General features: G+C 70.0%; 44 protein-coding genes and 4 pseudogenes. 29 read left to right on the forward strand and 19 right to left on the reverse strand.

The genetic code is table 11. The features are described 5' to 3' along the window. Nucleotides 1–41: 41 nt before the first annotated feature. A complete protein-coding gene (locus tag ACFYMC_RS02980; protein WP_388517819.1) occupies nt 42–416 on the reverse strand; it encodes a hypothetical protein in 375 nt (124 codons plus the stop codon). Nucleotides 417–742: 326 nt separating this feature from the next. Between ACFYMC_RS02980 and ACFYMC_RS02985 the strand changes: the two genes are divergently transcribed. Further along, complete coding sequence (locus ACFYMC_RS02985; protein ID WP_388517960.1) at nt 743–1,531, forward strand: GntR family transcriptional regulator; 789 nt, start codon at nt 743–745, stop codon at nt 1,529–1,531. A gap of 8 nt (nt 1,532–1,539) precedes the next feature. Continuing rightward, nucleotides 1,540–2,298 carry a glycosyltransferase family 2 protein gene (locus ACFYMC_RS02990; protein ID WP_388517821.1) on the forward strand — a complete coding sequence of 253 codons (759 nt, stop codon included), beginning with the start codon at nt 1,540–1,542 and terminating at the stop codon, nt 2,296–2,298. On the opposite strand, the gene ACFYMC_RS02995 is transcribed toward ACFYMC_RS02990, so the two are convergent. Further along, nucleotides 2,288–3,043 carry a GntR family transcriptional regulator gene (locus tag ACFYMC_RS02995; RefSeq protein ID WP_388517824.1) on the reverse strand — a complete coding sequence of 252 codons (756 nt, stop codon included), beginning with the start codon at nt 3,041–3,043 and terminating at the stop codon, nt 2,288–2,290. The genes ACFYMC_RS02990 and ACFYMC_RS02995 overlap by 11 nt on opposite strands. A 97-nt stretch (nt 3,044–3,140) precedes the next feature. Between ACFYMC_RS02995 and ACFYMC_RS03000 the strand changes: the two genes are divergently transcribed. The 5 genes from ACFYMC_RS03000 (at nt 3,141) to ACFYMC_RS03020 (ending at nt 5,220) form a co-directional block, all read left to right on the forward strand. Beyond that, nucleotides 3,141–3,428, forward strand: a complete 288-nt coding sequence (locus ACFYMC_RS03000; protein ID WP_388517827.1) for a hypothetical protein — start codon at nt 3,141–3,143, stop codon at nt 3,426–3,428. Beyond that, nucleotides 3,404–3,712 (forward strand): hypothetical protein, encoded by a 309-nt coding sequence (locus ACFYMC_RS03005; protein WP_388517829.1) that lies wholly within the window; start codon nt 3,404–3,406, stop codon nt 3,710–3,712. Before ACFYMC_RS03000 ends, ACFYMC_RS03005 begins: the two co-directional genes overlap by 25 nt. A gap of 193 nt (nt 3,713–3,905) precedes the next feature. Further along, the gene (locus ACFYMC_RS03010; protein ID WP_327163206.1) at nt 3,906–4,130 is read left to right on the forward strand and encodes a hypothetical protein; all 225 of its coding nucleotides are present in this window, start codon (nt 3,906–3,908) and stop codon (nt 4,128–4,130) included. After that, nucleotides 4,127–4,873 (forward strand): GntR family transcriptional regulator, encoded by a 747-nt coding sequence (locus tag ACFYMC_RS03015; RefSeq protein ID WP_388517963.1) that lies wholly within the window; start codon nt 4,127–4,129, stop codon nt 4,871–4,873. Before ACFYMC_RS03010 ends, ACFYMC_RS03015 begins: the two co-directional genes overlap by 4 nt. Next, a complete protein-coding gene (locus ACFYMC_RS03020; protein ID WP_388517832.1) occupies nt 4,870–5,220 on the forward strand; it encodes a hypothetical protein in 351 nt (116 codons plus the stop codon). The genes ACFYMC_RS03015 and ACFYMC_RS03020 overlap by 4 nt, the downstream gene beginning before the upstream one ends. A 60-nt stretch (nt 5,221–5,280) precedes the next feature. Here ACFYMC_RS03020 and ACFYMC_RS03025 read toward each other — a convergent pair whose 3' ends face one another. After that, a complete protein-coding gene (locus ACFYMC_RS03025) occupies nt 5,281–6,204 on the reverse strand; it encodes an FkbM family methyltransferase (RefSeq protein WP_388517834.1) in 924 nt (307 codons plus the stop codon). Nucleotides 6,205–6,364: 160 nt separating this feature from the next. Between ACFYMC_RS03025 and ACFYMC_RS03030 the strand changes: the two genes are divergently transcribed. Further along, the gene (locus ACFYMC_RS03030) at nt 6,365–6,850 is read left to right on the forward strand and encodes a hypothetical protein (RefSeq protein ID WP_388517837.1); all 486 of its coding nucleotides are present in this window, start codon (nt 6,365–6,367) and stop codon (nt 6,848–6,850) included. A gap of 81 nt (nt 6,851–6,931) precedes the next feature. Here the strand turns inward: ACFYMC_RS03030 and ACFYMC_RS03035 are convergent, their stop codons facing one another. The 3 genes from ACFYMC_RS03035 to ACFYMC_RS03045 all read right to left on the reverse strand — a co-directional run bounded on the left by ACFYMC_RS03035 (nt 6,932) and on the right by ACFYMC_RS03045 (nt 9,989). After that, nucleotides 6,932–8,143, reverse strand: a complete 1,212-nt coding sequence (locus tag ACFYMC_RS03035; protein ID WP_388517840.1) for an amidohydrolase family protein — start codon at nt 8,141–8,143, stop codon at nt 6,932–6,934. An 875-nt stretch (nt 8,144–9,018) separates the two neighbouring features. Then, a complete protein-coding gene (locus ACFYMC_RS03040; protein ID WP_388517843.1) occupies nt 9,019–9,189 on the reverse strand; it encodes a hypothetical protein in 171 nt (56 codons plus the stop codon). Between the two features lie 20 nt (nt 9,190–9,209). Next, nucleotides 9,210–9,989 carry a hypothetical protein gene (locus ACFYMC_RS03045; RefSeq protein WP_388517846.1) on the reverse strand — a complete coding sequence of 260 codons (780 nt, stop codon included), beginning with the start codon at nt 9,987–9,989 and terminating at the stop codon, nt 9,210–9,212. 415 nt (nt 9,990–10,404) lie between these two features. Here ACFYMC_RS03045 and ACFYMC_RS03050 point away from each other — a divergent pair, with 415 nt between their 5' ends. The 3 genes and pseudogenes from ACFYMC_RS03050 (at nt 10,405) to ACFYMC_RS03060 (ending at nt 16,075) form a co-directional block, all read left to right on the forward strand. Continuing rightward, nucleotides 10,405–11,217 carry an IS630 family transposase gene (locus ACFYMC_RS03050; protein WP_388517848.1) on the forward strand — a complete coding sequence of 271 codons (813 nt, stop codon included), beginning with the start codon at nt 10,405–10,407 and terminating at the stop codon, nt 11,215–11,217. A gap of 96 nt (nt 11,218–11,313) precedes the next feature. After that, nucleotides 11,314–12,726, forward strand: a pseudogene (locus tag ACFYMC_RS03055) (DUF4158 domain-containing protein); the annotation flags it as partial. 133 nt (nt 12,727–12,859) lie between these two features. Next, a complete protein-coding gene (locus ACFYMC_RS03060) occupies nt 12,860–16,075 on the forward strand; it encodes a Tn3 family transposase (protein WP_388517851.1) in 3,216 nt (1,071 codons plus the stop codon). A 205-nt stretch (nt 16,076–16,280) separates the two neighbouring features. Here ACFYMC_RS03060 and tgmC read toward each other — a convergent pair whose 3' ends face one another. From tgmC to ACFYMC_RS03075, 3 genes are read right to left on the reverse strand one after another with little or no spacing between them, the layout of a single operon-like run. Continuing rightward, the gene (tgmC, locus tag ACFYMC_RS03065) at nt 16,281–17,474 is read right to left on the reverse strand and encodes an ATP-grasp peptide maturase system methyltransferase (protein WP_388517854.1); all 1,194 of its coding nucleotides are present in this window, start codon (nt 17,472–17,474) and stop codon (nt 16,281–16,283) included. Next, entirely contained in the window at nt 17,474–18,451 is a 978-nt protein-coding gene (tgmB, locus tag ACFYMC_RS03070) for an ATP-grasp ribosomal peptide maturase (RefSeq protein ID WP_388517856.1), read from the reverse strand. Before tgmB ends, tgmC begins: the two co-directional genes overlap by 1 nt. 4 nt (nt 18,452–18,455) lie before the next feature. Next, complete coding sequence (locus tag ACFYMC_RS03075; RefSeq protein ID WP_388517858.1) at nt 18,456–18,722, reverse strand: putative ATP-grasp-modified RiPP; 267 nt, start codon at nt 18,720–18,722, stop codon at nt 18,456–18,458. Between the two features lie 154 nt (nt 18,723–18,876). On the opposite strand from ACFYMC_RS03075, the gene ACFYMC_RS03080 reads away from it, so the two are divergent. The 3 genes from ACFYMC_RS03080 to ACFYMC_RS03090 all read left to right on the forward strand — a co-directional run bounded on the left by ACFYMC_RS03080 (nt 18,877) and on the right by ACFYMC_RS03090 (nt 21,593). Beyond that, nucleotides 18,877–20,241: a Tat pathway signal protein gene (locus ACFYMC_RS03080; protein WP_388517861.1), complete on the forward strand. Its 1,365-nt coding sequence runs from the start codon at nt 18,877–18,879 to the stop codon at nt 20,239–20,241. A gap of 13 nt (nt 20,242–20,254) precedes the next feature. After that, nucleotides 20,255–20,545, forward strand: coding sequence for a DUF6087 family protein (locus tag ACFYMC_RS03085; RefSeq protein WP_388517864.1), 291 nt, complete (start codon nt 20,255–20,257; stop codon nt 20,543–20,545). 163 nt (nt 20,546–20,708) lie between these two features. Beyond that, the gene (locus ACFYMC_RS03090; RefSeq protein ID WP_388517867.1) at nt 20,709–21,593 is read left to right on the forward strand and encodes a recombinase family protein; all 885 of its coding nucleotides are present in this window, start codon (nt 20,709–20,711) and stop codon (nt 21,591–21,593) included. Nucleotides 21,594–21,671: 78 nt separating this feature from the next. On the opposite strand, the gene ACFYMC_RS03095 is transcribed toward ACFYMC_RS03090, so the two are convergent. Next, nucleotides 21,672–22,250, reverse strand: coding sequence for a DUF6245 family protein (locus ACFYMC_RS03095; RefSeq protein ID WP_388517870.1), 579 nt, complete (start codon nt 22,248–22,250; stop codon nt 21,672–21,674). A 154-nt stretch (nt 22,251–22,404) separates the two neighbouring features. Here ACFYMC_RS03095 and ACFYMC_RS03100 point away from each other — a divergent pair. From ACFYMC_RS03100 to ACFYMC_RS03110, 3 genes and pseudogenes are all read left to right on the forward strand, one after another. Then, a pseudogene (locus tag ACFYMC_RS03100) lies at nt 22,405–24,099 on the forward strand (Tn3 family transposase); the annotation flags it as partial. Nucleotides 24,100–24,104: 5 nt separating this feature from the next. Then, the gene (locus ACFYMC_RS03105; RefSeq protein ID WP_388517873.1) at nt 24,105–24,626 is read left to right on the forward strand and encodes a putative phosphothreonine lyase domain-containg protein; all 522 of its coding nucleotides are present in this window, start codon (nt 24,105–24,107) and stop codon (nt 24,624–24,626) included. Between the two features lie 49 nt (nt 24,627–24,675). After that, nucleotides 24,676–25,863 carry a zinc-ribbon domain-containing protein gene (locus tag ACFYMC_RS03110; protein ID WP_388517875.1) on the forward strand — a complete coding sequence of 396 codons (1,188 nt, stop codon included), beginning with the start codon at nt 24,676–24,678 and terminating at the stop codon, nt 25,861–25,863. 182 nt (nt 25,864–26,045) lie between these two features. Here the strand turns inward: ACFYMC_RS03110 and ACFYMC_RS03115 are convergent, their stop codons facing one another. Both ACFYMC_RS03115 and ACFYMC_RS03120 read right to left on the reverse strand, forming a co-directional pair. Continuing rightward, on the reverse strand, nt 26,046–26,378 hold the full coding sequence (locus ACFYMC_RS03115) for a PCC domain-containing protein (RefSeq protein ID WP_388517878.1): 333 nt from the start codon (nt 26,376–26,378) through the stop codon (nt 26,046–26,048). Continuing rightward, nucleotides 26,375–27,136, reverse strand: a complete 762-nt coding sequence (locus tag ACFYMC_RS03120; protein WP_388517881.1) for a helix-turn-helix domain-containing protein — start codon at nt 27,134–27,136, stop codon at nt 26,375–26,377. The genes ACFYMC_RS03115 and ACFYMC_RS03120 overlap by 4 nt, the downstream gene beginning before the upstream one ends. Before the next feature lie 87 nt (nt 27,137–27,223). On the opposite strand from ACFYMC_RS03120, the gene ACFYMC_RS03125 reads away from it, so the two are divergent. The 7 genes from ACFYMC_RS03125 to ACFYMC_RS03155 all read left to right on the forward strand — a co-directional run bounded on the left by ACFYMC_RS03125 (nt 27,224) and on the right by ACFYMC_RS03155 (nt 33,370). Next, complete coding sequence (locus ACFYMC_RS03125) at nt 27,224–27,454, forward strand: hypothetical protein (protein ID WP_388517884.1); 231 nt, start codon at nt 27,224–27,226, stop codon at nt 27,452–27,454. Between the two features lie 350 nt (nt 27,455–27,804). Continuing rightward, entirely contained in the window at nt 27,805–29,061 is a 1,257-nt protein-coding gene (locus tag ACFYMC_RS03130; protein ID WP_388517887.1) for a TfuA-like protein, read from the forward strand. Then, a complete protein-coding gene (locus ACFYMC_RS03135) occupies nt 29,048–30,196 on the forward strand; it encodes a YcaO-like family protein (RefSeq protein WP_388517890.1) in 1,149 nt (382 codons plus the stop codon). Before ACFYMC_RS03130 ends, ACFYMC_RS03135 begins: the two co-directional genes overlap by 14 nt. After that, entirely contained in the window at nt 30,193–31,092 is a 900-nt protein-coding gene (locus tag ACFYMC_RS03140) for a class I SAM-dependent methyltransferase (RefSeq protein ID WP_388517893.1), read from the forward strand. The genes ACFYMC_RS03135 and ACFYMC_RS03140 overlap by 4 nt, the downstream gene beginning before the upstream one ends. Further along, on the forward strand, nt 31,089–32,099 hold the full coding sequence (locus ACFYMC_RS03145; protein WP_388517895.1) for an NAD(P)H-dependent glycerol-3-phosphate dehydrogenase: 1,011 nt from the start codon (nt 31,089–31,091) through the stop codon (nt 32,097–32,099). Before ACFYMC_RS03140 ends, ACFYMC_RS03145 begins: the two co-directional genes overlap by 4 nt. Nucleotides 32,100–32,172: 73 nt before the next feature. Continuing rightward, a complete protein-coding gene (locus tag ACFYMC_RS03150; protein ID WP_388517898.1) occupies nt 32,173–32,526 on the forward strand; it encodes a hypothetical protein in 354 nt (117 codons plus the stop codon). After that, nucleotides 32,513–33,370, forward strand: coding sequence for a hypothetical protein (locus ACFYMC_RS03155; RefSeq protein WP_388517901.1), 858 nt, complete (start codon nt 32,513–32,515; stop codon nt 33,368–33,370). Before ACFYMC_RS03150 ends, ACFYMC_RS03155 begins: the two co-directional genes overlap by 14 nt. A gap of 569 nt (nt 33,371–33,939) precedes the next feature. Here ACFYMC_RS03155 and ACFYMC_RS03160 read toward each other — a convergent pair. Beyond that, entirely contained in the window at nt 33,940–34,395 is a 456-nt protein-coding gene (locus ACFYMC_RS03160) for a hypothetical protein (RefSeq protein ID WP_388517904.1), read from the reverse strand. A gap of 28 nt (nt 34,396–34,423) precedes the next feature. Next, nucleotides 34,424–34,636, reverse strand: a complete 213-nt coding sequence (locus ACFYMC_RS03165) for a helix-turn-helix domain-containing protein (protein ID WP_388517906.1) — start codon at nt 34,634–34,636, stop codon at nt 34,424–34,426. Between the two features lie 108 nt (nt 34,637–34,744). Here ACFYMC_RS03165 and ACFYMC_RS03170 point away from each other — a divergent pair, with 108 nt between their 5' ends. The 4 genes from ACFYMC_RS03170 (at nt 34,745) to ACFYMC_RS03185 (ending at nt 37,733) form a co-directional block, all read left to right on the forward strand. Beyond that, nucleotides 34,745–35,557, forward strand: coding sequence for a 3'-5' exonuclease (locus ACFYMC_RS03170; protein WP_388517908.1), 813 nt, complete (start codon nt 34,745–34,747; stop codon nt 35,555–35,557). A 190-nt stretch (nt 35,558–35,747) separates the two neighbouring features. Beyond that, complete coding sequence (locus tag ACFYMC_RS03175) at nt 35,748–36,755, forward strand: recombinase family protein (RefSeq protein ID WP_388517911.1); 1,008 nt, start codon at nt 35,748–35,750, stop codon at nt 36,753–36,755. 114 nt (nt 36,756–36,869) lie between these two features. Next, the gene (mihF, locus tag ACFYMC_RS03180; RefSeq protein ID WP_388517914.1) at nt 36,870–37,184 is read left to right on the forward strand and encodes an integration host factor, actinobacterial type; all 315 of its coding nucleotides are present in this window, start codon (nt 36,870–36,872) and stop codon (nt 37,182–37,184) included. 81 nt (nt 37,185–37,265) lie between these two features. Next, nucleotides 37,266–37,733: a DUF6166 domain-containing protein gene (locus ACFYMC_RS03185; RefSeq protein WP_388517917.1), complete on the forward strand. Its 468-nt coding sequence runs from the start codon at nt 37,266–37,268 to the stop codon at nt 37,731–37,733. 227 nt (nt 37,734–37,960) lie between these two features. On the opposite strand, the gene ACFYMC_RS03190 is transcribed toward ACFYMC_RS03185, so the two are convergent. Beyond that, nucleotides 37,961–38,371, reverse strand: coding sequence for a hypothetical protein (locus ACFYMC_RS03190; protein WP_388517919.1), 411 nt, complete (start codon nt 38,369–38,371; stop codon nt 37,961–37,963). Between the two features lie 90 nt (nt 38,372–38,461). Next, the gene (locus tag ACFYMC_RS03195; protein ID WP_388517922.1) at nt 38,462–38,926 is read right to left on the reverse strand and encodes a hypothetical protein; all 465 of its coding nucleotides are present in this window, start codon (nt 38,924–38,926) and stop codon (nt 38,462–38,464) included. Nucleotides 38,927–39,207: 281 nt separating this feature from the next. Here ACFYMC_RS03195 and ACFYMC_RS03200 point away from each other — a divergent pair. Next, nucleotides 39,208–39,474 (forward strand): annotated as a pseudogene (locus tag ACFYMC_RS03200) (transposase); the annotation flags it as partial. Between the two features lie 55 nt (nt 39,475–39,529). On the opposite strand, the gene ACFYMC_RS03205 reads toward ACFYMC_RS03200, so the two are convergent. From ACFYMC_RS03205 to ACFYMC_RS03215, 3 genes and pseudogenes are all read right to left on the reverse strand, one after another. Further along, on the reverse strand, nt 39,530–40,159 hold the full coding sequence (locus tag ACFYMC_RS03205; protein ID WP_388517966.1) for a class I SAM-dependent methyltransferase: 630 nt from the start codon (nt 40,157–40,159) through the stop codon (nt 39,530–39,532). 51 nt (nt 40,160–40,210) lie between these two features. Then, nucleotides 40,211–40,312, reverse strand: a pseudogene (locus tag ACFYMC_RS03210) (IS5/IS1182 family transposase); the annotation flags it as partial. A 188-nt stretch (nt 40,313–40,500) separates the two neighbouring features. Then, entirely contained in the window at nt 40,501–40,743 is a 243-nt protein-coding gene (locus tag ACFYMC_RS03215) for an integrase core domain-containing protein (protein WP_388517925.1), read from the reverse strand. Nucleotides 40,744–40,848: the final 105 nt, after the last annotated feature.

Genomic DNA, 40,848 nt, shown 5'->3' on the forward strand with positions numbered 1-40,848 from the left:
ACCGCCGTCGGCAGGGAAGTGCGGAAAGGCGCGAGACCGGGTCAGACGCGGAAGCGGCGGGGCCCGGTCAGGCGAACCCACGAGTCGTGCGCGAGCTTGACACCGGTGCAGCAGCCGAGGCCCGTCAGGAAGGCCAACGGCCATCCGGCGCCGAGCTCCTGGGCGGAACGCCAGCCGATGACGGCGGCGGCCAGGGCCACGACGAGGGCGAGCACGGACACGACGGTGTAAGCGGCGCTCGGCGGCCGGCTGTGGCGGGCCACGAGGACCAGGTCGTAGGGCGCGGTCAGCCGTACGCCGCCGCCCGAGAGCTGGAGTGCGACGAGGTTGCCTTCCGCGTTGGTGGCCATCCCGGCCACGGTGGCAAGGACCATGTCACCGCGGTCGCGGACGACATCGCCGATGGCGAGCTGCATGGGTCCCCCTTCGGGAACAGATGGCGGACCGGAGGGGGAAGTCCCGCCCCCGGATGGAACGGGCCCCGCCGGGAGCGACGGCGCCGAAGATCAAGTGCGCTGTTCTTTCAGGCGCGCTGTTGAGTTCTCAAGGGACGAATGCGGCCTTCGTACTCACCCCTGCGGGCTTTCCTCCGGGCATCAGGCGTCGTAACTCCTAAAGAGGTCAAGTCCTCAAGACCTCTTTAGGAGTGGTCAGCACTATCGCGCATGCCTCCTCCGGTCGTCAAGACCTCTTTAGGAGTCGTATGCTGGCGGCGTCCCTCGACTGGAACGGTGAGCACCGCATGGCTAAGGCGTACGAGAAGATCGCCGATGAGCTGAGAGAGGCCATCCGTGCAGGTCAGCTAGCGCCTGGCGACAAGCTTCCGGCGGAGACTGCGCTGGCCGAGCGGTACAAGAAGAGCGTCCCGACGATTCGGGAAGCACTCCGTCTCCTCCAAGACGAGGGGCTGATCGAGAAGAAGCACGGCCGCGGCAACTTCGTCCGCCGGCCCCGCACCCCCGTGCTCCGCACCAACCTGCGTCACCAGTGGGAGAAGCATCGAGCCCGCGAGACCGAGCAGGAGCGGCTCCAGACCGGTGCCACCGAGCACGACACGGGACTCCAGGTGGACGACCTCGTCTTCCACGCCTCCTATAGCGAGGCCAAGGCGGGCAAGTCCCTGGCGGATGCCTTCGGAGTCCCGGAAGGCACGGCTCTGGTCGAGCGGGTCTATCGGACGCGGTACGCGGCGGAGACCGCTCCCTTCGCCCTCGTGTCCTCGTATCTGGTGCGCGACATGGTCGCTGTGAATCCCGACCTCCTGGACGAGACCAAGGAGCCGTGGCCCGGCGGCACGCAGAACCAGCTCATGACGATCGGCGTAGAACTCGACCGCATCGAGGAACTGGTCATGGCTCGTCCACCGACGCCAGAGGAAGCCGAGGAGCTGGAGCTCCCGCCGGGGACGTCGGTCCTCGTCCTCCGCAAGACCTCGTACGACACCGACAACCGCGCCGTGGAGATCTCCGATGTGACACTGCCCGGCGACCGCACGGAAATGCTCTTCACCACTCTCCTGGAAAGGTGGTGAGTGCTGCCGTGAGCCGGCGCATCATCATCGTTACCGCTGTCCACGCTCCGTCGGCGCATTTCCTGCCGGACGCCTACAGATCCATCTGTGAGCAGGGACTTCCCGACGGCTGGGAGTGGCACTGGCTGATCCAGGAGGACGGCAAGACCGACCAGGTCGCCCCGCACGTCCCCGACGACGAGCGCGTGTCGTTCCGTCAGGGCAGGTCGGGCGGTCCCGGCGTCGCACGCATGATGGCGATGGCCCACGCGGACGGCGACTACGTCAAGGTCCTGGACGCCGACGACCAGTTGGCCCCGGGTGTGCTGGCCCGCGACCTGGCCGCGCTCGAAGCGGATGCGTCGATCGGCTGGGCCACGTCCCGCGTGCTCGACTTCCTTCCCGACGGCTCGACTGCCGGCTTCCCCGGCGACCCGGAGCCCGGTGTGATCGAGCCCGGCGAGGTCCTGGAGTACTGGAAGGCGAACGACTTCCGCGCCCAGGTCCACCCGGCCACACTCTTCGTCCGCAAGGATCTGCTCCTCGCCCTCGGCGGCTGGATGGCACTGCCGGCCTCCGAGGACACCGGCTTGCTGATGGCGCTGAACGCGACGAGCCGCGGCTGGTTCTCGGCCGAGGTCGGCCTTCTGTACCGCAAGTGGCCCGGACAGGCGACGAGCCAGCCTTCCCACATGGAAGCGGTGGAGCGGGACGCGCGCATGGCCGTCGTCCGGGCGCGGGCGGAGAAGCTGGCCGAGTTCGGGTGGCGGTACCCGACTAGCGACTGATCGGGACCTCGTAGACGATCTCGCAGAGAGCGGCGGGCACGACGATGTCGGCCGTCTCTACGGGGCGCCCGGCGTCGCTGTAGTAGGTCCGCTGGATGCGCGTGACGAGCGCGCCCCGCTGTACGCCGAGGAGGGCTGCCTCCTCGGCGTTCGCGTGTCCGGGCTCCGGCCGCTCCTCGGCGCGACTGACCTTGATGCCGATCTCCGCCATTCGGTGCACCACACCCATTCCGGCGTACGGCCCACCCTCGGGCAGGACGGCGAGCGTGCCAGACGTGACGCTGTAGGGCTCCCAACTCGTCGACACCAGCACGGGCTTGCCGTCGGCCAGGTACTCGTACGAGGTACGCACGCAGTAGTCCGCCTCGGGGATACTCAGGCGTGAGGCGATGTCGGCCGGAGCCGGCACCATCGCTTCGCTTCGGCTCTCCCACGTACCCCTCTTGCCGAGCGCCGCCATCTCCGCGCGGAACAGGGAGCCATCGGTGTGCTCGCGCTGCTGTGAGCGGACCATGCGCAGTCGTTCCCGCGGCTCGGCAACATAGGTACCCGAACCCGCCCGCCCTTCCAGGACGCCCTGCGAGATGAGCAACTCCTGGGCACGTCGGATGACTGCCTCACCCACTCCGCACTCCTGCGCGAGCTGCGCCCGCGAGGGCAGCCGGTCCCCCGGAGTCCATTCCTGGTCCGCGATGCGCCGTCGTAGCACGTCAGCGATGTGGAGATACGGAGGCTGCTCAGACATATGGAAAATCTAGACCACCACCTCTAATCTAGATAACTAGCTTGCTCTTAGCTATCTAGATTGTGGGGGTGATCAAGTGCAGTCAGGGGACGGGTTCGTGGCACCTCCCGAAGATCGCATCGCCCGCATGGCCGCACGCTTCTCCGCCTTGGGGCTCACGCCGGTCACGACGCACCACGACGGCTACGCCGGCATCGACGTATACATCCCTCGAACGATCTCCCGCGAGCAGTGGCAAGAGCTTCTGGCAGTGCTGACGACGGCCGACCATTTCGGGCTCGTCGACAGCAGCGAGGACGGCCGCAGCGTATGGGCCGGAGTCGACAGGAACCCCCGCAGCGGTGTGCGCCGCCCGGGGGTATGGCCATCAGCCTCAAGGAGCTGATCAGCGTGTTCAACCGTATCCGTGACGCGCTCGGACGCACCAGTGCGCGGCTCCGTGCGTCGAAAGGCCGGCACCGGCTCGACCACGTAACACCCGCTCGACCGAAGGTCGTTCACCTCGGACGAGCCGTTCAGCAGCTTGGCGCGGCCCGGTGGGATGTTCTCGCCTGCGAGGAGACGGCACTCGTCCGCCCGTACGTGCTGGCCGCCGAGGAGCGTGCACGGCGCTTGTCCTACGAGGTCAGTGCTGCCGTGTGGTGGATGCCGGCGGAGGCGGCGCTGTGACGGCCCGAAGCCGCCGGACCCACGTGACCCCCGCCCGCGTTGTCTCCCCGTATCGCTCCAGCGAGTGCAGGGTCGGGTCTCATCGCGACTGCGTGAAGGTGAACCCCGCTGCGGCCCCCGTGGACATCCCGGTTACCTATGAGGCGTGCACGTGCGCGTGCCACAGCGTGACCCCCTCGACAGGGGGCGACCGATGAGTTCGTGGGTGCCCAGCGCGGCGATGGCCGCTTCCATCGAGATCACGTCAGCCAGCGTCCAGCGCGGCGACGTCATCCAGATCGGGGGCCAGCCGTGCCGTGTCGCCGACCTGCGCCAGCTTCCCCATGGTGCGAAGCGCCTCCTCTTCGAGTCGGGCGAGCTCTTCACCATGCACCGCCGAACCCGACTCATCGCCCTGCGGATGATCAGAAAGTGGTGATTTCTACCGTGGCTTCCCGCCATCAGGTCATTGCCGACGACCTTCGCGGCCAGATCTCTGCAGGCCGAATCAAGGCCGGGGAACAACTCCCCTCGGAAGCACAGCTCGCGATGCGATACACGGTGAGCGTTCCGACCCTGAGAAGCGCCCTCTCGGTACTTCAGGGCGAGGGCCTGATCGAGAAGGTCCAAGGCCGAGGGAACTTCGTCCGGCACCCGCTTCAGCGGATCACGTACTTCGGGGGTGGACGAACGTCCGATGCCGAGGCCGCGCTCAACGCGGGTCTGAGCGTCCGCATCCACACGACCAGGCTGAAGGCCCGGGGGAGTGTGGCCGACCTCCTGCGGGTGCCTGCGGGCGCCCCGCTGGTCGAGTACCGCTGCGTCAGTCACGAGGGGAAGTCGCCACACAGCCTGAGCCGCGTCTATGTCCCGCTTGACCTGGCACCGGATGACCTCACGGAAGCCTCCGACTGGATTGACGTGGCGGCGGATCGGCTGGTCGGGCTTCGCCATCCCCTCGCAGAGGTGCGGGAGAGGATCGGCGCCCGTCTTCCCACGGCTGAGGAGGCCATGACGTTGCGCATCAGCACAGCCCTGGCGGTACTCGCCATTGAGCGCGTGGCGGTCGATGCCACCGGGCGCGTGGTCGAAGGGGCGCTGCTCGTGCTGCCTGGCGACCGCGCCAATGCCGCCTTCACCACCCATCACACCCTGACCGAAGAGAGGAGGGCGGAGGTATGAGCGCTCACAGTGAGCTGCGTCTTCTCCCATGGCCTGGTCCCGAGGGCAAGCCCTGCTTCCTGAGTGCCGACTCCGAGAACGGCTGTCTGTCCCGCCTGGCCGACAGCACCGAGGTGATCCAGCTCGCCGTGAGCGCCGAGCTCGTGGCACATGCCTCAGAGGTGCTGGCGGCAGGGGACGCCGAGGCCGAGGAGCTGCGCCTCCTCGTGACCGACCTGACCGGCGCGCTCCGGGACGTCCTGCGCGTCGCGGAGAGCCGCGGCCACCGGCTGCCGATACGCGAGGGCAGCGGCGCACGTGACGACGGCGAGGAAGGTCCGCACCTGCCGGCGGCGGCATTCTGCTGAGCAAGATGAGACAGGGCTGGCCCGGGTTCCCCGAGGTATGGGTACCCGGGCCGCTTTGTGTCACGAGAGCTTGTCCGCGTCGATCCTGGAGAAGATCAGATCGGTCTCGCCCATGACGGATCCCTTGAGTCGTTCGGGGGCTCTAGCGGCCCCGTGGAGCGCCGCCACGTAGCTCTCCGGCGTGTAGTCGTTGACGAGCCGGTAGGGGTGGAAGCCGTGAGCCCGCATCGTCTGCATGAGCTCGTCGGCGGAATCGCCGAGCTGGGCCATGCGCTCCGGGGTGACCTCCACGGTGATCTCCGCGTCGGGCCGGAGCCGGGAGAGCAGGGGGGCCATCCCCCGGACGACGCTGCCCTCGGCGCCTTCGACATCGATCTTGATCACGCGAGCACGAGCGATCTCCTCCTCGGCGAGAAGGTCCGGCAGCGGTCGCGCCGCGATCTCGAACGTCGACTCGGCCGGCCCTCCGTACGGAACGATGCTGTTCGCTCCCATGTTGGCGGAGCTGGCCAGCACGAACTTCAGGATCTCCTCGGTGTCCGAGACTGCGCCATTGATCGCGCGGACGTTGCCGTACTTGTTGAGCGTGACGTTCTGCAAGAGACGCCGGTGGAACACCGGCGAGGCCTCGATGGCGACGACCCGGCCGTCGGTCCCGACGAGCTGCGCGGCGAGGAGGCTGTAGTAGCCGATATTGGCGCCGACGTCCACGTACGTGTCCCCGGGGCGCAGCCGCCCCAGTAGCCAGCGGGACATGTGCGGCTCCCACACCCCGAACAAGTACAGATATCGCTGGATGAGGTCCTGGGTATCGACAGCGATCTTGACCCCGAGCCGGGTCTCGACAACGTGGCGGCGGGGGTGCTCTCGCAAGTACCGATTGAGGAGGTGGCCGGCGAGGAAGGCCTTGCCTGTGGAGATCGGAAAGTCGCGTACGTACCGACGACCTAGGGTCACCAGGATCTCTGACACTGGGGTGATCATCCGCTTGCCTTTCTGCCCGGCTCCGTCTGAACGGTAGCGCTCGGCGCCGCCCAGACGTCTTGCCACCCCTGGGCAATTCACCTGATGCATCGTTCTGGCCTCTTTGCAGGCTGCGTGCCACCCTGCCGCCGACGAATCCGGGCGGGGCGAGGAGACGGTCATGACACTTCCCGATGGCACCAACCAGGCCGAAATCACCACTATCGAAGAAGCACTGCGAGCCGGGCACGGGGCTCGTGCCCGCAGCGCGGTGAGCCGGGCAGTCGCCGCGTGCCGACACGCGGGAGTCGACACCAGCCAGGCGAAGCTCGTACCCGACGACCTGGACTCCAAGGCTGCCCATGCGGTCCGCCTGGCCAGCCAGTCCATCGGCACTTTGTACGAGAGAGCTCCCGACCCGGCTGCCGATGCTCGATGTGCCCGGAACGCCGCTGCTACCGCCACCGTGGCTGCGCAGGTGGCCAAGACCTACGACGAAGGTGGCGAGCTTGCCGAGGCCGCCCACCGGAATGCGATCCGTGCCTCTCTGGCCGCAGCGGAGGCGGCGGGCAGCACCGCCCGGGGACGGAGTGCGGAACTGAACGCCAAGGCAGAGGCAGCCGAGGCAGCGGCGGTCATCGCGGCCAGGTCGGCCGGTTGGATGTAGTACCGACGGCGTTAGCCGGGGTGACCTTCTCCTGGCAGGAGAAAGAGGTGCCCTGCGTGTCTAGGGCTTGTCAGCCAGGCCCTAAACAAAGGGGAGGTCTAGCATTCGGATTGCGTTGCCCCGCAGGAGCTTGTAGGCGACGTCGTCAGGAAGGCCGGCGACGTGGTCCGCTGCGACCTGCCTCGTGTGCGGCCACGTCGAGTCGACGTGGGGATAGTCGGTCTCGAAGGTGGCGTTGTCCACGCCAACGGTCTCGATCGCCTCGATGCCGTGCTTGTCGCGGAAGAAACAGCAGAAGATCTGCCGGTAGTAGTAGGAGGATGGCGGCTCCGGGATCAGATCCCTCACTCCGCCCCAGGCCCTGTGCTGTGCCCACACGTCGTCGGCCCGCTCCAGCGCGTACGGGATCCATCCCATCTGGCCCTCGCTGTAAGCCAGCTTCAGCCTTGGGAACTTGACAAGCACACCGCTGAACAGGAAGTCCATCATCGAGGCCATCGCGTTGTTGAAGCTCAACGCGGCCTGAACGGCAGGGGGAGCATCAGGGGAAGCTGCGGGCATCTGCGACGACGAGCCGATGTGCATGTTGACCACAGTCCCGGTCTCCTCGCATGCCGCGAAGAACGGGTCCCAGTAGCCAGTGTGGATGGACGGCAGCCCCAGGCAGGTAGGGATCTCGGAGAACGTGACCGCTCGGACGCCCCGGGCCGCGTTCCGTCGGATCTCCACCGCTGCCAGGTCAACGTCCCAGAGCGGGATCAGGCAGAGCGGGATCAACCGACCCTCACTGTCACCACACCACTCCTCGACCATCCAGTCGTTGTAGGCGCGGACGCAGGCGAGGGCGACCTCTTTGTCCGTAGCCTCGGCGAAGGTCTGGCCACAGAAGCGCGGGAAGGTAGGGAAGCAGAGCGAGGCCTCCACGTGGTTCATGTCCATGTCGGCCAACCTGGCCTTGGGGTCCCAGCAACCGCGGCGCATCTGCTCGCGGGTGATGCCGTCCAGGGTCATCTCATCGCGGGAGAAGCCAACAGCAGCGATGATCCGTTTGTACGGGAAGATCCCGTCCTCGTACCGCCACCAGTCCGTGAGCTGGCCGTCTGGGTTGGTCGTGAACCGGTACTTCCCGCCGATGTACTCCAGTTCCCCGATGCCGGCGGTGAAGGGCTTCGGCCCCCGGTCGCGGTACTTGCTCGGGAGCCAGGTCTCGAAGAGATGTGCAGGCTCGATCACGTGATCGTCCACGCTGATCACCTTCGGGAGATCCGCGATGTCGGTGCCGTTGATATCCACGCCGCATGCCCCCTGCCACCCGTCGGCCCTTCCGACGAGAATCTGACGTGCCGTCAGATTAATGTTATGGGGTAGTGCCGTAAGCGGCAAGGCTGGCTTAACCCCGACACCGGGTCCACTCCGCCAACTGGACGTACTCGCTGGTGGACTTGGGCCATGCCCATCCAGGCTCGCCACCACCGGGTGAGGGCAGGGGCGACTGGCGCTGGGCGGCGTCGTGCGGGTCGATTCCGCGCGACGCAGACGCGGGTGCCGCAGGTACACCGGCCTCGGTTGGCGCCCGGACTCACCGGCCCTCCACGCGGGCCGCTTGGCAGCGGTCGACGCGCGGTTGACCAGCGTCCAGCCCTGGCCCTCGTCCCAGCCGTGCGCCAGTGGTCCCCGTGCCAGCTCCCGCTCAAACGCTCCCACTGCCGGGGCGAGAGCCGCTCCACCGACATCGGCCCCTTGGACCGCAGGGCGTCCAGGCCACCCTCGCACCGGGACCGGCGCCACTTCTCGACCTGCCGCCTGCCCACCAGCAACCCGGCCGCGCTCTCAGCAGTCTTCTCACCTCGCCCGAACCGTGCACCGCCCCCAACCGCACTCGTTCCCGGGCATGTTGCCCCTTCGGCGTCAGCCCGCCTCCCTGCGCATACCTACGAACGCGACATACTGCAGGAATCACGAGCCGTCGCGACCACCCGCTACCGCGAGTTCAACCTCAGTACCTGGAAAGCGAAGCGGGCCCAGCCATCACGACGACTGGGCCCGCGCGACGCTATTTGATCTGACAGATACTCACCAGGTGATGTTATTGATCATTCCGATGAGGATGAGGGCGATCGACGCGGACAGGATGCCGATCGCCAGCTTCTGACCCGTGGTCGCGGGGCTCATGCCGCACCTCCATACACGGTGGAAAGCGTCGCCACGCTGCCGACTTTCACGTCGGAACCGCTTCCTTCCCCCTCGTTGAACGCGTAGAACACGAACCCGGCGATGGCCAAGGTCAGGAGAGCCGCGAGGATCGCGAGGAGAACAGTGATGGTGCTTTTAGCGGTCATGAGGTCCCCCCTTGTAGGGATCAGACGTTCCTGAGGTAACCACCCTGGTAGCCGTCCTTGTTGGCCCACACGCGATGTACCTTGTCGAGTTGGATACCGAAGCCCTTGTAGATGATACTGCCCTCCCAGGTGACCTGCCCGTAGGCGGTGCCACCAGACAGCCATGCCCTGGGGATGCCCTTGGAGATGGAGACTGCGGCGTTGAGGTTGCGGACCGCGCCGTCGGCCCAGTTCACTCGGGTGACCGTGCTGCCGGTGGTGTAGTAGTTCACCTTCGCGACCAGCTTGGTGACGGTGATCCCGAAGATCTTCTGGGAGACGGTATAGCTGGTAGTCCACGTACCGCGTGACAGATTCTGCGTGCCGAGCTGGCCCTTGGGCGGGGCATCGAGAGTGAAGGTGGCGCTGGCCTGCTTCTCCACGACGATGTCTCCGCCCTCGGAGGTTGCCGCGTCGGTGGTGCTCAGCGTGCCTGCGGCGGACAAGGGCCTGGCGCTCAGGGGTACGGAGTCGTTCGTGGCCTCTTCGAGGAGGTTTTCGAAGACCTCGGGGTCGTTGAGGTAGTTGAGGTAGCGCTGCTGGTCGGCGGCGTCCAGACCCTTGAAGCCCTTGAGGGTCTGGTCCGCTCCGGCCTCGGAGGCGTGCTGGAGATACGTGGTGTAGGCGGCTGGGCTAGACGTGGCGGCTTCCGAGGCTTCCCCGGCGCTGGCTACACCGGCGGTGAGCGGTGTCAGGAGGGCCGCCGCGGTGGCCGCTAATGCGAACTGGCCGAACTTGCGCCTTGTGGTGCTGGTCTTCACGCGATCCTCCACTAGATACAGTGCCGAACGAACTGAATGAGTCAAATCACCTTTGTGGGAAGTGAGTTACGTTCGGCCGTTCGATGCAAATGTGACCACGGGCACAGGGGGTGGCGATGTGATGGAGGGCACAATTCCTGCTCACGTTTACCTCAAGTGGATGCAATGGCTGAATTCCACAGCATCTTGCGCGAGTTCACCCCCCCTGACCTGCGGAACGGCATTCGCACGCTCCTGTGAAGGTCACCCTTCTGACCGATTTCAGCACCTTACAGAAATGGAACGCCGGACCCCGGAATTCCATTTCTGTAAGGTGCCGAATAGGAGTGCCGGGGTCCGGCATTCCGGATCTGAGGCTAGTCCACCGCAAACTTATTGATCCGAAACGGTTTGGGTTCTGGGTCGTTGGTGGTGTGTGAGCGATCTGGTGGGGGACGCGCGGCATCTGTCGCCGTCGGCGCAGGAAGCCCTGCGGCTGCGTGCGGTGGCCGCGCTGGTGGCGGGACGGGACCGCGAGGACGTGGCCGCGATCTTTGGGGTGTCGCTGAAGGCGGTCGACCAGTGGTGGGCGAAGTGGCAGGCCGGCGGGCGGGAGGCCCTGGTCATGCGTCCTCGCGGCAAGCCGGTTGGTGTGCACCAAGTGCTCGGGGAGGCCGAGCAGGCCGCCGTGCGGCAGGCCGTCCTCGACCACACCCCATCCGGCCTGGGGCTTTCCGGTCAGCTGTGGACGCGGGGGCTGATAGGCGAGCTGATCTTCAAGCTGTACCGGGTCCGCTTCACTGAGCCGGGAGTGGGCAAGTACCTCAAGCGGTGGGGACTGACGTTCCAGCGGCCGGACAAGCGGGCGGTCGAGCAGGATCCGGAGGCGGTCCGGATCTGGCGCGAGGAGACCTGGCCGGCGATCCGGGCCAGAGCGAGGGCGGAGAACGCCGAGGTGCTGTTCGCCGATCAGGTCGGCATCCGATCGGACCAGGTCACCGGCCGCACCTGGGGAGCCAAGGGTCAGACGCCGGTCGTGCACCGCACCGGGAACCGGTTCTCGGTGAACGCGATGTCCGCGATCAGCACCAGGGGGCGGATGCACTTCATGGTCTTCACCGAGTCGTTCGACGCGAAGGTCATGTGCCGCTTCCTCGCCCGGCTTGTCGGGAACTTCGACCGTAAGGTCCACCTGGTCGTCGACCGGCACTCCGGCCTTGGGGAACATCGGTACAGCCGTTGGCGCTGAGATTGATCATGGTCGCCTAGCACAGTGATCGGGTGCCGCGCAGAGGTTCCTGTGAAGATCGTCGATCATGCGTGAGGGGCGGCTACCGTCCGCCGCGTGCCGGTGGAATTTTTAACTGATGAGCAGGCTGAGGCGTACGGGAAGTTCGCCGAGGAGCCCACGCGTCCGGAGCTGGAGCGGTTCTTCTTCCTGGACGACGTCGACCGCGATCTGATCGCGCTGCGGCGTACGAAGCACCACCAACTTGGGTTCGCCCTCCAGATGTGCACGGTCCGCTATATCGGCCGGTTCCTGCCGGAGGACCCCCTCGATGTGCCGTGGCCGGTGGTCGAGCACCTGGCCGCGCAGCTGGGGATCGAGGACCCGTCGTGCGTGAAGCGGTACACCGAGCGGCCGAAGACGGCGTACGAGCACGCGTGGGAGATCCGGGACGCCTACGAGTACCACGAGTACGAGGACCCGGAGTGGTCGCGCAGGTTCCGCACGTTCCTGCACGGGCGGGCGTGGACGCACGCCGAGGGGCCGGTGGCGCTGTTCAACCAGGCGGTGGGCTGGCTGCGCCGCAACCGGGTGCTGCTGCCGGGTGTCTCGGTGCTGGCCCGGCAGGTCTCCGAGGTCCGCACGATCGCCGAGAAGCGGCTGCACGCCACCGTCGCGCGGGCCGCGGCCCGCGCGGACCGGGAGCTGCCCGCGCAGCTGGTGGCCACGCTGGTCACGCCGGAGGGGAAGCGGTTCTCGGAGCTGGAGCGGCTGCGCCGGCCGCCGACGCGGACGACGGGCACGGCGTTCGCCCGCTCGCTGGAGCGGGTGGACGAGATCGGCGCGTTCGGCCTGGGCCGGGTGCGGCTGAACAAGATCCCGCCGAACCGGCTGGCGGCGCTGGCCCGGTACGGGCTGGGCTCGAAGGCGGCCGGGCTGGAGCGGGCCGCCGAGCCGAAGCGCACCGCGATGCTGACGGCGGTGATGCGGCACCTGGAGGCCAAGGCGATCGACGAGGCCCTGGACCTGTTCCAGGTCCTGATGGCGACGCGGCTGATCAGCACGGCGAAGCGGGCCACGGACAAGGACCGGCTCTCGACGCTGCCGCAGCTGGAGAAGGCGTCCCGCACGCTCGCGCGGGCGGCGAAGGTGCTGTTCGAGGAGCTGGAGCTGGTCGAGACCCACGGCACCGACCTGGATGCGGCGGCGCTGTGGCGGGCGGTGGAGGAGGTCGCCCCCAGGGCCGCGGTGATGAGCGCGGCGGCGCTGGTGGTCTCGCTCGTGCCGGAGGACGAGGACTCCGCCGAGGTCGCCATGCGCGCCGCGCTGACGAACCGGTACGCGACCGTGCGGCCGTTCCTGGCCCTGCTGGGCGAGACGAGCGCGCTGGGGGCGGCGCCCGTCGGCGCGCGGGTGCTGGCCGGGGTGCGGCGGCTGCCGGCGCTGGCGCGGCGGCGGGTGAAGGACAAGCCGCTGCTGCTGCGCGAGGTGGACGACAAGCTCGTACCGCCCGCCTGGCGCAAGGCGGTGTAGGGGTATCGCCGAGATACGGGTCAAAGGGGCAATGAGTTGATCTTGGGGCCCTGAGCGCCCCGGCCCGTCACCCGTTCGGCTCAGTGTCGTTGGTGTTGATGTTGTTGTCGTCTGGGCCCGGGGCGGGATTGTGACCTCGATCGAGCGGACCGCGTACCCGCGGTTCAAGCGGCTGATCACCGCGCATGAGCTGCATCTGTTCTTCTCGCCGACTCGTGATGAGGTTCAGTGGGCGGCCGATGCCACGGATGGTGACGAGCATCTGCTGGCCCTGCTGCTGGTGCTGAAGTCGTACCAGCGCATGGGCTGTTTCCCCGCGCTGGAGGACGTGCCGGCGCAGGTGGTGGAGTTCGTCCGGCGGCAGGTGGAGCTGCCGGAGGGCACGCTGCCGGTGTACCGGGCGGAGCGTACGGCCAAGCACCATCGGGGCCTGGTGCGCAAGAAGGTCGGCGTGAAGTACGACCAGGGCGAGGCCCGCAGGATCGTGGAGCGGTCGATCCGCAAGGAGGCCGAGGCGAAGAACCGGCCCGCGGATCTCATCAACATCGCGCTGGAGAAGGTCGTGGAGGCCGGGCTGGAACTGCCCGGGTTCTCTACCTTCGACAAGATGGCCTCGAAGATCCGCACTGAGGTGAACGCCTCGATCCGCGAGGGAATCCACGACCGGATGAGTCCCGTTCAGCGGGCCGGGCTGCTGCGGCTGCTGGAGGAGCGCGACTCGGACGGCACGACGCTGTTCAACCGGTTGAAGAAGCCTGCCAAGGGGCCGACCTGGTCGCATTTCAAGAACCTGGCCAAGCGCCGGGAGTGGCTGGACGAGCTCGGCGATACGTCGGTGTGGATGGAGTCGGTGGCCACGGGGAAGATCACCGACTTCGCCGGGGAAGCGGACGCGGCGGACGCCTCGGAGCTGCGGGACTACGCCCCCATCAAGCAGATCGCGCTGATCGCGTGCCTGACGCACAAGGCGAGGATGCGGGTCCGTGACGACCTGGCGACGATGTTCACCAAGCGTGTCGCGACGAAGATCAAGAGGGCCAAGGAGGAGCTGGAGGCGATCCGGCTCGCCGAGCGGGAGATCGTCGAGGCCCTGATCGGGAACTACCGCACCGTGCTCAAGAACATCGACGACGGTGGCCCCGCCCATCAGGCGGTTCAGAAGGCCGCGGCCATGACCGCCGAAGTCCGTGAGGCTCTGGAGGGCCTGGACGACGAGGCGCCGGTGGACGAGGTCGCCCAGCGGCTGGGCGGCAAGGTCTCCCCGGCGGTCCTGGCGATGGCCAGGGCCCTGCTGGTGCAGGCTGGCGGCCTCGGCGCCGTGACAAGGGCGGTGGAGGAGCTCGGCGGGTTCGACCAGCAGTACGAGCAGATCGAGAAGGTCTCCGCCCATCACGGCAACTTCTGGGAGGTGCTGCTGTACGGGCAGATCGGCCGGGACCGCGCGGTGATGTTCGACCTGGCCGAGAAGCTGGAGTTCACCGAGACGTCCGAGGACCGGCGGGTCTTGGACGCGCTCGCGCACGCGATGCGGCACCAGGGCGCCCGGGGCGAGTACATCACCGCCTTCGACGAGGAGGGCAAGGAGGTGGACATCTCCTTCGCCACGCAGAACTGGCGCAAGGCCGTGGTCGACAAGACCCGCACGGGGCAGTTCGTGCGCAAGCACTTCGAGGCGATGGTCTTCACCGCGCTCGCCGAGGAACTGCGCACCGGCGACGTCGCGGTGGTCGGCTCGGAGGAGTACGCGGACTGGTCCAAGCAGCTGTTGGACTGGGAGGTCGTGCAGGAGAAGCTGGGCACCTACCTGGTCGAGGTCGGCCTGTGCGAGGAGGGCGAGACCGACGGATTCGACGCGGTTTCCTTCCGCCGGCAGCTGGAGGACAAGCTCACCGCGGCCGCCGCGGCGGCGGATGCCGGCTACCCGGACAACGAGGGCCTGATCATCGACCCCGAGACCGGCATCCCGTCGCTGAAGCCGCACCGCTCGGAGGGACAGCGGCCCTCGGCCAGGCGCCTGGAGCAGGAGATCAAGGCCAGGATGCCGGAGCGCTCGCTCATGGGAATCGTGGCGAGGACCGCGTACTGGGTGGACTGGTGGCAGCGCTTCGGCCCCGCCTCCGGCAACGAGCCGAAGCTGGACGATCCCTTCGGCCGCTACGTCATCACGACCTTCGTCAAGGGCACCAACATGGGCCCGTACGAGGCCGCCCGGCACATCCCCGGCGTGAGCGGCCACGAGCTGGCCTACGTGGCGAACCGGCACTTCTCGATCGTGCTGCTGAACGAGGCGATCGCCGACCTGGTCAACGCACACGCCCGCCTGGACATCTCCCAGGCGTGGGGCGACGGCACCACGGTCGCCGCGGACGGCACCCACATGGACACCTACCTCGACAACCTGCTCGCCGAGACCTCCGTGCGGTACGGCAAGCCGGGCGGGATCGCCTACCACCACATCTCCGACACCTACGTCGCGCTGTTCACGCACTTCATCCCGTGCGGGGTGTGGGAGGCCGTCTACATCATCGAGGGCCTGCTGAAGAACTCCTCCGAGGTCAAGCCCACCACGGTGCACGCGGACACCCAGGGCCAGTCCCAGCCGGTGTTCGCGCTCGCGCACCTGCTGGGCTTCGATCTCATGCCCAGGATCAGGAACTGGAAGGGCCTGACCTTCTACCGGCCCAGCAAGACCACCGAGTACGTGCACATCGACGCGCTGTTCGGCGAGCCGGGCAAGAACGTCATCGACTGGGACCTGATCGAGTCCCAGTTCAAGCACCTGATGAAGGTCGCGGTCTCCGTACGGGAGGGCACGATCTCCTCGTCCACGCTCCTCAAGCGGCTGCGCTCGGGCTCCAAGAAGAACGCCACCTACGCCGCCTTCCGCGAGGTCGGCCGCGTGATCCGCACCGTCCAGCTGCTGCGCTACCTCTCCGATCCGGCGCTTCGCCGGCGGGTGACGGCGGCAACGAACAAGACCGAAGCGTTCAACGGCTTCTCGCAGTGGATCGGCTTCGGCAACCGCGGCGTCATCGCGGACAACGACCCCGTTGAGCAGGAGAAGGCGATGAAGTTCAACGCCCTGCTCACGAACGCGGTGATCTTCCACAACGCCCTGGACATCGCCGAGATCGTGCGGCAGCTGCTGGAAGAGGGCTGGACGATCGAGCCGGAGGATCTGGTCCACATCTCGCCGTACCTGACTGAGCACATCAACCGTTTCGGCGAGTACAGCACGCACGAGCTCGGCATCCAGCCCGAGGCGTACGACCCGAAGCTGGACGTCGACTTCACCCAGCTCCGCGAGCAGGACCTGAGCGCCGCCGGCCTCGGCCAAGCCGCCTGAGCCGGCGTCGGGCGGGGCGGCACCATGAGGGTCATGGACGAGACACGCGAGCTCACCGAGGACGAGGTGAACGACCTGCTCGACGGCGACGACCGCGACGCCGGAGGGGAGAACGACGAGTACGAGTGGGTGCGGTGAACGTGCCAGGCGCCCGAGCGGGGGCCGTCACTCTCCCCGCCCGGGCGCCTGGAGCGTACGGGCCGTCTCAGGGCCTGGGCAGGGGCAGGCCGGGCATCTGCGGGTGCCGCAGGTGCTGCCCGCCGTCGTAGACGTGCAGAGAGAAGGTCTCCGGCCCCGGCCGGTCAGCCCCGTCGTAGGCGTCCAGGACCCGCTCGATCCGCTCCCACAGCTTCACCGGCCCGCCTTCCCGAACCTGCCAACCGCCGTCGTACGGGGCGAGGGTGGCGGCGGAGCCGGTGACGGCGTCGACCAGGTGCACCACCTCGCCCACGGTGACCATCTGCGCGTCGGGCACGGCGCTCTGGGCGAGGAACCGCAAGTGGAACGCTTCCTCGGTGGCGGCGCTGATCCGCTCCGGGCTGTGCGGCGTCGTACGGGCCTTCTCGGGAAGGCCCGCGGCCCAGTGCGCGGGGTTGCCGAACACCGGCGCCGCGTGCGTACGCGCGGACATGAACGACACCGTGCCGCCGAGCAGATGGCCCTCAGCGGTCCCGTCGGCGCCGACCGTGAGCAGGACGCGGGCGTATCCGTAGAGCCAGCCCGACAGGGTGAGCAGGATCTTCCCGCCCGGCCGGGTCTGCGCGAGCAGGGCCGGAGGCACCGCACGGAACGAGCAGGCGGCCACGATCCGGTCGAAGGACGCCTCGGGCCAGTACCCGTACAGCCCGTCCGCCACCGCCAGGGTCGGGGTGTAGCCCAGGCCGTACAGCGCGTCGGCGGCCTGGGCGAGGCGGTGGGGGTCGACCTCGATCGACGTGACGTCGGCGGAGCCGAGCCGTTCGCACGCGAGCGCGGTCGAGTAGCCGGTCCCTGTGCCGATCTCCAGCACCGTGTGCCCCTCGGAGACCTCGGCGTCCGCCCACATCCGTACGACCAAAGACGGCAGCGTGGACGACGAGGTCGGCGCCCCGCCGTGCCGCACGGCCGGGTTCTTCCAGTCCGGTTCCTCGCCGTCGAACTGCGTGATCAGCGTGGTGTCGGAGTACGCCGCGGCCAGCCACCGGCCGTAGTCGAGCTCGGCGGTCACCGGCTCCCACACCGTCAGGCCATGGGCGTCGCGCTCGTCGGCGGGCAGGTAGAAGCCGGGCACGAACCGGTGCCTGGGGACCGCCTCGACCGCCTCCCGCCAGGCCGGATCGGCGAGCACGCCGTCCTCGGCGAGGGCCTTCGCCATCGTCTCGCGCAGGCGGACGGAGTCGGTCTCAAGGTCGGCGGGCATCACGTGGCCGCCTCCTTCCGGTTGAGGATGTCGGCGAACGCGGTCGTGATGGCCGGCGCGTCCGGGAGCCAGCCCCACTGGCCGTTCGGGTTGCACTCGATCGCGGTCCAGTGCTCCGGGGCGTGGCCGTCGCCGGTCAGGGCGAAGTCGAAGCAACCGAAGACCAGGCCGAACGACGCCAGGTAGCTGTGCAGGGCGGCCTCGATGGGGGCCGGGACGGCGATCGGGGCGTGGATCAGCTCATCCCAGTCACCGCGGCGCCAGTCCAAGGCGCCGTCCGGGGCGGCGATCTGCTGGGCGAACACCTTCTTCCCGACCACGGTCACCCGCACGTCGCCGGTCTTTTCGACCTCGGCCTGGAACAGGTGCGCGGTCACCGCGAGCGAGTCGTCGAAGGACTCCGCATCGACGCGCTGGGCCCAGATCGCCCCGGTGTGCCCGTCCTCGGAGCGGGGCAGGCCGCGGAACGTCTTGTAGATGACGCGCTCGTGGTCGGCGGTGAACTTCCGTGCCGCCTCGACGTCGTTGGTGACCAGGGTCGGCGGGATCTGAAGCCCGAGCTCGGCGAACCGCTGGAGCTGGGCGGGCTTGAAGTCGGCGGCCGTCACCGCAGCCGGGTGGTTGACGTACAGCGCGCCGTGCAGGTGGTTCAGGACGCCGCCGAGCCCGTGCCTCGCCTCGGCGGCGGCGAACTCGCGCTGCTGCTGGGGCAGGTGCCCGTACCGGGCGGCGTACGGGGTGGGGCGGCGGTAGTACACCGCCGCCACCTCCCCGAGCTCCACCTCCCGGCTCGCCGTACGCAGCCGCCCGCCCCACGCCGGGCTGTCCGCGCCGATGCGGAACCCGAAGGTCAGGGCGGGCCCGATGTCGGCGGGATCGACGCGTACGACGGGCACCTCACGCTCGTTCAGCGCGGCGATGACCCAGTCCGCGGTGACGTCTTCCAGCGCGGTGACGACCAGGACGGTGGAGGCCATCGACTCAGTCCGACTCGTAGTCGGTGGTGTGGTCGTCCTGCGTCTGCGGCTGCGGGTTCTGCCCGTCCCCGCCCCCGGACATCGACGCGGTGCCGGTCGTCCTCGACGTGCCGTGCTTGCCCATCTGAACGACCTGGCCGGCCGTGTCGGTGTAGCGGGCGGTCTGCGTGGACGCGTCCAGCGTCACCGCCGCGTACGACGGCGGGCCGACCGGCAGCCGGTCGGTGACCAGCCGCATCGCCCACGGAACCTGGGGTGCAAGCGTCGCCATGCGAAATCCCTTCCCCTGTACCAAGCGTCAGCCGGGCGGCTGCCGCCTGAGAAGAATCGGTGCCCGGCACCGGCCCTGACCAGTACCGTAGGGGTCGCGAACCGTGGCGGAAATGCCACGCTCCGTATACGCGAGCGGGGAGGGCGAGGCAGCAATGTCCAGCAGATCCGGCAACCCGCACCTGGCGCTGTGGATCGCGGCGACGGGCCTGTCCCATGGTGAGATCGCCCGGCGGATCGCCGTGGCGGGCAAAGCCCGAGGTCACCGGCAGATCGCGCCGGACGCGACCCGTATCCGCCGCTGGATCGACGGCGAGAAGCCCCGCCCACCAGTCCCCGCCCTGCTCGCCGACGTCATCTCGGAAGCGGTTGGCCAGCCGCTCACTCCCGGTGATCTCGGCCTGACGGGCACCGGCGTGGTGCTGGATAGCATCCAGCTCCCGCTGCTGACCGAAGCAGCCGCCCAGGCCCTGGCCGGATGGACGCAGATGGACTTCATGAACCGCCGCGACACCCTCAAGCTCGCCCTCGGCGCCCCGCTGATCCTCGCCGCAGAACGGATGCTCGGCGGCACCGCCCGCGCGCTGAACCACGACCGCAAGGGCTTCGACGCCGACACCGTCACCGCCCTCGAAGAGGTCACCGCCTTCTTCACCAAGGCCGACGCCTCCAAGGGCGGCGCCCTGTACCGCTCGGCGATCGTCGCCCAGCTCGACGAGGTCGCCCGCCGTATCCAGGACGGCGTCCCACCCAAGCTGAAGGCCCGGGTGTTCGCGGCGACCGCGGACCTGGCAGCGCTCGCGGGGTGGGTCAGCCATGACGCCGGCCGTTACGGCATCGCCCAACGCCTGTGGAGCTATGGCACGTACGCCGCAGGTGAAGCCGGGCAGCGCGACCGCGGGGTGGAGATCGTCACCCGCATGTCCCACCAGATGATCTACCTCGGACACCCCCAGGACGCCCTCGGACTCCTCGGGGTCGCCGCCAAGAAGGCCGCGCTGCCCGCGACGAAGGCCCTGGTCGCCTCACAGACCGGGCGGGTCCACGCCGCCCTCGGCGACGAGCGAGCGGCCGAGACGCACCTCGGCGCCGCCGACGAGCTCCTGGCCGACGGCCTCGGCGGCGTACCGGCGTGGGTCGCGTACTTCGACGCGGCCGAGCACGCCGGTGCCCGCGCGGTCTCCGCCCGCGACCTCACCGGTCTCGACCGGGGCAGGCGAGCCGCGAGCGTCCACTTCGAGGACGCGCTGAAGCTGAGGAAGCCCGGCTTCGACCGCGTCCGCGTCATGGACCGCGTCGGCCTGGCCGCCGCGCTGCTCGACGAGGGTGACGCCGAGCAGGGAGCCGCCGCAGCCCACCAGGCGCTCGACGACGCCGCCCGCGTCGACTCCACCCTCGTCGCCTCCCGGCTCAACACGCTGCTGGACGCCGCCCGCCCCTACAAGACCACCGCCGTCGACGAGGTACGCACGAGGGCGAAGGAACTCGCCGCCGCCCGCCCGACGACGATCGCGGCCTGAGAGCATCGAGCGCATGGGCAAGCACCGCCGACCCGGACCCCCGAACCAGCCGTCCCGCGCCGTCCCGCGCGTGAACGCCGTCGACCCGCTCGCCGCGTACAACAAGCGCCGCCGCCCGCCGATGGACATCTACCGCCGACACCGGCCGGTGCACGGCGGCGCCGGACACCTCCGCCCCGACGAGCCGCGGGTCCTGGAGGAGTGGGACGACTTCTCGTACGAGGTGGTGGGCACCGCCCCCGACCTCGCGGCGGCCCAGGAGTGGGTGAAGGAACTCCAGATCGAAGACGACTCGGCCGCATGATCACCCTTGGTGAAAGCCGTAACGCTTCGTGCTCGCAGAAATGAGTAGTTCTGAGAGACCGGAGGCCCCCGCCGGACCGTGTCCGGTTTGCCCCTGATCTTCGTTCTCATAACCTCTCGCAGAACGGCTTTCGCACAAAGCCCCTCACGGTAGGTTCTGCGACATGCCAGAGCTCGCCGAACCGGCCGCCGCCGTCGAACAGTTCGACTGCCCCACATGTGAAGTGCCCGCCGGAAGCACCTGCCGCACCCGCGGCGGCAAAGTCGCCCCGAAGTACCACACCCCCCGTTTCATGCTCGTTCCCCAGCTCCGCGCCGAGCTCGAAGTTCGCACCCCCGCCGACCGTGGCCCCGGCCGCGCGTGGGAGATGGGCCCGGCCATCGACGCCGCGGTGCCCGAGGCCACCACGAAGCCCACGAGGGTGGGGTACGCCCGTTGCAGCACTGCTCAGCAAGAGCTCCAGAGCCAGCTCGACGCTCTGGCGGAAGCCGGGTGTGACCCGGTCTTCTCCGAGAAGATCAGCACGCGCGTCAAGGTCCGGCCGGAGTTCGTCAAGGCGATGGACTTCGCCCGCACCATCAAGAAGGCCGTGCCCCACCAACGGGTGATCTTCACGGTGCACGAGATGAAGCGCCTCGGGCGCGGCGCCGCCGAGCTCCTGGCCATTGCCGAGGACCTGCGTCACCACGACATCCAGCTCGAACTCCTCACCGGCCCCCTCCAAGGGGTCTACGACCCGTCCGGGCACGGCGCCGCTCTGTTCGCGTTCTTCGCCGGCATGGCCGAGTCCGAGCGCGAGTACATCCGGGAGAAGTCCCTCGAAGGCCAGGCGTCCGCCCGCGAGCGCGGCCGTCACGGCGGGCGCCCCAAGGTCGTCGACGACGACATGGCCGACTACGCCCGCAGCCTGCGGGCCAACGGCGTGCCCGTGCCGCAGATCGCCCAGAAACTCGTCATCACCTCGGGCAAGAACAAGGGCCAGCGGCCCTCGGTCGCCACGGTCTACCGCATCCTCGCCGAGAACGACGAGGCCGACGGCACGGACTGATCCCGGACGCACGAAAGCCGTCCCGGTGGCACGGGGGAAGCCACCAGGACGGCTCTGCTCAGCGTAGGACCTGCGGGCCTACAGGCCCACCGACTTGAGCATGTTCAGCAGCACGTCGGTGTTGTCCATCGCGTTCTGAAGCGCCTCGCGGGCCGCCTCCAGTTGCCCGGCCTGCGAGGCCAGGGTCTCCACGTCGCCAGTGGCGACCGCGTCCTGGCTGGCGGCGATCACGCCGAGCAGTGTGTGCAGCCCGGTCGCCGCGTGCGCGGCGGCGAGCGGGATCGGCCCGACCTCACGGTTCTGCGCCATCAGCCGCAGCGGAGTGCCGGCCCGCAGCACCTGCCAGCGGATGAACTCCAGCCGCCGTACCGGATCATCCAGCACGGCCCCAGCGGCCTTGAGCTGTTCCTCCCACGCCGCGTGCCGGTGTTCGTCGTTCAGCTTCACCGCGTCGGCCATCGCCGCCTCGGCCTGGACCACGCCGAGCAGCGCGTTGACCATCCGCACCCGGTACGCGTCCGTCCCGCCGAGCCGGGCCGCCTCCTCGGCGTGCTCGCTCGGGGTGTTCTCCCCGTCGTACAGCCCCAGCGCGGCCATCGCCGCGGCAACCTGCTCCACCGTCGCCGGAGCCTCGCCCCGCCCCATCTGCTCACTCATCCCGGCAGGCTATCGACGCAGCGAACCCTCCGTACGGCGAAGCCAGAACCCTCCCCCCAGAGGCGCTCAGGGCCCCAAGATCAACTCATTGCCCCTTTGACCCGTATCTCGGCGATACCCCGTGTACGCCAACCCTGCCCTGCCGGCGGGGTCGGTAGACCGGGACGCGTACGTGGTGTGCGTGCTGGAGCAGCTGCACCGCGCCCTTCAGCGCCGGGACGTGTTCGCCTCCCCCTCGCACCGCTGGTCCGACCCGCGGGCGAGGCTGCTGGACGGCAAGGAGTGGGACGCCGTGTGCGAGGACGTCCTGGCGGGCCTGAGCCTGGACATGCCGGTCGAGGAGCACCTGGCCGCGCTGGTGACGGCGCTGGACGCGGCGTGGAAGCTGATGGCGGAGCGTCTGGAGGAGGCCGGGAAGGACGCGAAGGTCTCCATCGAGGTCCAGCCGAACGGGCGGGCGAAGCTGAACGTGGACGCGCTCGGCGCGCTGGGCGAGCCCAAGAGCCTGCGGTGGCTGCGGCGGCGGGTCGAGAAGATGCTGCCGAAGGTCGACCTGCCGGACCTGCTGTTCGAGGTGAACTCCTGGACCGGGTTCCTGGACGCCTTCGTGCACCTGGGCGACGGCACCACCCGCATGAAGGACCTCACCACGTCGCTGGTCGCGCTGCTGGTGTCGGAGGCGTGCAACATCGGCCTGACCCCGGTGACCAACCCGGGCGTCGAGGCCCTGACCCGCTCCCGGCTGGTCCACGTCGACCAGTACTACCTGCGTGCCGACACCATCGCCGCGGCGAACGCCGCGCTGATCGCCGCCCAGGCCGAGGTGCCGATCGTGAGGTACTGGGGCGACGGGCTGCTGGCGTCGGTGGACGGCCTGCGGTTCGTCGTCTCCGTCCGCACGATCAACGCCGCACCCTCCCCGAAGTACTTCGGGTTCAAAAGGGGCATTACCTGGCTCAACGCCGTGAATGACCAGGTCGCGGGCATCGGGCAGATGGTCGTCCCGGGTACCCCGCGCGACTCCCTGCACATCCTGGACGCGCTGCTGAACCTCGACGGCGGGGTGAAGCCGGAGATGGTGGCGACCGACAACGCCTCCTACTCCGACATGGTCTTCGGCCTGTTCAAGATCCTCGGCTACAACTTCAGCCCGCGGTTCCGTGACCTGGACGACCAGCGGTTCTGGCGCGCGACCATGCCCGGGGTGGAGACGGGGTCGTACGGGCCGCTGGAGGACATCGCCCGCAACCGGGTCAACCTGAACAAGGTGATCGCGCACTGGCCGGACATGCTGCGGGTGGCCGGCTCCCTGGTCACCAACCAGGTCCGCGCGTACGACCTGCTGCGGATGTTCGGCCGCGAGGGCCGCCCGACCCCGCTGGGGCAGGCGTTCGCCGAGTACGGGCGGATCGCCAGGACCCTGCACCTGCTGGCCGTGGTCGACCCGGTCGACGACACCTACCGACGGCAGATGAACCGGCAGCTCACCGTGCAGGAGTCCCGCCACAAGCTCGCCCGGGACGTGTGCCACGGCAAGCGCGGCACCATCCACCAGGCGTACCGGGACGGCATGGAGGACCAGCTCGGCTCGCTCGGCCTGGTCCTGAACGCCGTGGTCCTCTGGACGACCCGCTACATCGACGCCGCCGTCGCCCAGCTCCGCGCCGAGGGCCACGAGATCCGCGACGAGGACATCGCCCGGCTGTCGCCGCTGAAGCACAAGAACCTCAACGTGCTCGGCCGCTACAGCTTCACCGCCTCCGTCCCGGCCGGCGGGCTGCGCCCGCTGCGCGACCCGGACGCGGCCGGGCTGGACGACGACGAGGATGACGACGGAGCGGAGGACTGAAGCCGATGCCCTCGCCGACCGCTGACGAGCCCCCGAGCCGGGCCGGCCTGCCGCCCCCGAAGGGGCCGGGGTGGACCGACCGGGTCCGTGCCCCCGACGACGTCGACGAGGGCCTGGACGAGTTCGGCAACCGGGTCACGGGCAAGTGGATGCCCAAGGGCATCGACACCGAGCTGTGGGAGCGCATCCGGGGCGCCACGATCGAGGGCTACCTCGGCTTCGGCGCGAAGGTGCTGAAGGACTTCACCCGCGCCTGCGTCTACACCCGCGACTACCGCGACCTCGACGACCTGCGGCGCATCCTCACCGTGCTGCGCGAGCTCGGCGTGAGCGGCTGGATCGACTACAAGCGGGACTGCGACACGGCCCGGGGCCTGTACGGGCGTGGGGCTCTGTACTGGTACTCCCCGCCGGGCACCGTCACCATCGAGGCACCGCGGTGGTCGGTCGGCCGGGAGATGGACGCCGAGTCGGCCGCCGCGCCCGGTGGCGTCGCCTCGGGGCCGTCGGGATCGTTCACCGGGTGAAGGTACCGGGCCGGGGAGGGTCTGGCCGTGAGCTGGGAGGGGAACGGGTGTGGCGCGTTCGTTAGGTGTGTCGCTGGCCGAGGCGTATCCGCAGGTCGCCGCGATGTGGTTGCAGGAGCGCAACGGAGGGCTGACGCCGCAGAAGGCGACGCCGAAGATGCAGGTCGCGGTGTGGTGGCGGTGTGCGGCCGGCCACGAGTGGGAGGAGACCATCTCCACCCGTACCACGCTGCCGAAGTGGAAGAACGGCGACGTCGCGGCCTGCCGGGAGTGCGTCGGCTACCGGGTGTCCTACACCTATCCCGACTGCGGGCACACGGTGAAGGTCACCCCGGAGTCGGCGGCCAAGAAGCGGGGGCGGTGCTGGGACTGCCAGAGCCGCTGGTGGCAGGAGAATGAGCCGCGCCTGAAGAAGGAGTTGTCCGCCGCCGCGAAGGCGGCGGCCGGCCGGGCGGGCAAGCTGCTGGACACGGTCGTCCTGCCCGCGGACATGCCCGCGCCGCTGGCGGCGGAATGGCGGTGGTGGGCGGCCAAGCACCTCCAGGGCGCCATCGCCGCCGAGGAGAAGATGGGCAAGGAAGGCCGTACGGACGAGGTCCTGGCCTCGGTCACCGAGATGGCCGCCCGGCTGACGCCGACCAAGGAGAAGGCCGGCCGGGCCGCGGCCACCGACGGGGTGCTGCGGATCCTCAACCAGGCCCACTGGGCGGAGGGCTGGCTGCACGTCCTCACCGGCCGCGGCCCGCGGCCCGTAGCCGAACAAGACCTCCAGGACATCGCCCTGATCCTGGCCGACTACCTCCAGCGGTGGACCGACGACGCCGCCGCCCAGGTCGCGCAGAACCGGGCGGACGGCTACGGCCCGCCGAGCACCCCGCAGATCACCAAGGCGCTGACCGGGGCAGTCCTGGACTTCGCCCGGACCGTTCTGGGGCCGAACTGCCGCGCCTACCGGGAACTGCGGCTGCCGCTGGTCCCCGACGGCAAGGGCCGCTACGGGCGGGCGGACGTGGTGATCTGCTCGCCGCTGTCGCCGGGCCTCGTCATCGAGCTCGACTCCCGCCCCAACCCCGCGTCCGCGCAGAAGCTCGCCTTCGCCCGCGACGCCGGCGCGTTCCCGCTGTGGGTCCGCTTCGGCGAAGGAGGCATCGACAAGACCGACGGCGTGATGGTCCTCGACCTGCGCGAGGCCGTACGCGGCGTGTGCGACGCCCAGCCGTCGGCCGGGGCATCCTGAGCGGCATGGACGATGCGCGCGACGTCCTCACTGAGGACGAGGTGAACGACCTGCTGAGCGACGACGACCGGGACGCCGGCGGGGAGGACGACGAGTACGAGTGGGTGCGGTGAACGCGCCGGGCCCCGGCGCGTACGGGCCGTCTCACGGGCCGTACGCGGACGCCCCGGCGCGAGGGCTGGTCAACTGACGGGGATGACGTAGGCGCGGGCGAAGTGGGTGCCGATGTGCGCCTCGTGGAGGTGCCCGGCGATGGCGCGGTCGCCTTCGACGCCCATGACGACGTGGATGTGGGCGAAGCCGTTGCGGATCTCGCCGGTGCCCGTCATCTCGCCGGGCAGGTCGTACTTGGTGATGGTGTCCTTGAGCGCGTCGCCTTCGGGCATGGTCGAGACGGTGAAGGAGTCGGCGGCCCCGATCAGGGAGACGATCGCCGCGTCGGTGATACCGGCCTCGGCGGCCTGGCGGTTCAGCTCGTCGACGAGCTCGCCGGCGGGGACTTCAAAGACGATCATGCGGGACTCCGTCCGATCATGGGGCTCAGCTCCCGCAGCATGACCGAGGAGCACCAGCGGGCGCCAGAGTCCCGGGGGTTGAGGGCCTCCCGCGCGAAGCGGGTGGCGAGGAAGTCCGCGCGGTGGCCGTACGCGGCGGGCTGGGAGACGATCCGGCCGGCGGTCGTCCAGTCCACGGCGCACACGCGGGAGGTCACGGCCGTCATGTAGAGGTGGCGGACCTCCTCGTCGTGGGCCAGGACGCGGGCGACCTGGTCGGCCTGGCCCTGCCCGGGGAGCTTGGCGAGGATGCCCGCGGCGTTGACGCGCAGGATCGGTACGTCGCCGTTCAGCATCCATCGGCGCAGGTGCGCGGTGGATGCCTTGTCCGCCATGGACGCGGTGACGATGTCCGCGCCGTGCGTGGTCTGGACGCGGGCCAGGGGGACCGGGTCGCTCCCGGCGATGCTGGCCGCCATCTCGGTGGCGAGCGCGCCGTGCGTGACGGCCAGGGCGGACAGTCCCAGGAAGGCTCGTCGGTTCACGCGATCGAGCCTAGCCTCCGCCTCCAACTGCCCGACAGGGACGCCCAACACGTGGGACAGGTGCCCGATCCAGTACCTGCCGGGGATGACCTTCCCGCTCTCCCACCGCTTGACCGCGTCCCGGCCCGGCGCCCCAGTGGGGTCACCTGCGCAAATGGCCAGCTGCTCGGCGAGCTGGACTTGGGACCAGGTCTTGAGTAATCGCAGATCACGGATCAGTTGTCCGATCGGCATGGGCCCATGATGCCCCCCAAGATGCCCCTCCGTGACGGTGTCGGGACGGTTCACCCTTGCGGGAGCCCGACCGATGGAGGTTGCGTCATGAACACCGCACACCGGCCCGTCTCCCACCGGAAGCTGCCCGAATGGCTCACCGAGGGCACCGCGGCCGTCGACGAGGGCGGCCACGGCCGCCGGGGCATCGTGCAGTTCATCGGCGAGTGGGAAGACCCCTCCACCCGGCGCGTCACCAAGTGCGCGGTCTTCCTGCGCCCCGAGGGCGGCGGCACGGAGTGGATCGTCGCCGACCACCGCACCCTCACCCAGGGCTGAACCCCATCAGCTTCCCGCCCCGGCCAGGGGCGGGCAGGCGGGTCCTCGGCGGGCGAGCTGCCCCCGGGCCCGTAGCACCACTGGATGCGGGAAGCCGTCCCGCACCCGGAATCCGCAGAGAAGGAGCCGTCCCATGGCGCAGTCCAAGTCCGGTATCGCCGCCGTCAGCACCCCGGCGTCGGCCCACGAGACCGACGAGGTCACCGGGCCCGTCGTGGTCGCGGTCGACGTGGAGGACGAGGAGTAGTCCTCCACGCCCGTCCGCGTCCTGACCTGGGCGCCCCTCCCGTCTCGTGTGCCCCTTGTGGGGCCGGGGAGGGGCGCCCCTCGCGCTTCACCCTGGAGGTGCAGTGATTCACGTGTACGTCGGGCCGACGCTGCCGGCGTCGGAGCCGTTACTCGCCTCGCCGGGCCTGCGGGTGCTTCCGCCGGCGCGGCACGGCGACCTGTTTGACACCGCGATCGGCGGCGGCGACACGGTGGTCCTCGTCGACGGCGTGTATCACCAGGCGCCGGCGCTGCGGCACAAGGAGATCCTGGCCGCGATGGGCAGGGGAGTCCGGGTGATCGGGGCGGCGAGCATCGGCGCGCTGCGGGCGGCCGAACTGGCGCCGTACGGGATGCTCGGCGTCGGCAGCGTCTACTCCGCCTACGTCTCGGGGGAGATCGACGGCGACGACGAGGTGGCGGTCGGGCAGGCCCCGGACGGGGAGTTCGGCGCGCTGACCTGGCCGCTGGTCAACCTCCGGTACGTGTTGGGCCTTGCCGTCTCGACCGGCGTGCTCAACGACGATCGGGCCGCCGGGCTTCTGGAGTCGCTGCGCGCGGTGTACTACCCGCAGCGCACCTGGGCCGCCGTACGGGCCGTGTGCCGCCGCCAGGGCGAGACGGAGTTCGCCGACTGGTTGGCCGGGCAGCGTGAGCAGGACCGGCACTTCGGCGACCTCAAGCGCACGGACGCGCTCGACGCCGTACAGACCGCGCTCGCCGGCACCACGGCGGCGACGGACGAGGCCGCCGTGGTGCCGGGGTGGGAGACGGCCTACTTCCGCCGCTGGTCCAACGCCGCCGTGCGCGAGCGTGTGGACGGCCTGGAGCTGTCCACCGAGGACCGCGTGATCTACCAGCAGGTGTTCGATCCCGGATTCCGCGAGAGGTGGGCGGCCTACCTCGAACACCTCTCCCGGCTTCCCGCCGACGGTGGGCCCGGGCTGCCGCTCGCCGAGCGCCTGGCCCGTGCGTGCGGCGGGGATCTGACCGCCGACCGGGTGTTCCACCCGAGGCCCGATCTGCGCGACGAGCAGACCGTGGCGCTGCTGCTGGCCGGCGAGACCGCCGACGACCGGTGCGCGGTCGCCCGGTACGCCGATGCCCTCGCCTGGGCCCGCCGCAGCCGGCCCGGGTTCTCGACGGCGGCGGTCCGCGACGAGGTGGCCCGCGATCTCCTGCTGCGGGTGTGGCGCTGCCCGGAGGAGGAGGTCGACGCGGAGGCGTCCGCGCGGGGACTGGTCCGGGCGGCGAGCGCGGTGGACGCGGCCAAGCGGCTGGTGCCCGGGTTCCTGGAAGAGACCGAGAAGAGGACGGAGGCGGCCCATGGCGGGCGTTGACGAGCTGGTGACGCTGCCGGGAACCGTACGGGCCCGGACGCCCGAGGAGACGTGGGCGGCGGTGGCCGGGCGCCTTGAGGAGTTCGGTATCACCCGGGTCGCGGACCTGACCGGCCTGGACGTGATCGGACTGCCGGTGTGGACGGCGATCCGGCCCGCGTCGAAGACCTTGTCGACGTCGCAGGGCAAGGGCGCCACCGTGCTGCTGGCGAAGCTGTCGGCGGTGATGGAGGCGATCGAGCTGTGGCACGTCGAACAGCCCCTGCCCGTCGCCGCCCACGGCCCGGCCGCCGAGGTCGCCCCCGACTGCCCCCTGTCCGCGCTGCCGACCATCGCCGCGTACCCCCAGGACGCCCTTGCCCGGGTGGTGTGTGAGTGGGCGGCCGGCACCGGCCTGCTGAGCGGGGCGAAGGCGCTGCTGCCCATCGACCTGGTCCGCCGCCGCGACCAGCGCCCTGCCTGGACCCCGGACGTGTGGCGCGCGACCAGCACCGGACTGGCGTGCGGCAACACCCGCGACGAGGCGCTGCTGCACGCCCTGTTCGAGGTGGTGGAGCGCGACGTGCTGTACCGGGACGCGCAGTCGGGCGGACGGCGGCGCACGCTGATCGACCCCCGCACGGTTGACGACCCGCTCGGCCGGGAGGTGATCGCCCGGCTCGCGGCTGCGGGCATGGCGCTGGAGATCGCCCTGGTCGGCGGCCCGTACGGGCTGCCGGTGTGCGTCGCGTATCTGTGGTCGGAGGACTACCCGGTCGTCTTCGCCGGCGGCGGCTGCCACAGCCACCCGGACATCGCGCTCACGCGGGCGGTGACCGAGGCCGCGCAGTCCCGCCTCGCCGCCATCGCCGGAACCCGCGACGACCTCCCCGCCGATCCCGGCAGCTTCGACACCTCGCCCTTCCGCCCCGCCCAGACCGCGGGGCTCACGCCATGGCCGGAGGCGGCGGCCTGCTTCACCCCGGCCGCCGGCGGCTTCGCCGACCAGGCCCAGGACATCGTCCGCCGCGTCCAGCACATCACCGCCCACGAGCCGGTGGCGCTGGACCTGTCCGCCCCCGGCTGTCCCGTCCACGCCGTGCAGGTCGTCTGCCCCGGCACCCGGTCCCGGATCAGAAGGTCAATGCCCCGATGAACCCCACCACCCCGGCCCCGACTCCGACCTCGGCGCCGCCCGCGCCCGCGCAAGGGCGCTCGGCCCAGTACGACGCCTTCCACGCCGCCCGTGCCCGCACCAACCTGGTCGCCAGCCTGTACGCCCAGGCGATGGGCGAGGACTACCCGGCCGAGGTCGCCGCCTCCAGCTCCTGCGACTGGCCCCTGCTGGGGCTGCTGACCGCGCGGCTGCGACTGCGCCCGGGCCAGCTCCTCGTGGACGCCGGATGCGGCGCCGGCGGCATCGGCCTGTGGCTGGCCCGCGCCCTCGCCGTCCGCCTGGCCGGGTTCGACCTCTCACCCGTCGCCGCCGCCCAGGCCACCGCCCGCCGCGCCCACTTCCTCGGCCCCGCCGCCGACCGCGCCGTCTTCCACGTCGGGGAGCTGGAGCACACCGGCCTGCCCGGCGGATCCGCCCACGGCATCGTGTGCGTGGACGCCCTGGGCGGTGCGGCCGACCGCGCGGCGGCGCTGCGCGAGCTCGGCCGCGTCCTGGCCCCCGGCGGCCGGCTGGTCGTCACCCGCGCACTCCGCCGTGGCGCGGAACCGGCGTGGCACGAGCAGGTCGCCGCCGCCGGCCTGACGCAGGAACACCTCGACGAGCGGCCCGGCGAGGCTGCGATGTGGGAGCGGCTCTACCAGCTGTGGATCGCCCACTCCGACCAGCTGCGGCGCGAGCTGGGCGAGGCACCGGCCCAGAACATGCTCCGCGAGGCGCACCGGATGCTCCCCAAGCTCCGCGGCAGGCGAGCTGTCCTGCTGACGCTGCGGCGCCCCCCGAGCACCCCGGCCGGAGCGGGTCCGGCCGATAGGATGGCCGCGCCCGACCGCCACCCCGGCGACAGGCCCGCGTCCAGCAAGGAGACCCCGCAGTGAACCAGCACCACGCCCGTACGGCGGTGTTCTCGGCTGGTTCCTGGGGCACCGCCGTGGGCAAGATCATGGCCGACGCGGGCACCAGCGTGATCATGCACGCCCGGCGCGCCGAGATCGCCGACGCGATCAACACCACGCACCGCAACCCCGGGTACTTCCCGGACGTCGAGCTGCCCCACACGGTGACGGCGACCACCGATCCGGCCGCCGCGCTGGACGGCGCGGACTTCCTCGTGCTGTCCATCCCCGCGCAGTCCCTGCGCACCAGCCTCGCGGCCTGGGCCCCGCACATCGGCCCCAAGACCGTGATCGTGTCGCTGATGAAGGGCATCGAGATCGGCAGCGGGCTGCGGGCGAGCCAGGTCATCACCGAGGTGACCGGCATCCCCGCATACCGGGTCGCGGTGCTGTCCGGCCCGAACCTGGCCGGGGAGATCATGGCCGGCCAGCCCGCCGCCGCCACCATCGCCTGCCCCGACGAGGACGCCGCCCACCGCGTCCAGCGCGCATGCCACACCCCCTACTTCCGGCCCTACACCTCCACCGACGTCACCGGATGCGAGCTCGGCGGCGCGGTCAAGAACGTCATCGCCCTCGCGGTCGGCATCGCCTCCGGCATGGGCATGGGACACAACTCCCAGGCCATGCTCATCACCCGCGGCCTTGCCGAGACCACCCGGCTGGCCACCGCGATGGGCGCCCACCCGGCCACCCTCGCCGGGCTCGCCGGCCTGGGCGACCTGGTCGCCACCTGCTCCTCGCCACTCTCCCGCAACCGCACCTTCGGCACCCACCTCGGCCACGGCATGACCATGGCCGAGGCGACCGCGGCGACCCGGCAGACCACCGAGGGCGTCAAGAGCGCCGAGGCGATCCTCGCCCTGGCCGGCGCCCACGACGTCGAGATGCCGATCACCGAGATCGTCTCCGCCCTGCTGCACGAGAAGGTCACGCTCGACCAGGCCGCGGCCGCGCTGATGCAGCGGCCCCCCAAGCCCGAGCGCTGACCCCCGCGGCGCCCCGGCCCCCCGGGGCTTGCCGCACCTCGCCTTCACCCTCCCGACACGGAGGTCCTCACCCATGCGCGAATCCGTGCTGCCCGCTGCCCAGATCGTGATCACCCTCGCCCTCGTGGCGTGGATGATCACCGGCTTCACCCCTTTGCCTGGCCGCTGGCTGCGGTGGAAGATGTTCTGCCGGGCCACCTTCACTATCGTCACGCTCACCGGCACCAAGGACGGCCACGCCGAGCAGGTCAACGTCTACGACCACCTCTCGCCCGGCTCCTTCATCCTCGGCCCGCCCCAGCTCCAGGCGATCCTCGACCACCTCACCGCCAGCGGCCGGTACGACCGCATCGACGGCACCGGCCGCGTCCTGTCCGCCCGCGGCGAGCAGCCCGTGAAGGTGGTGAACAGCCGTGTGGTTGGTTGACGCGCTCACCTCCGGCTTCACCCACCCCACCGACCCCGGCCGGCTCCAGCTCTTCCGGATCATCTTCGGCACCGTGCTCACCGCCCGGTTCGCCCTCGCCCTCGGCCAGGGAGGATGGGACCGCCTCGTCCCGGGCTCCCTCAGCCTCCACCTCGCCGAACAGCGCTTCGGCCCCCGCCAGGCCCGGCTCCTCGCCAGCGTCTACCGGCCCGCGCTGCTCATCCGTACGACCGCCGCACTCGCCCTGGCGCTCGGCATCGCCCCCCGCCTCGCGCTGCTGGTGGTCCTGGCCGGCGCCGCCATGGAACTGCTCTACCTCAAGAGCCCCAACGCCGTGCGCTACACCCTCCTGACCGGCTCCTGCCTCCTCGTCGCCGGGAACCTCGGCAACGGGCTGACCATCGAGCACGCTCCGAGCGCCGCGAACACGTGGGCCCTGTGCCTCCTCGTGCTGATCACCACGGACATCTACTGGAACAGCGCCTGGCAGAAGCTCCGCAGCGACCAGTTCCGCACCGGCCTCTACCTCGCCCAGTGGGTCCACACCTACACCCAGGTCAGGAACCAGCTCCCGCACCGCCGCGGCCAGTACGCCGTCCCCGCCTTCGTCCGCCGCCACCTGGGCAGCCTCACCGACCGCGACATCCGCATCTGGCGCCTGCTCGCGGCCACCGTCATCGCGGCGGAGCTCGCGCTGCCCATCGCGCTCCTCATCCCGCAGACGATGCCGTACGCCGTCGCCGCCGGCATCACGATGCACGCCACGTTCAGCTGCCTCAAGCCCCGGCAGCTCATCACCTTCTCCGGCCTCACCACCGGCACCTACGTGGCCTTCGTCGCCTGACCCTTCCCCCGGACCTCCGCAGCCGACACCAGGCCCGAGGACCGGGGGCCGGCGGGAACCGTGCACGTCGGTGCCGGGGTCCGCCCCGGCCGCCGCCGTCACCACCGGGAAGCCGGACGTACCGTGAAGCCATGGCCGGGCGAATACGCCGGTGCGCGTACGTCATGTGCTCGAAGCCGCTGCCGGAGGGCTCCCGCAGCGACAAGCGGTTCTGCGACCGCGCGTGCCGGGCGGCGCATCGCAGGTGGCTCCGTCACCAGCGGGAAGCCTTCGCCATCGGGCTGGCGTTCCTGTGGGGCGAGGAGCCCGAGCAGGTCGTACGCTGCCCGGTGTGCGGGCGCCGCTTCGCGCTGGGGCACCCGTACCGCAAGGACAAGATCTACGACCGCGAATCGTGCCGGCAGGCGGCTTTCCGGGCCCGCCGCCCGGGCCGAGGGGGTACGCGAAGCCGTTACGCCGGACAGCACCCCAGAACCCCGTCACAGGCCGCTGACCAGCACCAACGCCCGCACCTCATGACGGAGACCACGACGTCGGGTCTGCCACCGGTCCGGTCGAGTGGGCAACCGTCAAGCCCGTGACCTGGACGTTTGCACACCGACGGCAGAGGGCGGCCCCGCGTCGACGGGGATTCGCGAGGGGCCCCGGGTCCCCGGCGCGGGCCGGTCCCGCTCCAGCTGGCGCACCCGGTCGTGGACGCGCTCCAGGCCGCCGGTCCCCAGCCCATCGCCGTGCAGGTAGTAGAGGCCCAGGTCGCCGTCGAGGGCGGCGAGCAGGGCCGCCACGCTGCGGATCTGGTGCGACCACAGGGCGCGGTGCACGAGGTGGCCCTGCAAGTCGTGGCCGAGGAGGTCGGCCAGCTCCAGGGCCGCGGCGCCCAGGTACGCGCACTGTTCGCAGGGCTCGGCCGGCAGGTCGGCCTTCGCCTCGTCGAGGAGGTGGAGGTACTCGTCGGGGTGCGCGGAGACCAGGCGCCGGACCGCGATGTCCTGGGCCTGGAAGTAGCTCGGCTCCCACCTCGCCATATCCCCACCGTACGCCCGGCCCCCGTGGTCAGGACTCGGCGCTGCGCCGGTCTCCGCCCCGGGAACGGAAGGTGACCCCGGCGTCCGCGAGCAGCCGGTGCACGCCGCCGTACGAGCGGCCCGTCTCCTGCGCCAGGGCCCGGATGCTCGTCCCGGAGTCGTACTTCTTCTTCAGGTCAGCGGCGAGCTTGTCGCGGTCCGGGCCGGGCGCGAGCCGGCGGGCCTTGGACTTGTTCGACATGGGCGGATTCCTCCCTGGAAGGCGGCGGACGCTGCCATGATCGCGTGAGGCGGTGGCCGCGGCCACCGGTTCGGCGCAGGTGCTCGGACGAGCAGAAGGGGGCGGCTGGTGACGATCACGGACCCGAGCCAGTGGGAGGACCTGTTCGTCCGCGACGTCGACGAACAGCCGGTGCAGTTCGTACGGCCCGCGGACACCGACCGCCCGGTGTGGGCGGTGTACGAGGCGGCGGTGTACGTCGGGAGCGTGACGGCGGAGGCGGACGGCGGCCGGCCGCTGTGGCAGATCCAGGGAACGCGGGAGGCCCACCGCGACCTGGACGACGCGATCCGTGCCCTGCGGCGCCCGGCGTCGTGGACCCGTGAGCGCGAGCAGGTCGCCGCCTGGGCCCGCCGCCTCCTCGCGGACGAGACGCTGCTGGCCATCGACGTGGAGACGACCGGGCTGGAGAACGCGTACGCGGTGCAGATCGCCGCTGTCGACCGCGCGGGCGCCGTGGTCTTCAACGAGTACGTGCAGCCGAACGCCGCCCTGGAGCCGGCGGCCGTCGCCGTGCACGGCATCACCCCGGACCGCCTCGACCAGGCCCCGGCCTTCGGCGAGCTGCTGCCGCGCCTCACCGACGTCTTCCATGGCAGGGTCGCGGTCGCCTACAAGATGGACTTCGACCGCGGCGTCATCGAGCGTGAGCTCCACCGCCACCACCACGGCGACGCCGCGGCGGTGGACGCGTGGCTGGGGCGGGTGCGGTGGGAGGACGCGATGGTGCCGTACGCGGTGTGGCGCGGACTGTGGTCGGTCAAGCGCGGCGCCTACCGCAACCAGCCGCTCGGCGGCCCGCACGACGCGGTCGCCGACGCGCGGCTCCTCATTGCGAAGCTCGAACAGATGGCCGCGACACCATCCACTTCACCCTGGTGATCTTCCCCGACCGCGAGCAAGGGCCAGAGCCGCACGCGCGGTCACTCTCACAAACGTTCCTTTGCGCGAGCAAGATCAACAACCGGCCGCCGAACCCCCGCCGAGCCCCGATCGGTTCTCAGAACCCGTTCTCACTCGAAAGCGGGACGGACCCCCTTCTGAGACTTGCATTGTGCGAAAATTCGGGCCCATGACGGACCCTCAGCAGCCCTCGCCAACCGACCGGTCGGACGCCGACGACGTCGAACAGCACGCCTGTCCGAAGTGTGACGCGCAGCCCGGCTCGCCGTGCCGCTCGCGCGGCGGCGCGGTCGCCTCCGCCTACCACACCCGCCGCTTCACCCTGGTGCCCCGGCTGAAGAAGGCGCTGCGGGTGCCGACCCCGGCCGACCGCGGCCCGGGCCGGCCGTGGCGGCCGGGCACCCCGCCGCCGGCGCCGGTCGACCCGGACCTGCCGAGCGCGGACATCCGCATCGGGTACGCCCGCTGCTCGACCCTCGGGCAGGAACTCGACTCCCAGCTCGACGCGCTCGCGGGGCACGGCATCCCGAGGGACAAGATCTTCAGCGAGAAGATCAGCACCCGCGTCCGGGTACGGCCCAAGTTCGAGGAAGCGCTGCGGACGGCGCGGGAGGTCAAGGCCCACGCCCCGCACTGCCGCGTCATCTTCACCGTGTACGAGATGAAGCGCCTCGGCCGCGACGCCGCCGAACTCACCGCGCTCGCCGACCACCTCACCGCCCACGGCCTGGTCCTGGAGATGCTCGCCGGCCCCCTGCCCGGCATCTACGACCCCACCGGCCCCGGCAAGCTGCTGTTCGCGTTCTTCGCGGCGATGGCAGAGACCGAGCGGGAGAACATCCGCGAGTCCACGTTGGAGGGGCTCGACACCGCGGCCCGCAAGGGCAAGCACGGCGGCCGTCCGCCGGTCATCACCGACGACATGCTCCACACCGTGCTCCGCCGCCGCGCGGGCGGCGAGTCCGTCGAGCAGATCCAGCCCGACCTGATCATCCCCACCGGCAAGCGCAAGGGACAGAGTCCCTCGGTGGCCAGCATCTACCGGGCGCTCGCCGAGCACGCCAAGCGCGAGGCGTACCCCGAAGCCGTCGAGGCGGCCCACGCCGACTTCGCCGCCCTCACCGCCGGCGAACTGCCCGGCCCGCGCACCGCCGGCCAGCCGGAGCCCGCCCGGTGACGAACTCCCTCCCCGTCCTGCGGCCCGAGGGCAGAACTCCGTAAACACGCTGGTCAACCGCTCTGCGGCGAGGCGATGATGGCCGCCGCAACGCCGTATGAGAAGAGGTACCCGATGGCTCTGCCCACACTGACCGCCGAGGCCCGCGCCGAGGCGCTGAAGAAGGCCGCCGCCGTCCGCAAGGAGCGCGGCGAGATCCTCGCCCAGCTCAAGAACGGCAAGGTGTCCTTGAAGGACGTGCTCGTCCGTGAGGACGCCGTGGTCGGCAAGGTGTTCGTCCGCCGCCTGCTGGAGTCGCTCCCGGGCATCGGCAAGGTCCGCGCCGCCCAACTCCTGGACGAGCTCGGCATCTCCGAGAACCGCCGCGTTCAGGGCCTCGGGCCCCGGCAGAAGGAACGCCTGCTCGAACTGTTCACGCCAGCGGCCTGACCAGCGACACCCTGTCGGGGCGGGCCTGGCTCCGGCAGGGTGGGAGCGATCCGCCGCGACGATCAACGGGAGGGAACGACGATGGCGTACGAGGACCGTACGTACCACGGCATCCAGGGAGCCGGCAGCAACGAGGACGGATGGCAGCCCGCCCGGCTCCTGGTCGAGAAGCCCGAGTTCGGACCCACCCAGCGCGAGAACGTGAAGGTGCTGCGGGAACTGCCCGAGCCGGAAGACAGCGGCGGCTTCGGCTGGGGCTACGACGGCACTGGCACCAGCCACACCGCCGCCGCACTCCTCGCCGATGCCCTCGACCTCGGCGACCCGGCCGCATGCGGCATCGCCTTCATCGCCCATCCCGAGGACCAGACCCTCATCCAACTCCGCGAAGACTTCTGCGACGACGTCCTGTCCCAGCTCTGCGACGAGTGGCGGCTCCGCCGCGGCGTCATCCTGCGCTGGTCCCGTGCCTGGTACCTCCAGCACGGCATCACCGACCTCCCCACCGCGCTGCGCGACCTCCCCACGCGTACGGACACCGACACCTGAAAGACACGCTCCGCACACGAGGACCCCGGCCATCAAGCCTGATCGCCGGGGGTCCTCGCTGCCATCCGCCTCTGAATGGGACCTGCACGCATCACAGCAGGTCACCACGACTATTCAGTGCTACTCGCCACCTGGCCGTAGCTATACGAGAACAGGGCCTCCCCGGCTGTACCGACGTTCCCCAAAGCTGGAGACCGTCCGGCCTGCCGGCGCGGGCACCGCGTCCGTCAGGGCCGGGTCCGCGCGATGACGACCGGCGCTTCCCCAGCGGGCTGATCGTCCTTCAGCCAGAAACCTTGCGCCTGAAAGATCGCGCGCAGAGCCTGGTGCATGGCGGTCTGCTGGGCGCGCCACACGTCGTCGGCCCGGTTCTCCATGTGCGGATGCTGCCGCCACAACACCTGAAACCCGGCGGGCCCGGGTACGACCGACAGGGCCGCCCCGCACCGGTCCTCGAAGGCGTCGGCGTGGAGATCCGAGATCGGCAGCCCCGCCTTCATCAAGACGGTCACCACCTCCACCGCCAAACTGCGGCGGCCGTCCGGCACGGAGTTGCTGACCACCGCCCGGTTCAGAGCCTCCAGGGCCCTTGCCTGCCACAGGTCATCGATCGGGCTGCTGGTGTACGACTCGGTCACGGTGGCGCTCCTGGCACTCGGGACTGCTTCCGTACGCCAACCTGCCCAGTTCGCTCGGCCAAGGTCATCCCATTGCCCCTTTTGGCTGCGCTACTTCACCAGTCCCCGGTCGGTGACGGCCGCGAGGAACTCCTTCGTCTGCACCACTGGTGTCCCGCGCAACGGCGGACCCGACGGCGCCGTGTCCGCCAGATCCGAGTACCTCGCGGACACGCGCTCGACCGCGGCCCGCATCTGCCGCTGCCGGTGTTCCTGGACGACCTGCGCGTACGGCTCCGGGATCTCACGCTTGTCGTGGATGCCGATGAGCGTCGTCGAACCCTGGCCACCGCCGAACCCGTAGGTTCCGAACTTCCAGTCGAGCTCGCGCGCCGCCTTCCGCAGCGCGGCCCGGATCAGATCCAGGCCGCCCAGCTGCTCGGCGGTCTCGTTCGGCACGTGCACCTGGAACGTCCCGCCGTAGCCGCCGGCGCCTTCGGGCCCGCTGCGTTCCAGAAGCGGCACCAGCACCTTCGCCAGCGCCACGCACCGCTCGTCCTTCGCGTACGACACCATGACGGCGAACCTACCGGCAGCGAGCAGCCCGGTTCGCCAAGATCCACTGCTTAGCGTTAACCGCTGTACCGATGTTCCCCAAGGTGGGCCCCCAGCGGCCTCCCCCAAGACCGCCGCCGCGGTCCACGGTTGCGGCGAGCGCGGGCACTCCAAGATCATCCCGTGGTGGCTTTCAGGCTCACCTTGGCGGGGCGCAAGAGGTCGGAGAACCCTCAGCTCAGAACCATGATCAATCTCAGCGCCAACCGCTGTACCGATGTTCCCCAAGGCCGCACTCGGCCCACCGCTCGAAGGCCGTCCGTGCCTGGCTCGCCGACCACGAGGACCAGGTCGAGCTGCACTTCCTGCCTTCGTACTCACCCGAGCTGAACCCGGACGAGCTGGTCAACGCCGACCTCAAACGCAGCCTGCCTCACACCCACCGGGCCAGGAACCAGACCGAACTCGCCGCCGAGACCCGGCGGTTCTTCCACCGCAGACAACGCCAACCTGGCATCGTGCGCGGATACTTCGGCGGCCGGCACGTCTGCTACGTCATTGACGAGTGAACACCATGAGTTTCTGATCAATAGGCGCTGCCGCCCAAAGACCCCGGGGCACGCTCTAGTGGCGGCGGGCCAGCAAGTGGGCGTCGAGGAAACCCCGCTCGGAGGCCGGGTCGTGGAGCAGCCGGGCGAACGTGGCGAGCCCGGCCTCGGCCAGCGACTCGGCGAACCGGTCCGCCGGCCAGCTATAGGCGGGCGTCACCTTGTGGTTGAAGCGGACCGGCTCCGGTCCGTCGGTCGCGAAAAACGAGACCAGCAGCAGGCCGCCCGGTGCCAGGACACGCACCTGCTCGGCGAGCAGCGCGGGCAATTCTTCAGGCGGGGTATGGATCACCGAGTAGTGGGCCAGTACGCCGCCGAGCGCGCCGTCCTCGACCGGCAGATCCTCCATCCGCGCCTCATCGAACCGCAGCGCAGGATGGGCCCGCCGGGCGTGGTCGACCATGCCCGGGGAGAGGTCGAGCCCGAAGGCGTCCAGCCCCAGGTCGTGCAGCATGGCCGTTAGATGTCCAGGACCGCACCCAACGTCCGCTGCCCGCGGGTTCCCCGTCCCGCGCACCAGCTCGGCGAAGGTGCCGATCATGTTCCGCGAGAACGGCTGCGTCTCCAATCGATTAGCGAACAGCGACGCATACAGTTCGACGACCTCGTCGTAGGCCGCCCTGGACTCGTCCTGGTACTCCGTCACGGGGAAGGAAGCTAGCATCCGCGCACGTTCGCAGCTTCTCCGGCCACGTGCCTCGCGCCGAAGCACGGTCACCAGCTTCCCGAACTGCCGCGGGCTCAGCCCGGTGAACGGGGCTATCCATGACGGCTCCGACGCCGTGATCACACCAGCCACACCAAGATCATCTCACCCGTGACCAGCAGTTACGGGACAACCCTTAGCTTCGCTGACAACGGACAGGCTGAAACATAGGGGGTCTGTCACACCTGTCACGCTGTCACCCAAGCGGGTGACCTAGGGCAACGTGTAAGCCGGTGCAATGACACCCCTGAAGTTTCCCCGTGATCTTGGACACTCGATGGTTATGCCGCGAGGGCGTGTTGATGCCGCTGTCTGGTCTCGGCCGGGGTGAGGTAGCCGAAGGTCTTGTGTTTGCGCAGGCGGCGGCGGTTGTAGAAGGTCTCGATGAAGGTGAAGACCTCGGCGCGGGCGGTGGCTCGGTCGGGCCAGGTCCGGGTGCCGATCTCCTCCTTGAGCAGGGCCCAGAAACTCTCCGCGGCGGCGTTGTCGAAGCATGATCCGGTGCGCCCGCAACTTTGCCGCATCCCCAACTCTTGAGGCTCCCCCTGTGACCTGGACAGCCTGATACTGGGACGGATAGTCCCGGAGGAAGCAGTCACAGGTAGTGAGCAAGAAGAGCAACATGGGTA

Origin of the sequence: Streptomyces sp. NPDC006879, assembly GCF_042869595.1 — a bacterium.
Classification (GTDB): Bacteria; Actinomycetota; Actinomycetes; order Streptomycetales; family Streptomycetaceae; genus Streptomyces.

Coding starts and splice junctions, on each gene's coding strand:
- ACFYMC_RS02985 (WP_388517960.1), top strand. CDS start 743: ATGGCTAAGGCGTACGAGAAGATCGCCGATGAGCTGAGAGAGGCCATC.
- ACFYMC_RS03135 (WP_388517890.1), top strand. CDS start 29,048: ATGGCGGGCGTTGACGAGCTGGTGACGCTGCCGGGAACCGTACGGGCC.
- ACFYMC_RS03095 (WP_388517870.1), bottom strand. CDS start 22,250: ATGAGTGAGCAGATGGGGCGGGGCGAGGCTCCGGCGACGGTGGAGCAG.
- ACFYMC_RS03105 (WP_388517873.1), top strand. CDS start 24,105: ATGCCCTCGCCGACCGCTGACGAGCCCCCGAGCCGGGCCGGCCTGCCG.
- ACFYMC_RS03005 (WP_388517829.1), top strand. CDS start 3,404: ATGGCCATCAGCCTCAAGGAGCTGATCAGCGTGTTCAACCGTATCCGT.
- tgmB (WP_388517856.1), bottom strand. CDS start 18,451: ATGGCCTCCACCGTCCTGGTCGTCACCGCGCTGGAAGACGTCACCGCG.
- ACFYMC_RS03120 (WP_388517881.1), bottom strand. CDS start 27,136: ATGCCGATCGGACAACTGATCCGTGATCTGCGATTACTCAAGACCTGG.
- ACFYMC_RS03085 (WP_388517864.1), top strand. CDS start 20,255: ATGGGCAAGCACCGCCGACCCGGACCCCCGAACCAGCCGTCCCGCGCC.
- ACFYMC_RS03195 (WP_388517922.1), bottom strand. CDS start 38,926: ATGGTGTCGTACGCGAAGGACGAGCGGTGCGTGGCGCTGGCGAAGGTG.
- ACFYMC_RS03025 (WP_388517834.1), bottom strand. CDS start 6,204: ATGATCACCCCAGTGTCAGAGATCCTGGTGACCCTAGGTCGTCGGTAC.
- ACFYMC_RS03165 (WP_388517906.1), bottom strand. CDS start 34,636: ATGTCGAACAAGTCCAAGGCCCGCCGGCTCGCGCCCGGCCCGGACCGC.
- ACFYMC_RS03125 (WP_388517884.1), top strand. CDS start 27,224: ATGAACACCGCACACCGGCCCGTCTCCCACCGGAAGCTGCCCGAATGG.
- ACFYMC_RS03090 (WP_388517867.1), top strand. CDS start 20,709: ATGCCAGAGCTCGCCGAACCGGCCGCCGCCGTCGAACAGTTCGACTGC.
- ACFYMC_RS03160 (WP_388517904.1), bottom strand. CDS start 34,395: ATGGCGAGGTGGGAGCCGAGCTACTTCCAGGCCCAGGACATCGCGGTC.
- ACFYMC_RS03075 (WP_388517858.1), bottom strand. CDS start 18,722: ATGGCGACGCTTGCACCCCAGGTTCCGTGGGCGATGCGGCTGGTCACC.
- ACFYMC_RS03040 (WP_388517843.1), bottom strand. CDS start 9,189: ATGACCGCTAAAAGCACCATCACTGTTCTCCTCGCGATCCTCGCGGCT.
- mihF (WP_388517914.1), top strand. CDS start 36,870: ATGGCTCTGCCCACACTGACCGCCGAGGCCCGCGCCGAGGCGCTGAAG.
- ACFYMC_RS03020 (WP_388517832.1), top strand. CDS start 4,870: ATGAGCGCTCACAGTGAGCTGCGTCTTCTCCCATGGCCTGGTCCCGAG.
- ACFYMC_RS02980 (WP_388517819.1), bottom strand. CDS start 416: ATGCAGCTCGCCATCGGCGATGTCGTCCGCGACCGCGGTGACATGGTC.
- ACFYMC_RS03140 (WP_388517893.1), top strand. CDS start 30,193: ATGAACCCCACCACCCCGGCCCCGACTCCGACCTCGGCGCCGCCCGCG.
- ACFYMC_RS03030 (WP_388517837.1), top strand. CDS start 6,365: ATGACACTTCCCGATGGCACCAACCAGGCCGAAATCACCACTATCGAA.
- ACFYMC_RS03175 (WP_388517911.1), top strand. CDS start 35,748: ATGACGGACCCTCAGCAGCCCTCGCCAACCGACCGGTCGGACGCCGAC.
- ACFYMC_RS03115 (WP_388517878.1), bottom strand. CDS start 26,378: ATGATCGTCTTTGAAGTCCCCGCCGGCGAGCTCGTCGACGAGCTGAAC.
- ACFYMC_RS03185 (WP_388517917.1), top strand. CDS start 37,266: ATGGCGTACGAGGACCGTACGTACCACGGCATCCAGGGAGCCGGCAGC.
- ACFYMC_RS02995 (WP_388517824.1), bottom strand. CDS start 3,043: ATGTCTGAGCAGCCTCCGTATCTCCACATCGCTGACGTGCTACGACGG.
- ACFYMC_RS03150 (WP_388517898.1), top strand. CDS start 32,173: ATGCGCGAATCCGTGCTGCCCGCTGCCCAGATCGTGATCACCCTCGCC.
- ACFYMC_RS03080 (WP_388517861.1), top strand. CDS start 18,877: ATGTCCAGCAGATCCGGCAACCCGCACCTGGCGCTGTGGATCGCGGCG.
- ACFYMC_RS03010 (WP_327163206.1), top strand. CDS start 3,906: ATGAGTTCGTGGGTGCCCAGCGCGGCGATGGCCGCTTCCATCGAGATC.
- tgmC (WP_388517854.1), bottom strand. CDS start 17,474: ATGCCCGCCGACCTTGAGACCGACTCCGTCCGCCTGCGCGAGACGATG.
- ACFYMC_RS03215 (WP_388517925.1), bottom strand. CDS start 40,743: ATGCGGCAAAGTTGCGGGCGCACCGGATCATGCTTCGACAACGCCGCC.